Genomic DNA, 56,254 nt, shown 5'->3' on the forward strand with positions numbered 1-56,254 from the left:
GTGTGCACGGCGGGGCTCGGCTGGACGGCAGCCTGGCGGGCGCTCGTCCACAGGGGGGATCGGCGCCGTTCGAGTCCCCTGCGCGGAGCCGGCCTGCTCAGCCCACGCACGAGGGGCCATCCTGTCTGCCATGCGTGAGACACCCTGGCCCTCCACGACCGCAGAACTCGCTCGACAGGAGGGCGTGTACGCCGTGGTCGTCAAGCGTCGCGCGGGGCAGATCTCGTCCGTTCGGCGTGGCTGGCACATCGACACGGAGGGGTGGACACGCCTGTATGGCGAAGAGCGGCATCTGGCCCGCGTGCGCGCAGCGTGGGCGAGCAGTCGCCTCAAGCGTGGCGTGGTGGGGTACGCGTCGGCGGCCGTCCTGCATGGGCTGCCGCTGTACGGGGTCGACCTCGAACGCGTCCACCTCGTGCTGCCACCGTCGCGTCGGGCGAGTTCGAACGCTGTCGTGCGACGCCACATCGAGGAGCTGCCCGACGAGGATCTGATCGAGGTCGACGGGATCGTCGCGACGACGCTCGAGCGCACGGTCTTCGATGTGGCGCGCACGGCGCGTGCTGAATGTGCTCTGGTGGTCGCAGACGCTGCGCTTCGTGCTGTGGCCTGGGAAGAGGGCGCGAGGGCGTATGACCTCGGAGTCGCAGCGGAGTGGCGCTCGAGGATGCTGCGCAAGGTGGAGAGCGCACGAGGGGTACGCGGCGTGCTGGCGGCACGCCGCGCCATTGAGTTCGCAGACGGGCGTGCGCAGCTGCCAGGGGAATCGGTGACCCGTCTGAGACTGCGGGAGTGCGGATGGCGGCACTTCGTGCTGCAGGCTCCCGTCCGCGGAGGCAGCGGCCGGGAGTTCTTCGTCGATGTCGGCGTCGAGGAGATCCGGACCTGGGTGGAGTTCGACGGTGTCGACAAGTACATCGCCCCGTCCATGACCGGGGGGCGCGAGGTGGGAGCTGTGCTCGCGGCAGAACGCGAACGCCAGGCCGAGATCGTCGCCGCGACCGGATGGCCGCTGGTGCGCGTCGGGTGGCCGCACATCGACTCGCGCGGAGCATTCGCCCGTCGGCTGCGCGAGCAGGGGGTGGTGCCGCCCGCGCACTGAGGAGTCGAGTGCACACGCACATTGGTGTGCACTCGGCCGGGGGGAGGGGGCGAGGGGCGCGGCGCGGGGCGGGTGCGACCCGTGGTAGAGTTGACGAAGCCGAAGACCGCCGGTCATCGTGACGCGCTTGCGCGGAGCGATCGAAGCACTGCAATGCAGGGGCCCGCGCAGGTGTCACGAACGATATCCGGATTCCGGATCCACGCTCCGTGCGCTTGCGCCGGAGCGTTTCTGCGTTATAGGGGCGGGCTCGGTCGGTACCCCACCACCGTGGGGGATCACGTTCATATCAAGGAGTGGCCATGGCGCAGAAGGAAGCATCGGTCGCCGAGCTCACGAAGTCTTTCGAGAACTCGAGCGCCGTCCTGCTGACCGAGTACCGCGGTCTGACGGTTGCCCAGCTCAAGGAGCTGCGCAACAGCATCCGTCAGGACGCGGAGTACGCCGTGGTGAAGAACACGCTGACCAAGATCGCCGCGAACAACGCGGGGATCACGGCGCTGGACGAGGACCTCAAGGGTCCGTCGGCCATCGCCTTCGTGCACGGTGACCCGGTCGCCGTCGCCAAGGGTCTGCGCGCCTTCGCCAAGGCACACCCTCTTCTGGTGATCAAGGGCGGCTACTTCGATGGCAAGCCCCTGAGCGCCGAAGAGGTCGGCAAGCTCGCCGACCTCGAGAGCCGTGAGGTCCTGCTCGCCAAGGCGGCCGGGATGTTCAAGGCCTCGATGGCGAAGGCTGCCGCCCTCTTCCAGGCACCGCTGTCGAAGACCGTGCGCACGGTCGAGGCGCTGCGTGAGAAGCAGGAGACCGCGGCCTGACATCCGCTGGATCGGTGACATCGTCGCCGACAGCAGGCCGCTGAGAAGCACCCCTCAAACCCCGATTAACTAGGAGAAACATCATGGCGAAGCTCACCACCGACGAGCTGCTCGACGCGTTCAAGGAGCTCACGCTCATCGAGCTCAGCGAGTTCGTGAAGGCCTTCGAGGAGACCTTCGACGTCACCGCCGCCGCCCCCGTCGCGGTTGCCGCCGCTGCCGGCGCCGCTGGTGGCGCGCCCGCCGAGGAGGCCGAGGAGAAGGACTCGTTCGACGTCGTCCTCGAGGCCGCCGGCGACAAGAAGATCCAGGTCATCAAGGTCGTGCGCGAGCTCACCTCGCTGGGCCTCGGCGAGGCCAAGGCCGTCGTCGACGGTGCCCCGAAGGCTGTGCTCGAGGGTGCGAACAAGGAGACCGCCGAGAAGGCCAAGGCTGCCCTCGAGGAGGCCGGCGCTTCGGTGACCCTGAAGTAATCCATTCGGATTCATTTCGCGCGAAAGCCCCGGGGAATTCCCCGGGGCTTTCGTCGTGTCCGCATTTCATTACACGGCCATCCGGGGGGAGGGCAAGCCGCTTGCCTGCTCCCGCTGGTCGGGCGTACCGTGACGCCCGAGTGAACCCACAGCAGCTCCACAGGGCCGTGCGACAAGCCATGTGAGGACACGTCAATACGGCCCCGTGCAGGACGAAGGGACCGTCATGTTCGCGAATCGCACACGTCGAATGATCACCGTCGCAGGTGTCTTGGGGGTCACGGCCGTCGCCGTGGCCGGATGCTCGGGAGGCGGCGGCGGGGGAGGCGGAGGCGCCACGGGAGGGGGCGGCGACGTCCAGATCGAGGGCGACTTCTCGGGCGAGACGCTCAGCGTCGTGGCGGCATGGTCCGGGGCCGAGCAGGAGAACTTCGAGGCGGTTCTCCAGGCCTTCGAGGACGCGACCGGCGCGACTGTCAACTACACGAGCTTCGGCGACAACGGGCCCACGTACATCCAGGGTCAGCTCGAGGGCGGCACCCCGCCGAACGTGGCCGTGATCGGGCAGCCGGCGCTGCTGCAGTCGCTGGCGACCAACGGCGACATCCAGCCGCTCAGCGAAGAGGCGCGCTCGCTCGTCGAGGAGAACTACTCCGAGAGCTGGATCGGCCTGGGCACCGTGGAGGATGAGCTCTACGGCGTGTGGTTCAAGGCCGCCCACAAGTCGACGGTCTGGTACAACGCCGACATCTACGACGAGGCGGGCGCAACGCCCCCGGAGGACTGGGACGGCTTCCTCGAGCAGCTGCAGCTGCTCACCGACTCGGGTTACGCCGGCATCTCGATCGGCGCGGATGTGGGCTGGCCGCTGACCGACTGGTTCGAGAACGTCTACCTCCGCACGGCGGGACCGGAGAAGTACGACCAGCTGACCAACCACGAGATCCCGTGGACCGACCCGTCGGTCCAGGAGGCCCTCGAGGTGCTCGCCACCCTCTGGGGCACGGATCTCGTGCAGGATGGCGGCGACCAGCGCACGTTCCCCGAGAGCGTGACCGAGGTGTTCGGAGCCGACCCGCAGGCCGGCACGGTCTTCGAGGGAGACTTCGTGGCCGGGAACATCACGGATGACGGCACCTCGACCGTCGGCGAGAACGCGCTGTTCTACGAGTTCCCGTCGATCAACGGCTCGGAGCCGTCGGTCGTCGGCGGCGGCGACGTCGCGGTGGCGTTCACCGACGACGAGGCCACGGACGCGCTGATGCAGTTCCTCGCGAGCCCCGAGTCGGCCGAGATCTGGGTGCCCAACGGTGGCCTCACCTCGCCCAACAACGCCGTGGACACGTCGCTGTACCCGGACGACATCTCGCGTCAGATCGCGGAGTCGCTCACCGGCGCCGAGACGTTCCGCTTCGACATGTCCGACCTCACGCCGAGCGCGTTCGGCGGCACGCAGGGTCAGGGCTTCTGGCAGGAGATGATCACGTTCTACCAGGATCCCTCGGACGTCGAGGGCACGATGCAGCGGCTCGAGGACGCCGCCGCGTCGGCGTACTGATCGGGTCAGGCACATGACATCCGTCACCGTGCCCGCGGCGGCGGAGCGGGCACCCGCTCCCCGCCGCGCCCCGAAGGAACCGGGGTCGTGGCGCAAGGTGCTGATCACGGCGTCGTTCCTGGCGCCTGCGCTGATCATGCTCGGCGCGTTCGTCCTCTACCCGATCGTGTACACGGTCTTCCGGTCGTTCTTCGGGCGCGAGGACGGGCAGTTCGTCGGGTTCGAGAACTACGTGACGATGTTCACGAACGACACGACGTTCACCGCGATCCGCAACAACGTGATCTGGGTGATCGTCGCGCCGGCCGCGTGCACCATCCTGGGCCTGATCTTCGCGGTGCTGCTCGAGAAGCTGAAGTGGAAGACGGCGTTCAAACTGATCATCTTCATGCCGATGGCGATCTCGATGCTCGCGGCGGGCGTGATCTTCCGCGGCATGTTCCAGGAGAGCCCGCAGCTGGGCGTCGTGAACGCCGTGATCTCCGGGGTGCAGAACGCGTTCGGGGACACCGGCGGATATCCCGGGGCCAAGCCGCGCGACGGGTTCGGCGTGATCGCCGACGGCGGCGTGATCGCGAGCGAGCAGGAGATCCAGGCGGGCCAGACGCAGGACTTCCCGCTCACGGGTGTGCGCCAGGACAATGTGCCGGCTGGGGCGGCCGAGGCGGCGCCCGCGCCCTCGGCGTCCGACACGCAGATCACCGGCACGGTGTTCCTCGACGTGGTGCGCGGCGGCGGCGGCACGCAGGGAGAGATCGGCGACGGCAAGAGCGGACTGCCCGACATGCGGGTCGACGCGGTCGGGCCGGATGGATCCGTGCATGGCTTCGCGACGACGGGCGCCGACGGAACGTTCACGATCGACGGTCTCGAGTCGGGTCAGAGCTATACGATCGCGCTGCCCGCCTCGAACTTCGAGGAAGGCGCGCAGGGCGTCTCGTGGCTGAGCTCGTCGTTCATCAACGCGGTCATCATCCTGTCGTACATCTGGATCTGGGCGGGCTTCGCGATGGTCATGATCGCGTCCGGACTGTCGGCCATGGACCGCTCGCTGCAGGAGGCCGCCCGGATGGACGGGGCGACCGAGTGGCAGGTGTTCACCCGCATCACGGCGCCGCTGCTCGCACCCGTGCTGATCGTGGTGTTCGTGACCCTGATCATCAACGTGCTGAAGATCTTCGACCTCGTCTATGTGATCCCGCCCGGCGCCTCCAAACCGGCGGCGAACGTGATCGCGGTCGAGATGTGGACCGTGTCGTTCGGCGGTGGCGCGAACCAGGGCCTCGGCTCGGCGCTCGCCATCCTGCTGCTGATCCTGGTGCTGCCGTCGATGATCATGAACGTGCGCCGGTTCCGTGAGGAGGCCAAGCGATGACCTCGGCGGCATCCCTGGGAATCGTCACCCGGAAGAAGACCGCGGGACAGCGGATCGCGTCGGCCCTGGGCTCGACGATCGTCAACATCGTGCTCGCGATCGTGGCGATCTTCTGGCTCGTGCCGAGCATCGGCCTGTTCATCACGTCGCTGCGCACGGCCGGAGACAACGCCTCGTCGGGATGGTGGACCGTGTTCACCAAGCCCGCGGAGATCACGATCGAGAACTACGCGAACCTGCTGTCGAACCCGGCCATCACGGGGTCGCTGTGGAACACCATCGTGATCGCGGTGCCCACGACGGTGCTCGTGGTGATGTTAGGCGCGCTGGCGGGCTACGCCTTCGCGTGGATGAGCTTCCCCGGCCGCGACTGGCTGCTGATCGTCGTGATCGTGCTGCTCGCCGTGCCGCTGCAGGTGGCGCTAATCCCGCTCGCCCGCCTGTTCGGCGCGCTGGGCATCTTCGGCAGCGTGCTCGGCGTCATCCTGTTCCACACCGCGTTCGGCCTGCCGTTCGCGATCTTCCTGCTGCGCAACTTCTTCACGCAGATCCCGGCCGAGCTCATGGAGGCGGCCCGGATCGACGGCGCGGGGGAGTGGCGCATCTTCTTCACGGTGATCCTGCCGCTGGGCCTGCCGGCGATCGCGTCGCTCGCGATCTTCCAGTTCCTGTGGACCTGGAACGACATGCTCGTGGCGCTGATCTTCACGAACTCGGATTCGATGCCGTTGACCGTGGCGATCCAGTCGCAGCTGCGGCAGTTCGGGTCGAACATCGACGTGCTCTCGGCGGGAGCGTTCCTGTCGATGATCGTGCCGCTGATCGTGTTCTTCGCCTTCCAGCGCTACTTCGTGCAGGCGCTGCTGGCGGGATCGCAGAAGTAGCCGCCGTCGGCTGCGGCTGGGCCGGATGCCGGTTCAGCCGCAGCCGAGGCGGTCGCGCGTGGCCTGCAGCGACTGGATCTCGCGCTGCTGCGACTCGGCCATGCCGCGGGCGGCCTGAGCGACGCGAGCGTCGCTGCCCAGCCGCTGGATCGCGTCGACCATCTCGATCGCTCCCGTGTGGTGCCGGATCATCAGCTCGGCGAACAGACAGTCCTGCTGGGTGCCGTCGGCCTCGCGCAGCGCGGCGAGCTGCTCGTCCGTGGCCATGCCCATGGCCTCGCGCAGCTCGGCGTCGGTCGCCGACCCGTCGGAGCCGCCGCCGTGACCGTGACCGGAGTCTTCGGACATCCAGGACATGAGCGGCTCGTCGGCCGCCTGCGGCACACCCCAGTTCACGAGCCAGCCGTACATCTCGCCTGCCTGGCCGGCCTGAGCCGTGGCGATGTCGTAGGCGACGGCACGCAGGGTCTCGTCGGATGTCGCGCGGTACTCGATCATGGCCATCTCGACCGCCTGCGCGTGGTGCACCTGCATGTCGCGAGCGAAGCCGATGTCGGCCGCGTTCGGCCCCGAGGCGACGACCCCGAAGGTCGAGAACCGGCCCACGGCGAAGGCGAGGCCCGCCACCAGCACGAGCGCGAGCGCGACGAGCGGCCACGGACGGCGGCCGGTGGGGCCGGTGTCGGTCTCGACGGGTTCCGTCTCGCTCACTGCGTCGGCTCGCTCGTTCGCGGGTGGGGTGGGCCGGTCAGATCTTGCCGGGGCCGTCGATCGCGCCCGAGCATGCGGCGTTCGGCTCGGGGACGTTCTGGCTGCGCCAGTACTCCTCGATGAACGCGGGGATGCGCTCGTCGTCCACTGAGTCGACCTTGAGCTGCGCGTTCCAGGCGCTGAGCGCGATCGGGGTGTCGAGGCCCTCGTAGGGCGAAAGGATGACGTAGTTGCGGGGCATCAGATCGCGCAGCTTGTCGAGGTCCGCGCCCTGGATGCGCTCGGCGTCGTAGGTGACCCACACGGCGCCGTGCTCGAGCGAGTGCACGGCGTTCTCGTCGGTCTGCGGCTCGGTGTAGATGCCGCAGTTCAGCCACACCTGGTTGTGCGGGCCGCCCGCAGGCGGGGTCTGCTCGTACTCCACGGTGCCCTCGACGTGGTCGGTCTCGTTCTCGAAGAGCTGCACGCCCTCGATCTCGGCGCCCTCGCTGCCCGCCTCGTAGGTGCGGGGTGCGAAGACGTAGGAGGCGACGATGATCGCGGCGATCGCGACCACGGCCACGCCGCCGACCACCCACCACAGCAGCTTGCCGCGCTGGCGCTTCTTCAGCTGCCGCTGGTACTCGGCCAGCTTCTCCTGGCGCTTCGCCTCGCGCTGCTGCTTGATGGTCTGCTCGATCTGGGCCTGCTTCGCGGGGTTGCCGGAGCGCTTCTGGGTCGACACGCCTCGATTCTATGCGGAGGCATGCAACAACCCGGTGTCGGGGACCTCCGAGAAGGCTATGCGCGGGCGTAGAATCGGGGGCTCCTCGACGCCAGAAAGAGCCCCGTGCCCGACGCTCCTCACCCGCACACCGATTCCCTGACTCTTCCCTTCACCGGGACCATCCGGCTGCCCCCGCCCACCGGTGCGATCCGCACGCTCGGGGCGAACCCCGACACCGCCCCGGTGGTCCTGCATCCCGGAGACGCCATCCCGGCCTCGCGGCGACTGCTGTACGTGCTGCTGCTGGGCGCCCTCACGGCTCTCGGCCCCTTCACGGTCGACCTGTACCTGCCGGCCTTCCCGCTGCTGCAGCGAGCATTCGACACCGACGAGGCGGCGATCCAGCTGACCCTGACGGGCACCATGGTGGGTTTCGCATTCGGGCAGCTGCTCGTGGGACCGCTGAGCGACACGGTGGGCCGGCGCCTGCCGCTGCTGATCGCCACCGCGCTGCACGTGTGCGCGAGCGTGACTGCGGCGCTCGCGCCCAATCTGGCGGTGCTGGGCGGCGCGCGCGTCGCCATGGGGTTCGGGGCGGCGGCCGGAGCGGTCGCCGCCATGGCGATCGTGCGCGACCTGTTCGGCGGCAAGCGCCTCGTCGTGATGCTGTCGCGTCTGGCGCTCGTCACGGGCGTCGCGCCCGTGATCGCGCCGCTGATCGGCTCGGCGCTGCTCGGTGTGCTGCCATGGGAGGGCATCTTCTGGGTGCTCGGCGGCTACGGCGCCGTGATGCTGGTCGCGGCGATCTTCGGCATCCCCGAGACGCTGCCCCGCGAGCGGCGCCACGAGCGCGGCACGAGCACGGTGTGGCAGCGGTACCGGTCGGTGCTTTCCGACCGCGTCTACGTCGGAGTGCTCGTGATCAGTGGCATGACGTTCGCGGGTCTGGTCTCGTACCTGTCGGCCTCCCCGTTCCTGTTCCAGGAGAGCTACGGGTTCGACGCCGCCCAGTACGGCCTGCTGTTCGCCGTGAACTCGGTGGGCGTGATCGTGGGCAACCAGACCGCTTCGCGACTCGCGGCGCGCTTCGGTCCCCAGTGGGTGCTCGCGGCGTCTACCGCGGTGCTGGTGATCGCCGCGACCCTCATCGTGGTGTTCGACCAGCTCGGCCTCGGACTGTGGGGCACCGCCATCCCGCTGTGGTTCTTCATGAGCGCGTGCGGCTTCACGTTCCCGTGCGCGCAGGTGCTGGCGCTCGACCGGCACGGCAAGGCGGCGGGCACCGCCGCGTCGCTGCTGGGCGCGAGCAACGCGGGCGTCGCGGGCGTCATCTCGCCGATCGTGGGGGCGGTCGCCGGCCCGGCGGGCATCACGGGAACCTCGATGGCGGTCGTGATGATCGGCTGCGCACTTGTGGCCGTGTTCATGCTGTGGGTCGTGGTGCGCCCGCGCACCGTGGAGATGCTGCACCCCTGACGGGGCGCGCGAGAGGAGCAGGATGGCCGCAGCACGTGATCGCACCAGCCGGGCCTGGCTGTGGTGGGGCGCGGGGCTGGTCGCCGCGGGAATCGCCCTCGGGGCGGTGCTGCGGCTGCCGGGCGCCGACCCCACGGGCCTGGACCTGTGGTGGGAGGGCGTGCTCTCGGCGACACCGGACGGGCCTGCGCTCTGGGTGTCGCTGTTCATGGACGCGATCGGCGGCGGCCGGTACGCCACGCTGTGGGTGCCGCTCGCCGTGGTCGCGGTGCTGCTCGCGGTGCGGCGGCCGTGGGCGGCCGGCTACTTCGTGGTCGCGTCGCTCGTGAGCGCCGGTCTCGTGCAGGTGCTCAAGCACGTGCTCGGGAGGGCGCGACCCGAGGACATCCTGGTCACCGCCGATGTCGGATCCTTCCCGTCGGGACATGTGGCGAACGCGGCGACGCTCGCGGTCGCGCTGTGGCTGGTGTGGCCCCGTCGCTGGGTCGCGGTGCTCGCCGGATGCTGGATCGCCCTCATGGCGTTCGCGCGCACGTATGTGTCGGCCCATTGGCTGACCGACACCGTCGGCGGTGGACTGGTGGGCGTGGGCGTCGCGCTGCTCGTCGGGGCGGCGTTCGCACGAGGACTGCGCGGTGAGCGACGCGCCCGGAGGGGCCGCGGCGGCGGGCAGTGAGGCCCATTCACCGGGACGACCGCGTCGCTAGGCTGACACGCATGAGCGAGAAGGATCCCGCCGTCGCAGCCGCCGAAGCCGAAGTCGCCCGCCTCCAGGCGGAGGCCGAGGCCGCGGAGGCCGCCCTGAAGGCCGCCGAGGCGAAGGCGCGGCTCGCGGCCGCTCACGCCGCCGCGGCGCAGGCCGGGGCGGGCGATGCTGCCGAGACAGAGACCGCCCCCGCCGACCCTGAGCCGGGAGTCGAGGCAGCCCACGAGGCAGAGCCCGCCGACGAGCCGGAGGCGCCGGGGCAGGGCGAGCCCGACGGGCCTGCGGGCGGGGCCGAGCGCGGCGGACCGCTCGACGACGACGCCGTGCGGGCGATCGCCGCGGGCTACAGCTTCGAGGGCGAGACGCTCGACATCGGCGCGCTGGTGAACGGCGTCCCTGTGCCGGACGCGCAGATCCGCATCCCGCTCGGCATGCTCAACCGGCACGGGCTCGTCGCCGGCGCCACCGGCACCGGCAAGACGCGCACGCTGCAGGGGCTCGCCGAGCAGCTGGCAGCCAAGGGCGTGCCGGTGTTCGCGGCCGACATCAAGGGCGATCTCTCGGGCATGGCCACGCCCGGCGAGGCGAACGACAAGCTGCTCGCGCGCACGCGCGGCATCGGCCAGGACTGGACACCCGAGGCCGCGGCGGTCGAGTACTTCGCGCTCGGCGGCATCGGCCGGGGAGTGCCCGTGCGCGCCACGGTCACGGGCTTCGGCCCGCTGCTGCTGTCGAAGGTGCTCGGGCTCAACCACACCCAGGAGTCGAGCCTGGGGCTGGTGTTCCACTACGCCGACAAGAACGGGCTGCCGCTGGTCGACCTCGAGGACCTGCGGTCGGTGCTGACGTATCTGACGAGCGACGAGGGCAAGCCCGAGCTCAAGGAGCTGGGAGGGCTCTCGAGCGCGACGGCGGGCGTCATCCTGCGCGAGCTGATCGCCTTCGCCGAGGGCGGCGCCGACGTGTTCTTCGGCGAGCCCGAGTTCGACGTCACCGACTTCCTGCGCACGGCGGCCGACGGCCGCGGGATCGTGTCGCTGCTCGAGGTCCCGGGCGTCGCCGACCGTCCGGAGCTGTTCTCGACGTCCCTTATGTACCTGCTCGCCGAGCTGTTCGAGATCCTCCCCGAGGTGGGCGACCCCGACAGGCCCAAGCTCGTCTTCTTCTTCGACGAGGCGCACCTGCTGTTCAAGGACGCGTCGAAGGACTTCCTGTCGGCCATCACGCAGACCGTCCGGCTGATCCGGTCGAAGGGCGTCGGCGTGTTCTTCGTCACCCAGACACCCAAGGACGTGCATCCGGATGTGCTCGCCCAGCTCGGATCGCGCGTGCAGCACCAGCTGCGCGCGTTCACACCCGACGACGCCAAGGCATTGCGCGCGACGGTCGGCACCTACCCGAAGTCGGACTACGACCTCGAGCGCGTGCTGCAGGAGCTCGGCACGGGCGAGGCGATCGTCACGGTGATGAGCGAGAAGGGATCGCCGACGCCGGTCGCCTGGACGCGCGTGCGTGCTCCGCAGGGGCTCATGGAGCCGACCCCGGCCGACCGGATCGACGCCGTGATCGCCGCGTCGCCGCTGCGGACCAAGTACGGTGAGCGCATCGACCGCGAGTCGGCCTACGAGATCCTGACGGCCAAGATGAACGCGGCCGACGAGGCGGAGCGCAAGGCCGAGGCGGAGGCCGAGCTGGCCCGTCAGCGGGCCGAGATCGCCAAGGCCGACGCGGCCGCCGAGAAGAAGGCGCGCCAGGAGTACGACCGCCTCATCCGGAAGACCGCGGGCCGCACACGCACCTCATCGCGTTCGGAGAAGTCGACGCTCGAGAAGGTGCTCGGCTCTCGCACGACGCAGACGATCATCAGCGGCGTGATCCGCGGGCTGTTCGGGAACAGTCGTCGGCGGTGAGACCCGCCCGCTGATGGCGGAGGGCTACCCCGCACCGGGCCCGCCCGGGGCGCGCTGAGCGCGACGCGGGCGCGCGGCTCCCTCCGGCGCGGCGCTCAACGCCGCGTGGCGCCGAGGAACCGGTCGGCGATGCGCACGGCGGGCCCGCCCTCGAGCAGGATGCCGTGCCGTCCGTTCGGAACGACAGCGAGCTCCGAGTCGGCGACGCGGTCGTGCAGCAGGCGCGCATGATCGAGCGGGGTGATCTCGTCGTGCTCGCCGTGCAGGATGAGCGTGGGAGCCGCGATGCGATGCAGCTCGTCGAGGCTGTCGTGGCGGCGGCTGGCTCGGAAGTGACGGCCGCGCGCATTGGGGTCGTCGCCGACGGCGAGCAGATGCGTGAACCACGCCGGGTGCTGGGTGAAGAACACCTCGGCGATGCGCGCCGGCCGGCCCGAGCGCAGCGCGGCGTCTGCAGCGGGCGTGCGCGCCGAGCCGTGCGCGTCTCCTGGGGTGCTGGAGACGAGCACCAGCCGGCGCACGCGCTGGGGCGCATCGATCGCCAGCCACTGCGCGATGCGACCGCCCATCGAATGCCCCACGACGTCGACGCGCTCGACCCCGGCGTCGTCGAGCACCGCGACCACGTCCTCGGCGAAGAGCCGCGTCTCGTAGCGGTCGGCCGCCCCGAGGCCGCTGGCCCCCACGCCGCGATGATCGAACACGATCACGCGACGGTCATCCTGCAGCAGGTCGACCGAGATGCGCCACGACGTGTGATCGACGGCCTGCCCGGCGATGAGGAGGAGCGGATCTCCCTCGCCTGCAGTCCAGTACGCGATCGAGGTGCCATCGGCGGCGCGCGCGGCGCTCTGCGTCCAGCCGCGCATCAGTCGCCGGTCATCTCGCCGTCGGCGGCGATCGGCGTCGCCACGACATCGGGGGCCGAGAGCGTCTCGACGTCGGCGGAGAGCCCGGGGCGCGCGATCGTGGCGGCGGGCTCCTCGCCGAGCGGCGCAGCCGGAGCGCCGAGCAGCGGAGCCGGAGCGTCGAGCGGCGGCAGCGGAGCGTCGAGCGGCGGGACCGGAGCGTCGAGCGGGGGGACCGGACCGGGGGAGACGGGCTGCGGGGGAGCAGCGGGCTCGGTCTGGGTAGACGGGTCGTCGGACGTATCCGACGAGGACGTCGAGTCTGTCGGCGGCGTGAGCGCGGCGTCGGGCGGGGCGGTCGCGGGCGGCTGTGGGATGGTCACCAGGCCCAGCAGCTCGTCGCGCAGGCCCCACAGCTCGCTCAGCCGGCGTGAAGCGGAAGCGCCGCTGTCTCCGACGTAGCGGACCTCGATGCTCACGTCGGCGAGCGCCTGCTCGTGCGTGAGGGCGATGAGCAGGACGCCCGTGCCGTCGGCCCGCAGAGTGACCGTGGCCAGCGGCTCCTGAGCCGCCATCGCGAGCGCGAGCGGCGCACCGGCCGACATGCCGGGGCCCGCGGTGTCGTGACCGTCGGCGAAGGCCCGCACCTCGCGATGCGGTTCCCCGCTGATTCCGAGAGCGACCGCGCCATCGGACACCTGCTCGGCCGACGTGATCGACAGCGGTGCGGCCTCGGCGGGGGCGGTCTCCGGAGCCGGCGCGGGGGATGCGGCGGGTGCCGGCGTGGAGGCGATCGACGAGGCGTGCGCAGGGAGGTCCGGTGCCGGGTTCGACTGCCGCGGCACGGGTGCGGTCAGCGGGGGCTGCGGCAGCGTGGGCTGCGGCTCTACAGGCGCGAGGTCGGGCTCGGTGGGAGCATGCCCGTCCTGGGTCGGCTCCAACAGGGTCGCCTCCACCAGGCCAGGGGCCGCCTCGACCTGCGCGACCGGGGGAGTCGAGCCGCCGCGCGCGTCGGCCGCCGTGAGCGGAGCGCGCCCGCCGGTGCCGAGCGACGCGGTGACCAGGCCCAGAGCGATGGCCGTGGCGGCCGCGCCGGCGGCGACGAGACCGCCGATCGTCCAGGCGCTCGCCGTGGCGGCGGGCTTCACGGCGTCTGCGTGGGACGCCTCGCCGACGTCGGTGCGGTCGTTCGTGCTCATATCTCTGCTCGATGTCGGACCGGGACGATGCCGGTCGGGTGGCGGGGAGACGGTCGAGGAGCCGGATCCGGGCGCGCCGAGCAGCCTCCCCTGCGGCCCATTCTTCCGGACCTCCCGCTCGTGGTGCCAGTCGGCGCCCGGGAGCCGGTGCGTCTCGCGCGCGGCGGGCGCGCGGGCGTGGCCGCCGGTTCCGCTAGCCCGAGGAGGATCCGAGATCGACATCGAGGCCGAGCAGTCCGCCCGGCCCACCGATCGACACGCCCACGCCGATGCCCGCGATGTCGAGCTGCACCCGCAGGCCGCCGTCGGGGGCCGTACCGGTCTGCCCGCCTTCCGGAGGGGCCTCGGCGCCTCCGTCCTGCGAGTTCCCGCCCGGGTTCTCCGCCTGCGGCGGGGGACCGGGGGGCGTCGGCGTCTCAGCGCGCGGCGGCGTGGGCCGCGCGGGTGCGCTCGGTCGCGAGGCGCCGGGCACGGAGGCGTCCGGGGCTGATTCCGTCGGCGCTGATTCCGTCGGCGCTGATTCCGTCGGGGCAGATTCCGTCGGGGCAGAGCCGGTCGGGGCAGACGCGCCGGGCCTCGAGGCGCCGGGCGCAGAGGCGGTGCTGTCGGGCGTGCCCGCCGGGTTCGGCGCCACCGAGGGGGTGGACGCGTGGGGGGCGGAGACGGGCGCGGACGAGGGCCGCGCCGTGCTGCCGGTGAGCGCGTTCGCGGTCGGTGCGGGGGGCGACGCGTGCGCCGCAGAGTCTGCCGTCTCCACGGGCGCGGTGGACGACGACCGAGCGGCGTCGGACGCGGTCGGCCGCGCCGCCGCCGTCGAGGTCGGCGCGCGCGCGGCATCGGCCGGCGTCGCGGCCTCCGCGGCGGTCGACGAGGCGGGCAGCGCGACCGTCGGTCCGGGCATGATCGCCGCCACGAGCAGGGCACCGGCGACGCCAGCCGAGGCGACGCCCAGGCCGAGCAGCCCGACGGCCGACAGGCCGGCGGAGCCGACGCCCGCCGCGAGCGGGGTGGCCGCGCCGACCCCGGTCGCGTGCACGACGGCCGGCATCGACGCGGGTATGGATGCGGCGGGCACCGCGGCGGCGGGCATCGAGGCGGTGGGGAGGGGTGCGGCGGCGGGGAGAGTGCTGGGGCCGCCCTCGCTCGCGGCCACGACGGCGCCCTCCAGCACGCGCGACGGCATCGCTGCGACCGTGGCGATCGGGCTCTGCGCGCCGTGCAGCGTCGCCAGGTGCGCGGACGCCGCGGTCACGCCGATCAACGGCGGCAGCAGTGCGAGGGCGAGACGACTGCCCGCCTCCTCGGCCTCGGCGGCGGCCAGCGCGCAGCGGTCGCAGCCGCGCAGGTGCGCCTCAAGACGCGTGCGGTTGCGGACGGCCAGGTTTCCCCGCGCATGGGCTCCGACGTGCGCGACGGCCCAGTGGCAGTCGGCCGCGTCGCGTTCCGCGGTGAGGGACGAGATGTGCGCCTGGATCCACGCCTCGCGCAGCCCCTCGCGGGCGCGGAAGGCGAGCTGCTTGACGGCGCCGGCCTTGACGCCCAGCAACGGCGCCGTCTCGGCGGGGCTCAGTCCCTCGACCTCGGTGTACCAGAGCACCTCCTGCCAGCGGGTCGGCAGGCTGAGGAAGGCGCGATGAGTCAGGCTGCGGTCGAAGGCCTCCTGCCCGGCCTCGTCGGTCGTGGCCGGATCGGGCACCGCCTCGAGCTCGTCGATGGCGGTCTCGCGGCGCGCGCGGCCCCACGACGCCGCGGTGTTGCGGATCACCGTGAACAGATACGCGCGGAAGGGCCCGCTCGGCCCGCCGCCGCGCTGCACCGCCTGGAACACGCGGGTGTACGCCTCCTGCACCAGGTCGTCAGGGTCGATGGCCGATGTGACGGCGCGCGCCACGCGCGCTCCCGCCGCGTAGTGGCGCGCCCACAGCTCGCCGAATGCCTCGGTGTCGCCCGAGCGCGAGCGCAGCACGAGATCCGCGTCGGAGGGGGGCCGTTCGGTGGGCTGGTGCACGGCGTTCTCGCTTCGGGGGAGCGGCGGGGGTGGCGGATCCGGGACGACCCGACGGCTCGGCCGCATGGGGAACGGCGCGAGATATCGCCATTGTCCTATGACGGTTGCCTTCGCGCCAGCGGTGCCCGGGTAGGAATGCCCGAGCTGCCCATCCTGGAGGATGCGCTCCGCCGTCTCTCGTGCACGGTCGGCGCTGAGCGGGCGGGACGGGCGGTAGGCTCCACCCGCTAGACTTGGCGTCGTCGCGACTGGCGTTGAGGTGGTGAACCACCGGGGAGCGACCGAGACGGCATTCGACCGCACGCCTGGGCCGATGCGAGATTCCCATCCCGAACGTCGTCTGGAGATCGCATGACCGATCCGCTGTTCAACGCTCCTCTCGTCGAGGTCGACCCCGAGATCGCGCAGGTTCTCCAGCGCGAGCTGGATCGCCAGCGCGGGTTCCTCGAGATGATCGCCTCCGAGAACTTCGTGCCCGTCTCGGTGCTCGAGTCGCAGGGCTCCGTGCTCACCAACAAGTACGCCGAGGGCTACCCGGGCCGCCGGTACTACGGCGGGTGCGAGGAGGTCGACGTCGCAGAGGAGCTCGCGATCGAGCGCGCCAAGGCGCTGTTCGGCGCCGCCTTCGCGAACGTCCAGCCCCACTCGGGGGCGTCGGCCAATGCCGCCGTGCTGCACGCGATCGCGCGCCCCGGCGACACCATCCTTGGCCTGTCGCTCGACCACGGCGGTCACCTGACCCACGGCATGAAGATCAACTTCTCCGGCCGGCTGTACGACATCGTGGCGTACGGCGTCGACGCCGAGACCTCGCTCATCGACATGGACGAGGTGCGGCGACTCGCCCTCGAGCACAAGCCCAAGGTCATCATCGCCGGCTGGTCGGCCTACCCGCGCCAGCTCGACTTCGCCGCGTTCCGCGCGATCGCCGACGAGGTCGGCGCGCTGCTCTGGGTCGACATGGCGCACTTCGCGGGCCTCGTGGCGGCGGGCCTGCACCCGAACCCGGTGCCGCACGCCCACGTCGTGTCGTCGACCGTGCACAAGACCATCGGCGGCCCGCGCTCGGGCTTCATCCTGACCAACGACGCCGATATCGCGAAGAAGATCAACACCGCGGTGTTCCCCGGCCAGCAGGGCGGCCCGCTCATGCACGCGATCGCCGCGAAGGCGACCGCGTTCAAGCTCGCGGCGACCGACGCCTTCAAGGACCGCCAGGAGCGCACGCTGCGTGGCGCTCGCATCCTCGCCGACCGCCTGTCGCAGCAGGACGTCAAGGACGCCGGCATCGCGATCCGCTCGGGCGGGACAGACGTGCACCTGGTGCTCGTCGACCTCCGCGACGCGGCGATCGACGGAAAGCAGGCCGAAGACCTGCTGCACGACATCCGGATCACCGTGAACCGCAACTCGGTGCCGAACGACCCGCGCCCGCCGATGACCACGTCGGGCCTGCGCATCGGCACCCCTGCGCTCGCAACCCGTGGTTTCGGCGACGCCGAGTTCACGGAGGTGGCCGACGTGATCGCGCTCGCCCTGCAGCCCGGGGCCGACATCCCGGCCCTGCGCGAGCGGGTGGCCCGCCTGGCGGAGGCCTTCCCCCTCTACCCGGGTCTCGGCGAGTAAGGTCTGGGCATGCCCGCAGAGAAGCTGGATGGTGTCGCCACCGCGAAGGCGATCAAGGAAGAGCTCGCGCAGCGTGTCGCGGCACTCAAGGACAAGGGTGTGACGCCCGGCATTGCGACGGTTCTGGTGGGTGCCGATCCGGCGTCGCAGCTGTACGTCGGGATGAAGCACAAGCAGTCCGAGGCGATCGGGATGAACTCGATCCAGCGGGAGCTGCCCGCCGATGCCACGCAGGAGCAGGTGGAGGCGCTGATCGACGAGCTCAACGCCGACCCGGCGTGCCACGGGTTCATCGTGCAGCTGCCGCTGCCGAAGCACCTCGACACCGACGCGATCCTGGAGCGCATCGATCCGGCCAAGGACGCCGACGGCCTGCACCCGACCAATCTCGGCCGCCTGGTGCTGAACGTGAACGAGCCGATCACGACGCCTCTGCCGTGCACGCCGCGCGGGTGCATCGAGCTGCTCACCCGCAACGGGTACGACCTGAAGGGCAAGCACGTCGTGGTCGTGGGCCGCGGTGTGACGATCGGCCGTCCGATGGGGCTGCTGCTGACCCGCCGGGACGTGAACGCCACCGTGACGCAGGTGCACACCGGCACCCCGGACATGGGTCCGTATCTGCGTGAGGCCGACGTGATCGTGGCCGGCGCGGGGGTGAAGCACCTCGTGAAGGCTGAGCACGTCAAGCCCGGGGCGGCGGTGCTCGATGTGGGCGTGACCCGCGAGGAGGATCCCGAGACGGGCAAGCAGAAGGTGTACGGCGATGTGCATCCCGATGTCGCCGAGGTCGCCGGCTACCTCTCGCCCAACCCCGGCGGGGTGGGCCCGATGACCGTCGCGCTGCTCATGACCAACGTCGTCGAGGCCGCCGAGCGCAGTCTTTCTTAGCTCGCTTCGCTCGCGCGTCGTTCTCCTCGGGCGCCGCTTCGCGGGCCCTCGTCGAACCGACGCCGGCGCGGAGCGCCGGCCGGCTCAGCCCTGGTGGCGGTCGAGGAACTCGTAGACCGCGGTCTCGTCGACGCCGGGGAAGCGGCCGCGGGGGAGCGGCGCGAAGATGTGGGTGTGCACGCGCGCGCTCGGCCACGCGCGGTCGCGCCAGCGCGCCGACTGCTCGGCCGGTGCCCGGCGGCAGCAGCTCTCGTCGGGGCACGTGGAGATCTCGCGGTTGTGCGTCTCGCGGCCGCGCCACCACTTGGCGTCGTCGAAGCGCACGCCCACCGTGATCGAGAAGCCGCCGCGCTCGGCCGTGCCCGTCTGCGTCGAGCACCAGAACGTGCCGGCCGGGGTGTCGGTGTACTGGTAGTGCTCGGTGGTGCGGTTCTGCTGGTCGAACGCGTCGCGCGCGGCGAACTTGCGGCACACGATCTGACCCTCCACCGCGCCGGTCACGTCCTCGGGCAGCGGCAGCGCGTCGTTCTCGTACACGCGCTCGATCTGACCGGCGTCTCCCACGCGCAGGAAGTGCAGCGGCATGCCGAGGTGCCGGGTCATCAGGTTGGTCATCCGCATCGCCGCGGCCTCGTGCGTGACGCCGAACGCGTCGCGGAAGTCCTCGACCGCCAGATTGCGATCCTTCTTGGCCTGCTGCAGGAAGGCGACGGAGTTGGCCTCGGGCATCAGACAGCAGGCCGCGTAGTAGTTGATCTCGAGCCGCTGCTGCAGGAAGTCGGCATACGACGTGGGCGGCTGGTGCCCCAGCAGGCGGTGGGCCATCGCCTGCAACGCCATCGAACGCAGGCCGTGACCGCCGGGGATCGACGCCGGCGGCAGGTAGATCCGGCCGTTCTCGAGGTCGGTGATGGAGCGCGTCGAAGGCGGCAGGTCGTTCGCGTAGATCAGCTCGAAGCCCAGCTGCTCGGCCATGATGCTCACGGTGCGGTGCGTCAGGGCGCCCTGCGAATGGCCGGCGGCGCGGAGCTGCTTCTCGGCCAGCTGCTCGAGCTCGGGCAGGTAGTTGTCCAGGGCACGCATGCGCAGGCGCAGCTCGGTGTTGGCGCGGCGCGCCTCCTCGGGAGTGGCGATCGCCTCGCTCTCGCGGCGCTGCAGCTCGCGGTGCAGGCCGAGGATGGCCTCGATCGTCTCGTCCGGCAGAGTCTTCGTCACCTTGATGGGAGGGATTCCGAGGCTCCGGAAGACCGAGCTCGACTGCGCCTTCTCGAGCTCGATCTCGAGGGCCGCGCGGCGGTTCGGCGGCTCGCCGGAGATCAGATCCGTGACCGCCGTATGCGTTGCGGCGGCGATGGCCTGCAGCAGCGACAGCTTGGGCTCGCGCTTGCCGTTCTCGATCAGGCTCAGCTGGCTGCCCGCCACGCCCACCGCGGCGCCCAGCTCGTCGAGCGTGAAGCCCTGCTGCAGGCGGTAGTGCCGGATGCGGTGGCCGAGTGTCTTCAGTTCGAGTCCGGTCTTCGCATCGTCCCGAGGGGTCATTCCTTGATCGTATCTAAAGAATCGGGATTCTTTTGCCTCTGGATCAGTGAAACTCGTGCTTCTGCGGAGAGATGCTGGTTGAGCCCCCGGCACCTCCCCCCTTTGGGAAAGACGGTTAGGAATAACGCATGGCCATCATCGAGACCCCCACCGCCCGCGCGACCAGCCCGCTCGACGCGTACGGCGCCCAGCCTGCCGTCGAAGGACCGGGAATGGCCGCACTGGTCGCCTGGGTCGAGGAGATCGCCGCGCTGACGCAGCCCGACCGCATCCACTGGGTCGACGGCTCGGCCGCCGAGAACGCGGCGCTGCTCGCGCAGATGGTGGAGGACGGCACGCTCATCAAGCTGAACGACGAGAAGCGCCCGGACTCGTACCTCGCTCGCTCGGACGAGGGTGACGTCGCGCGTCTCGAGTCGCGCACGTTCATCTGCTCGGAGAAGCAGGAGGACGCCGGTCCGACCAACAACTGGGCCGCGCCGGATGAGATGCGCGCCACGCTGCGGCCGCTGTTCGAAGGCTCGATGAGGGGCCGCACGATGTTCGTCGTGCCGTTCTCGATGGGCAAGGTCGGCGGACCGATCTCGCAGCTCGGCGTGCAGCTGACCGACAGCCCCTACGCGGTGGCCTCGATCGAGGTCATGACCCGCGTCGGCGTCGAGGTGACCGAGCTCATCGCGCAGGGCACGCCCTGGGTGCGCACGGTGCACTCGGTCGGCGCACCTCTCGCGACCGGCGATCAGGATGTCGCGTGGCCCAGCAACGCCGAGAAGTACATCGTGCACTTCCCCGAGACTCTCGAGGTCTGGTCGTTCGGGTCGGGATACGGCGGAAACGCCATCCTGGCCAAGAAGTGCTACGCGCTGCGCATCGCCTCGGTTCTCGGCCGCGATCACGGCTGGATGGCCGAGCACATGCTGCTGATCCGCGTGATCGACCCGCAGGGCAAGGCCTACCACGTGGCGGCCGCTTTCCCGTCGGCCTGCGGCAAGACCAACCTCGCGATGCTGCGTCCCACCATCCCGGGCTGGAAGGTGGAGACGCTCGGCGACGACATCACCTGGATCCGTCCGGGTGAGGACGGGCGCCTGTACGCCATCAATCCGGAGGCCGGCTTCTTCGGCGTCGCGCCGGGCACCGGCGAGTCGACGAACGTCACCGCCGTCGAGACGCTGTGGGGCAACGTCCTGTTCACGAACGTCGCGCTCACCGACGACGGCGACGTCTGGTGGGAGGGCCTGACCGACGAGGCGCCCGCCCACCTGATCGACTGGCGCGGCGAGGACTGGACGCCCGACTCGGGTCGTCCGGCCGCGCACCCGAACTCGCGCTTCACGGTCTCGGCCGCCCAGGCGCCCTCGATCGCGGACGACTGGGAGGAGGCCGTGCCGCTCGACGTCATCCTGTTCGGCGGACGTCGCGCCACCAACGTGCCGCTCGTGGTCGAGGCCTTCAACTGGGAGCACGGCGTCTTCATCGGCTCGAACATCTCGTCGGAGCGCACGGCAGCCGCCGAGGGCAAGGTCGGCGAGCTGCGCCGCGACCCGTTCGCCATGATGCCGTTCTGCGGCTACAACATGGCCGACTACTTCGCGCACTGGCTCGAGATGGGCGGTCTGGCCTCGCAGCTGCCCAAGATCTACCAGGTCAACTGGTTCCGCCGCGGGGCGGACGGTCGCTTCCTGTGGCCGGGCTTCGGCGACAACTCGCGCGTGATCGACTGGATCGTCCGCCGCCTGCAGGGCGACGCGGAGGCCGTCGTGACGCCGATCGGCCTGGTGCCCGCGCCCGGCTCGCTGAACCTGACGGGCCTCGACGTGCCGCAGGAGGACCTCGACGAGCTGTTCTCGGTGGACACCGAGGCGTGGCTGCAAGAGGCCGACCTGACCGAGGAGTTCTACGACCTCTTCGGCGACAAGACCCCGGCAGAGCTGCGAGCGCAGCTGGACGCGCTCCGCTCTCGCCTCCAGGCAGCGAAGGACTGACCGCACTCGGTCCTTCGCCGCGATCGATCCGGAACCGGCGCCGCACTCGCCCCGGATCGTCGCGACAAAGAAACGGCCCGCCCCTCTCTTCCGATCCGGGGGCGGGCCGTTCACATCCCGGCGGTGGACCGCGGGGAGGGGACGCTGTGGCCCCGCCGGTCTGAGAGGCTGATGCCGTGGCCAACTCGACCTCGGGCGAATCCGTCGCAGAGCGCATCGTGCGCGTGCTGGAGACCTTCGACGCCGATCGCAGCGCGCAGACGCCGTCGGACATCGCGCGACGCGCGGGGTTGCCCACCTCGACCGCTCACCGCCTGGTCGGCGAGCTGGTCGCCACGGGCCTGCTCGACCGGGACGACTCGGGTCGCGTGCTGCTCGGCATGCATCTGTGGGAGGTCGCGCAACGCGGCTCGCGCGCGCTGCGGCTGCGGCAGGCCGCCCTGCCGTTCATGGAGCGCGTGCAGACGCGGGTGCGCGAGCACACGCAGCTCGCGGTGCTCGAGCAGGGGGAGGCGCTGTTCCTGGAGCGGCTCTCGCATCCGCACGCCGTCTCGAACATCACGCGCATCGCGGGGCGTCTGCCGCTGCACGCGTCGTCGTCAGGGCTCGTGCTGCTCGCGTTCGCCGACGCCGGCCTGCGCGAGCGGGTGCTCGCGTCGCCGCTGGCGGCCGTCACCCCCGACACCGTGACCGACCCACGCGAGCTCGAGGCGCTCCTGGCACGGATCCGCCGTGAGGGGCTCGTGGTGGCTCGTGGCTTCGTGGAACCGGTGTCCACGGGCATCGCCGTGCCGATCCGGCAGAGGCGCGACGTGATCGCGGCGCTTTCGGTGGTGCTGCCGCGCGAGGCGCCGACGGCCGGTGCGGTGGACGAGCTGCGCCGCGCCGCCGCCGCGGTCGGCCGAGTCCTCGCCGGTCCGGAAGACTGAGCTCGCTTCCCGTTCAACAGGAAACAGATCGCTCTCCACGTGCGGCGCTCGGAAGACTCGAGGCAGCCGACGGGCGCTCATGCCCGTCCGCCCGCCTTGAGCCCTGATGCTCCGAGCCGTCGAAGGAGACGACCATGACCGAACGCACCGCCGTGGCGATCGTCGGAGCCGGACCCGCCGGTCTGCTGCTGTCGCACCTGCTGGAGCAGGCCGGCATCGCCTCGATCGTGATCGATTCCCGTACCCGCGACGAGATCGAGACGACCATCCGCGCCGGCATCCTGGAGCAGGGGACGGTCGAGATCCTGCACGAGACCGGCGCCTCGGACCGCGTGCTCGCGGCCGGCAGCCGCCACGACGGCATCGAGCTGCGCTTCGAGGGCGAGGGGCACCGCATCGACTTCGCCGCCACCGTGGGGCGCGGCGTCTGGCTGTACCCGCAGCACGAGGTGCTGAAGGACCTCATCGCCACCCGCCTGGCTGCGGGCCAGGACCTGCGCTTCGGGGTGAGCGCCGTCGCCGTGGACGACGCCGAGACCGAGCGGCCGCGGGTGATCGCGACGGGGCCCGACGGCGAGCGGATCGAGATCGAGGCCGACGTCGTGGTGGGGGCGGACGGCTCGCGCGGGGTGACCCGCGCGGCGGTGACGGGAGCGCACGGAGGATACTTCCGCGAGTACCCGTTCGCCTGGTTCGGTGTGCTCTGCGAGGCCGCGCCCTCGGCGCACGAGCTCATCTACAGCAACGCCCCGGACGGGTTCGCGCTCATCAGCCAGCGCAGCGCCACCGTGCAGCGCATGTACTTCCAGTGCGATCCCGACACCGACCCGGATGCGTTCTCGGAGCGTGAGCTGTGGGACATCCTGCAGGCGCGCGTGCCGGGGACGACCCTGAACGAGGGGCCGATCTTCCAGCGCGATGTGCTGCGCTTCCGCAGCTTCGTCGCGCACGAGCTGCGGCGCGGTCGCGTCGTGCTGGTCGGCGACGCGGCCCACACGGTGCCGCCGACGGGCGCGAAGGGCATGAACCTCGCGGTCGCCGACGTCGTGCTGCTGGCCGATGCGCTCCGCGCGCTGCTGCGCGAGGGCGACGAGCGCCTGCTGGATGCCTACCCGGAGCGCGCCATGGAGCGCATCTGGAAGGCGCAGCACTTCTCGTGGTGGATGACGAGCATGCTGCACGTGTCACCCGACGCGAGCGACTTCGACCGGCGCCGCCAGGTGGGGGAGCTGCGATCGGTCGTCGAGTCGGAGCACGGCCGCGCGTACCTCGCCGAGGCGTACACGGGGTGGCCGCTCGCGCGGTGACGCGGCGCCGACCCCGCGCGGGCGCGATCACGCGGGGGTGACGGCCTCAGGCGCTGCGCGCCGCCGCTCCCAGGCCCGACCGAGCATCGACGCGATGAGCGCCAGCAGGATGGCTCCCGCCATGCCGGCGGCGGTGGGGACAGCGGTGTCGTCGCCCCACAGCCCGCCGAACGGCGACGCGGCCGCGCCGAGCGAGAACTGGAACAGCCCGAGCGCCGCCGAGCCGCCCCCGGCCGCGAACGCGGCTCGACCCAGCGTGAGGGCGGAGGCGTCCGACATGGACGCGGCGCATCCGGCGGTGAAGACGCACACGAGCGGCACCCAGGTCCACAGCGACAGCGTGCCGGTGAGGGCGAGCGCGAGCAGGGCCCCCGCCGCGGCGAGCGCTGCGACGTGCGCGACCCGCAGCGCGCGGGCGGCCCCCATCCGGCGCACGAGCCGTCCGTTGACCCATGCTCCGGCCACGAACGCGATGGAACCGCCCGAGAACGCGAGCGAGTACGTGATGGGCGACGCACCGAACACGCGCTGCACCACGAACGAGGACGAGCCGATGTACAGCATGAGCGCCCCGTAGCTGAAGGCGAAGGCGAGCGCGTAGGCGACGAAGGCGCCGTCGCGGCCCAGCCGCCCGAGGTTGCCGAGCAGTCGGCCGACGCGGGCAGGGTGCCGGCGATCGGGCGGCAGGCTCTCGGGGATCACGATCAGCGCGACGGCGAACATGATCGCCGCGATCACCGCCAGGCCGGTCAGCGCGGCGCGCCAGCCGCCCCAGGAGGTCAGCAGCGCGCCCAGCGGGCTGCCGAAGATCGGCCCGAGCCCCATCATCCCGATCAGGAGGCTGATGCCTCGGGCGGCCCGCTCGCCCTCGGCGAGGTCTGCGACGCACGCCCGCGCGAGGGCGGCGCCGGCCGAGCCCGAGAGGCCCTGCAGGGCGCGGAGCGCGACCAGCCAGCCGAGCGACGGTGCCGCCGCCGCGCAGAAGCCCGCGGCCGTGAACGCCCCGAGAGCGATCAGCAGCGTGCGGCGGCGTCCGAGCGCATCCGAGATCGTGCCGATCAGGAACTGCCCGACCGCCGATCCGATGAGGTACGCGGTCAGCGTCAGCTGCACCGCCGCGGGCGTCGCCTCGAAGTCTGCCTGCAGGCTCGGGAACGCGGGAAGGTACAGGTCGGTCGAGAACGCTCCGGCCATGCCGACGAAGCCCAGCGCCGCGAGCAGACCCGGCGTCAGCTCGGGCCGCGTCGGCGCCACCGCGGCGGAGCGGTCCGCCACGGCCTCAGCCGACCCGGGCCTCGTCGGGGCGGAAGCCTCGCTTGGCGAGCTGGATCTGCTCGTACACGTGGTGGCGCAGCTCGGTGAACCGCGGCAGAGCGCGGGTCTCGAGCTGGTCGCGCTGGTCCGGCAGGTCGATCACGAGATCCTCTTGGATCACCGTGGGCGACGACGACAGGATGATCACGCGCGAGGCGAGATACACGGACTCGTCGATGTCGTGTGTGACGAAAAGGATCGTCACCCCCAGGCGTTCCCGGATCGAGCGCACCAGATCCTCGAGGTCCGCGCGCGTCTGCGCGTCGACCGCGGCGAAGGGCTCGTCCATCAGCAGCACCTCGGGCTGGTACGCGATGGCGCGGGCGATCGCGACGCGCTGCTGCATGCCGCCCGACAGCTGCCACGGGTACGACTTCGGCACGTGCGACAGCCCGACGCTCTCGAGCGCCTCGGCCACGAGCTCGGCGCGCCGCGCCTTGGGGACTCCCGCGTTCTTGAGCGGCAGCTCCACGTTGTCGGCCACGCGCAGCCAGGGGAAAAGCGACCGGCCGTACTCCTGGAACACGACCGCCATCTTCTTGGGCGGGCCCGTGACGCGCTTGCCGTCGAGCACCACCTCGCCGCTGGTCGGCTCGAGCAGACCGGCGATGCACTTGAGCAGGGTCGTCTTGCCCGAGCCGGACGGGCCGACCAGGCAGGTCAGCTCGTTGCGGCCGAGGTCGAACGTGAGGTCGCGCACGGCCTCGATGTCGCCGCCGTCGGTCTCATAGACCTTCTTCAACCCGCGCACCGAGAGCAGGGTCTGCTCGGGCGGAAGCGTACGGCCGCGGCCGGCGGGGCCGGCGGTGTTCTCAGGAGGCATTCTGAAGGTCCTTCAGTCCGTAGTACCAGCGCAGGATGCGGCGCTCGACCAGCTGGAAGAGCATGGAGACCGCGAAGCCGACGAGCCCCAGCAGCAGGATGCCGCCCCACATCTGGGGCACGGCGAAGCTGCGCTGGAACTGGATGATCGAGAAGCCGAGGCCCGACGAGGTGTAGAGCATCTCGCTGATGACCATGAGGATGATGCCGATCGGCAGGCTCTGACGCACGCCCGCCAGGATCTGCGGAGCCGCGGAGGGAAGCACCTGATACCGCACGCGGTTCAGGCCGTGGATGCCGTACGAACGGCTGGTCTCGGTCTGCACCGAGTCGGCCGCGCGGACGCCCTCGATGGTGTTGAGGATGACGGGCCAGATCGCGCCGAAGGCGATCACGGCGACGCGCATGTCGTCGCCGATGCCGATCACGAGCGCGAACACCGGGATGAGCACGGGGGGAGGCACCGCGCGGAAGAACTCGAAGACGGGCTCGGTGAGCGCCCGCAGGCTGCGGTTGAGACCGACGAGCAGACCGATCAGCACTCCCAGGATGATCGCGATGCCCGTTCCCGCCGCGAAGCGCCCCAGGCTCGGCAGCACGTCCGTGAAGAATCGGGCCCCGATCCACGTCTCGAAGAACTCCGTCACGAGTGGCACGGGCTTCGGCATGAAGATGCTGGTGGTGCCGAGCGAGGCGACCCACCACAGCGCGATCAGGATGACCGGCAGCCCGAGCGCATAGGCCAGGGCGATCAGGGGCTTTCGCATCATGCCTCCCCTCGTACCGACTGGTGCCACGACAGCGCGCGGCGTTCGGCGGTGCGCACGCCGAGATTGATCACGACGCCCAGCAGGCCGGTGAGCAGCACGAGCGCATACGTGGACGCGTACAGGCCGGCGTCCTTGGAGAGTCCGATCTGCCTGCCGAGGCCCGGGGTGCCGATCACCAGCTCGGCCGTCACCGCCAGGATGAGCGCCACGGCCGCGGCCAGGCGGATGCCGGTGAGCAGGTACGGCAGCATCGTGGGGAACACCACGTCGCGCACCCGCTGCCACCACGAGAATCCGTAGCTGCGGGCCGTGCTCATGGCGACCGCATCGACATCCGCGACGCCGTAGAGCACCTGGATGAAGATCTGCCAGAAGGCGCCGTAGGTGATGATCAGCAGGCTCTGCTGAAGCGGCACGGCGAGCGCCAGCACCGCGAGCGGGATGAGGCCGACCGAAGGGATGGGGCGCAGGAACTCCACGGTGGAGCGCGTGGCCTTGCGCAGGAAAGGCGACAAGCCGATCACCGTGCCGAGAGGAATGGCCAGAGCGCCGGCGATGAGCATTCCCAATGCCCACGACAGCACGGTCTGCCCGAGGGCGGCCCACGTGCCGGTGAGTCCGGCGTTGAGAGCGAAGGTGGCGAGCACCTCGGATGCCGGCGGCAGGTAGACGGGATCGACGACCCCCAGGCGCGAGGCCACTTCCCACAGCAGGAGGAAGACGGCGATGCCGGCGAGCCCGAGCAGCAGGCGGCGCGGCCGGAACCGGCGCCGCCTGCTGCGGGCGTGCGCGACCGCCACCGTGCGGGTGATCGTGTCGTGCGGAGCGGTGAGCGACATGGTGGAGCGGTGCGTCGCTTACTCGAGGATGATCTTGTCGACGTCGGGCGCGCTCTCCAGGAACTGGAACTTCTGCGCCAGGTCGCTCAGGTCGGTGATGAGCTGCGGGTCGAGCTCGCCGTCGAGCCGCTCGAGCTTGATGCTCGACACGACGTCCGCAGGCATGTTCGTGAACTCGGTGATGGTCTGGTGGTAGCCCTCGACGTCCTCGGTGGCCGTGGCCAGCACATCCGTCACCGCCTCGCGCCACTGGGCCACGAGCTCGGGGTCGGAGTCCGCCAGCGAGCCCGACGTGAAGCTCACCATGGTGGGCATGCCGGGCAGCGCCACCTGGTTCGGGTGGCCCAGCACCGAGTACTTGTCGGGAGCCGCCATGGCCGCAGACAGGAACGGCTCCGGGATCCAGACCGCGTCGACGTTGCCGCCGTCGAGCTGGGCCAGGGCGTCGGGGAAGGCGACCTCGATGAACTTCACGGCAGCGGGGTCGCCGCCGTCCTTCTCCACGGCCTCCATGACCGTCAGGTCGCCCTGCGTCTTGATGGCGTTGGTCGAGACGGTCTTGCCGGCCAGATCGGCCCACGACTCGATGCCGTCGCCCGCGCGCGTGACGATCGCGTTGGCGTCCTGTCCGTCCTCCCAGGAGAACGAGTAGCCGCTCGCGATGCGCATGTCGACGCCCTGCGTGGCGGCGGTGAGCACCGAGAGGGGGTTGCCGACGCCGAAGTCGTACTGGCCGGTCGACACGGCGGGCAGCATCGCGGCACCGCCCTGCGCCATCTGGACGCTGACGTCGAGGCCGTGCTCCTCGAAGATGCCCTCGTCGATGCCGTACTGCACGGCGGCGGACGGTGCGATCGACAGCAGGCCGACGGTGATCGGGGTCAGCTCGCCGTCGCCGCCGGCGGCCGCCGACTCGGAGGCGGCGGGGCCGCTCGGGGAGCCCGAGCTGCACGCGGTGAGAGACAGAACGCCTGCGGCGACCAGCGCTGCGGCAGAGAGGAAGCGGGTGTGGGACATGGTGCTCAGCGACTCCTTTGTGACTGAGATGCGCCTGAGGGCGCCGGGTTGGGGCCAGTGAACACGCACTCGTTGAGATTGTCAATAGTTGCGAACATCACGCGAGCGTGGCTGACGGCCGGAGCGCGGCGTGGCCTCAGAGGGGGAACGCCAAGCGCATCAGCAGCTCACGCAGCCGATCCCGGTCGGTCTCGTCGAGCGGCTCGAGCGTCTCCTGCTCCCGCTCGCGCACGGCACGGGCGGCGGCCCGGTGCAGGCGCCGGCCCTCGTCGGTCGCCACCACGACCTTCGCGCGGCGGTCGTTCTCGTCGGGCTCGCGTGTGACGAGCCCGCGCTGCTGGAGGTCGTCGACGAGCGACACGACCTGGCTCGGGTCGAGCCACAGGTACTCGGCGATGTCGCGCTGCGACAGGCGGGCCTCCGCGGCCGCCAGCGCCAGCACCGAGTACGAGCGCACCCGCAGGCCGTGGGCGCCGAGCGCGTCGTGGGCGGCCGCCAGCGACCGCGCGTTGGCGCGGGCCAGCAGGAACGCCGTGTCGCCCGAGAGAGGCAGGTGCGTGCGCAGCTCGCTCTTCATGCCGCGACTGTAGCAAAGTGGATGAGATCAATCGTTGACATCCTCAAGGATGTGCGATTCGATGATCCCGATCGAAGGAGATTCACATGACGCTCACCGGCAAAGTCGCCATCGTCACCGGATCGGGCCGCGGGCTCGGGCTGGCCTACGCTCAGGAGCTCGCCCGCCAGGGCGCCTCTGTGGTCGTCAACGATGTCGACCAGGCAACGGCCGACGCCGCGGTGGCGTCCATCGTCGACGCCGGCGGCCAGGCGACGGCCGTAGTCGCGCCGGTCGGGCCGACCGAGACCGCCACGAGGCTCGTCGACGCCGCGTTCGACACCTACGGTCGTCTCGACATCCTCGTCACGAACGCCGGCGTGCTGCGTGACACCGTGCTGTGGAAGATGAGCGACGACGACTTCGACACCGTGATCAACGTGCACCTGCGCGGAACCTTCACGTGCGTGCGCGAGGCCGCCACCCGGATGCGCGAGCAGGGCGAAGGCGGTCGCATCATCACGATCGGCTCGCCCACCGGTCAGCGCGGGAACTTCGGCCAGACGAACTACGCCGCCGCCAAGGCGGGCATCGTGGGCATGGTGCGCACGTGGGCCATGGAGCTGAAGAAGGCGGGCATCACCGCGAACGCGGTCATCCCCGTGGCCGCGACCGCGATGACGGCGACCGTGCCGTACTTCGCCGCCGCGGTGGAGGCCGACGAGAAGGGCGAGCCGATGCCGTCGTTCTTCCGCCACGACCTCGGCTTCGGAACCGCGGCCGACGTGGCCGGGCTCGTCGCGTTCCTCGCGTCCGATGCCGCGGCCGGCGTCACGGGCCAGGCGATCGGCGTGGGCGGTGACCGCCTGCAGCTGTGGTCGCACCCCGAGCCGGTCGCGACCGCGTACCGCGAAGGCGGCTGGACCTACGAGGCGCTGGTCGAATCGTTCGCCGCCGAGGTGGGCGAGCTGCAGTCGGTGGGCGAGACCTTCCCGCCGCTGCCGGACGAGCTCCAGCGGCCCCAGGCCTGAGGCGGGGGAGCGGCCGCCGATGACTCGCTACGAGTCCGCGATCGACCTGGACGCGATCGACGCGATCGACACGCACGTCCACATCGAGGTCGATGCGCACGGGCATTCGTCGCTGCCCGATGACCTCCAGGAGGCGGCGAGCCGGTACTTCCGCACGGATGGGCCCCGCCCGGACCTCGACAGCATCGCCGACTACTACCGCGAACGCCGGATGGCCGCGGTCGTCTTCACGGTCGACGCGACCACGAACCTCGGGCAGACGCCGATCTCGAGCGCCGACATCGCCGAGGGCGCCGCGCGCAACAACGACGTCCTCATCCCGTACGGCTCGGTGGATCCGAACCGTCCGGACGCGCTCGACGCGATGCGCCGGCTGCTCGACGAGAACGGCGTGCGGGGCTTCAAGTTCCACCCCACCGTGCAGGGATTCTCGCCCGACGCCGAGCGCTTCTTCCCGCTGTACGAGCTGCTGCAGGAGGCCGGTGTCCCGGCGCTGTTCCACACGGGGCAGACCGGGATCGGCGCGGGCATGCCGGGAGGTCGCGGCCTGCTGCTGGGGCTGTCGAACCCCATGTTGCTCGACCCGGTCGCGGCGCGGTTCCCGGAGCTGCAGATCGTGATGGCGCACCCGTCGGTTCCGTGGCAGGACGAGGCGCTCTCGGTGGCCACGCACAAGCATTCGACGTGGATCGACCTGTCGGGCTGGAGCCCGAAGTACTTCCCCGCCGAACTGGTGCGGTACGCGAACTCGATCCTCAAGGACCGCATCCTGTTCGGCTCGGACTTCCCGCTGCTCACGCCCGATCGCTGGATGCGCGACGCCGAGATGGCGGGCACGTTCAAGCCCGAGGTGCTGCCCGGGATCATGAAGCACAACGCCGCCCGCCTGCTGGGGCTGTCGTGACGGGCGCCGACGCCGTGCTCGACCGCTACGGGTTCGCCGAGCGGCACCTCAGCGATGCCGCGCGGCGCGTGCTGGCGGGCCTGTCCGAAACGCTCCAGCGCGACATCCTGCCGCTCATGGCCGAGGCGTGGGACCGCGCCGTCATGCCCGACGAGGTGCTCGGCGCGCTCGTGCCGCTGCGCCTGATGGACCCCGAGGGCGTGGACGGTCAGGAGGCGGACTCGAGCATGTTCTCGGGCTTCCGATGCTTCACGCTCGCGCGCGCCGACGTGTCGGTCGCGACCAACTACACGGCCCAGGCGGGCCTCTTCCGCACGACCATCCGGTTCGGCGGCTCGCCCGAGCAGGCCGCGCGGTGGGATCCGCTCGTGCGCTCGTTCGAGATGAAGGGCGTCTTCTGCCTGACCGAGCCGGATCACGGATCCGACATCGCGGGCGGGCTCGCCACGACCGCCCGGCGAGAGGGCGATGAGTGGGTCATCGACGGCGCCAAGCGCTGGATCGGCGGCGCCGCCGCGGCGGACGTCCTCGCGGTCTTCGCGCGCGACGAGGTCGACGGTCAGGTCAAGGCGTTCCTCGTGGACCGGCACGACCCGGGCGTGGACATCCGCATCATCACGGGCAAGGTGTCGCTGCGGCCCATGCAGAACGCCCACATCACGCTGCGCGGCGTGCGCGTGAGCGAGGAGCGCCGCCTGCACGGGGTGAACTCGTGGCGCGACGTCGCGGGCCTGCTGCGCCGCATGCGCTCGGACGTCGCCTGGGTGGCGACCGGGCTGCAGGCCGGGGCGCTGGACGCCGCCGTGCGCTACACGACCGCCCGGCAGCAGTTCGGCCGCCCGCTCGGCGGCTTCCAGCTCGTGCAGGAGAAGCTCGCGCGCATGCTCGGCAACGTCACCTCGTCGCTCGCTCTGGTCACGTCGCTCTCGGCGAACCAGGACGCGGGCGTGTGGAGCGACGAGAACTCGGCGCTGGCCAAGATGGTCACCGCCGAGCGCGCACGCGAGACCGCGGCGCTCGCACGCGAGGTGCTCGGCGGCAACGGGCTGCTGCTCGAGCACGACGCGGCCCGGTTCTTCGCCGACGCCGAGGCCGTCTACTCCTACGAGGGCACGCACGAGATCAACGCCCTCATCGTCGGACGCTCGCTCACGGGCGCGTCCGCCTTCGCCTGACGCCGATCCACGGACCACCCGACTCCAACGGAGGAATGACATGACCACCACCGCCACCTTCGACGAGCTCACCTCGCTCGCCGGCCGCGACCTCGGCTGGACCGAATGGGCCGAGATCGCCCAGGACCGCGTGAACACGTTCGCCGACGCGGTCGACGACCACCAGTGGATCCACACCGACCCCGAGCGCGCGAAGGACGGGCCGTTCGGCGGCGCGATCGCCCACGGCTTCCTGACGCTGTCGCTGGCCACGCGATTCTGGAGCGAGCTGCTCGAGACCGAGGGCGTGACCACGAAGGTGAACTACGGCCTCGACAAGGTGCGCTTCATCTCGCCCGTCCCCGTCGGGGCGCGCGTGCGGATGAACGCCGTGATCGCCGAGGTGGAGGAGGTCAAGGGCGACGGCGTGCAGTTCACGGTCGACCAGACGTTCCAGATCGAGGGATCCGAGCGTCCCGCTGTCGTGGCCCGCGGCCTGTACCGCTTCTACCGCTGAGCCGGCTCGGCTCGCCCCCACCCGCATCCCCTCAACGACGAGGAGCGACATGACGTACCCGGGAATCGGCGCCTGGCCCGCCACACGCCGCATCAGGACGCCCGACAAGACCGCGCTGATCTTCGGCGACCGGTCGTACACCTACCGCGAGTTCGCGGACGCGGCCGATCGCGTCGCGGCCGTGCTCGCCATCAAGGGGCTCGGCAAGGGGGATGCCGTCGCCTACCTCGGCGAGAACAGCCCCGCGTTCCTGTTCACCCTCTTCGGCGCCGCGCAGATCGGCGTGGTGTTCGTGCCGGTGAACACCCGGCTCGCCCCGCCGGAGGTCGCCCACGTGCTGACCGACAGCGGCGCGCGGGCGGTCATCTGCGACCCAGAGCTGTACGAGAAGGTCGTGCCCGGCGTCGAGGCCGCGGGAATCGCGCATGTCATCCTCACGGGCGAGGGGACCGACGCCGACCCGGGCCTGAACCGGCTCATGACGGTGCCGAAGGGCGGCCACCTGGATGTGCCGGTGGCGCCCCAGGACCCGGCGATCATCATGTACACGTCCGGCACCACCGGCAAGGCGAAGGGCGCGGTGCTCACGCACGCGAACCTCACCTGGGTGTCGCTCAACTGCGTGCTCGACTACGACCTGGTCTCGAGCGAGGTGGCCCTGCTGATCTCGCCGCTGTTCCACGCCGCGGCGATGGGCATGGGGGCGCTTCCCATCGTGCTCAAGGGCGGCACGATGGTGCTCGAGAAGGGCTTCGATCCGGGACGCGCGCTCGCCCTGATCCAGCAGCACCGCATCACGATGCTGAGCGGGGTGCCGACCACCTACCAGCTCATGGCGGACCATCCCGACTGGGACGGCACCGACCTGTCGAGCCTGCGCCGCCTCACGTGTGGCGGTTCGGCCGTCCCCACCCGCATCCTCGACGAGTACGAGGCGCGGGGCCTGAAGTTCACGCAGGGCTACGGCATGACCGAGACCTCGCCGGGCCACACGGCCCTGTCGGCGGATCGCACGCGCGACAAGCAGGGCAGCGTGGGCCTGCCGCATTTCTTCTCCTCGGTGCGCATCACGGACGAGAAGGGCGACGTCGTGCCGCGCGGCACCGTGGGCGAGATCGAGGTGCGGGGGCCCAACGTGTTCCCGGGCTACCTCAACCTCCCCGAGGAGAACGCCAAGGCGTTCACCGATGACGGCTGGTTCCGCACGGGCGACATGGGCTACCTCGACGCCGACGGTTTCCTGTTCATCGCCGACCGGCTCAAGGACATGATCATCTCGGGCGGCGAGAACATCTACCCCGCCGAGGTCGAGAACCACCTGTTCGACATCGAGGGCGTCACGGGCGCCGCGGTCATCGGCGTGCCCGACGAGAAGTGGGGCGAAGTGCCGTGGGCGGTGCTCACGGTGCAGCACGGCGCGGAGCTCACGACCGAGCGCGTGCAGGATCACCTGAACGGCCGGATCGCGCGCTACAAGATCCCGAAGAACGTCGTGATCGTCGACGAGCTGCCGCGCACGGCGTCGGGCAAGGTGCGCAAGGCCGACCTGCGCGCGCGCTTCGGCGCGGGCGCCGAGAACCCCCGCCCCACCGGCACCGCCATCCCGTGGCAGACGGAGACCATACGCACGGCGGCGTCGGCCGATGGCCGGAGGTGGCCGAAGGGCTGAGACCGACCGCGGGGAGGAACGCTTCCAGACTCGCCCGCAACGGTGCGGGCGTGAACCCTCGATGAGGAGGACCCCATGAAGTCAGCACCTCGGGGTGCGTTCGCCGCGATCGCGGCGGCCGCACTCCTGCTCGGCGCGCCGCTGTCTGCGACAGCGGCGCCGCCGAAGTCCGCCCCCGCCGTCGCGCCGGCGACGCCGGGGGCGCTGCTCGAATGCGAGTCGCTCACCGGCTTCGCCTTCGAAGCGACCCGCATCACCACGGCCACCTTCGTCCCCGAGGGAGCGCAGCCCGCCCACTGCCGCGTCACCGGTCAGACGAACGAGCGGATCGGCGAGGACGGTCAGCGTTACGCGATCGGCTGGGAGATGCGCCTGCCGGCTGAGTGGGCCGGGCGCTACCTCTACCAAGGCAACGGCGGCATCGACGGGTCGGTCGCTCCCGCCCTCGGGAACTTCACGGGCGGCCAGGAGCAGTCGGGCCTGGCGATGGGCTTCGCGATCATCAGCTCCGACGCGGGGCACACGGCCGCGCAGAACGGCTCGTTCGGCAACGACGGCCAGGCGCGCCTCGACTTCGGCTACAACACCGCGGTGACGCTGACGCCGCTGGCGAAGGCCCTGATCGCGGAGGCGTACGGTCGAGGGCCGGACACCTCGTACTTCGCGGGCGGATCGAACGGCGGGCGCCACACGATGGTCGCCGCGACGCGCCTGGCCGACGAGTACGACGGCTTCCTGCCGGTCGCGCCGGGCTTCAACCTGCCGCAGGCCGCGGTGGCGCAGATCGCCGAGGCGCAGCTGTTCAACACCGTCGCGACGGTGCCGGGCAACCTCAACTCCGCGATCACTCCCGCCGAGCGCGCGGTGATCAAGGCCGGCATCCTCGAGCGCTGCGACGGGATCGACCGGCTGCGCGACGGCCTCGTGCAGGACAGCGAGCGCTGTGCGAAGTTCTTCGACATCCACCGGGATGTGCCCACGTGCGAGGGCGAGCGGGACGGCACCTGCCTGACCGTCGCGCAGAAGGACGTGCTCGCCCAGGTCTACGCCGGCGTGACCACCAGCACCGGCGAACAGATCTACGAGTCGTTCCCCGTCGACGCGGGCATCACGAACGGCGACTGGGCGACGTGGAACCTGTTCATCAGCGTCGCGCTCGACCCGCTGGCCGCGGGCACGGTGTTCATGCCGTACCCGGATTCCTCGATCGTCGCGTCGCCGCTGACGGCGGACATCGACGCCATGGAGGCGGGCATCTACGAGGCCGGCCTGTCGGGCCAGAGCGCGATGCAGTTCATGACGCCGCTCGGGGACGACACCGACTACGACACGCTGCGTGACACCGGAGCGAAGATGATCGTGCTCCACGGCGCGTCCGACGCGGTGTTCAGCGCCGACGACACGGCCCGCTGGTTCACGGCGGTCGACAAGGCGTACAAGAACAAGGCGGAGGAGTTCATCCGGTACTTCCAGGTGCCGGGCATGGCCCACGTCTCGGGCGGCGCCTCGACCGACAAGGTCGACGCCCTCGGTGCCCTCATCGACTGGGTCGAGAACGGCGTCGCGCCGGACCGCCTGATCGCCGAGGCCCGGGGCGACAACGCCGAGGCGATGGCGGCGGGTCTCACCGCCGGCGCCGAGCGCCCGCTGTGCGTGTACCCGCTGGTTGCGCGTTACGTCGGCGGCGATGTGAACTCCGCCGATAGCTTCGCCTGCAAGCCGAGCTCGGGCGGCCCGAACACCGCGGGCTGAGCCCGCCGCCGGGCCGGTGCGCGACAGCGCGCCGGCCCGGTGCGCACGGCCTCAGTCGAGATAGGCCTCGGCCCATGCCGAGATGATGCGAGCGGCACGCGCCGCCTGCCCGCGCCCGGTCAGGAAGTGGTCGGCGCCGTCGAGGTCGACGAAGCTGCGCGGATGATGCGCGGCGAAGAAGATCTCCTGAGCGTTCTTGATCGGCACCATCGCGTCATCCGGGGAATGCAGGATGAGCAGCGGCGTGCGCAGGCGCTCGATGACGTCCGACAGGTCGGTGCGGCGCAGGTCCTCGATGAAGTCGCGGCGCAGCGTCAGCTCGCGCCCGCCGACGCGCCACTCCGCCTCGCCCTCGGCCATCACCAGGTCGGCGATGTGCTCGAAGTTGTGCTCGGCGTGCTGCGGCTCGTACGGTGCTCCCACGGTCGCCACCGCGCGCACGTCCGGGCACTGTCCGGCCGCGGCCAGCACCGCGGCGCCGCCGAACGAGTGACCCACCAGCAGCGACGCCGGCGTGCCGCGCTCGGCCAGGAACCGCGTCGCGGCGACCGTGTCGGCGACCTTGAGCGAGAACGAGCTGTCGGCCCAGTCGCCGCCCGAGTCGCCGAGGCCCAGGTTGTCGAACCGGAGCATCCCGATGCCATCCGCCGCGAGCGCCTTCGAGATTCGGGCCGCGGCGGGGCTGTCCTTGCCGAGGGTCAGGCCGTGGCTGAACACGCCCCAGCCGCGCACCTCGCCCTCGGGGATCTCGAGCACGCCCGTCAGCACGGGCCCCGCAGTGGAAGGGAACTGGATGGTCTCACGCGTCACGCGCCCCATCATCCCAGGTGCGCCGCATCGCGCGCGGGCGCGATCCTGGCCCCGACGACACGTGTCGTGCACGAGGGCACGCCGTCTGAGCGCTCAGATCGCGTGTCCTCGTTGAGAGCACGTGTCGTGGCGCGGGGAGGGAGGGGTGAGTCAGACCAGCAGCTGGTGTCGGGCGAGATCGCGGTAGAGCGGCACGGTGGCCACGAGCTCGGAATGCGTGCCCTCGCCGATGACCTCGCCGCGCTCGAGCACGACGATCCGATCGCTGTCGATCACCGTCGACAGGCGATGGGCGATCACCAGCAGCGTGCGCCCCTCGGCGACCGCGTCGATCGCGTCGCGCATGAGCTGCTCGTTGAGGCCGTCGAGCGATGACGTCGACTCGTCGAGCAGCAGGATGGGCGGGGCCGCCAGCAGCGCGCGCGCGATCGCCAGGCGCTGGCGCTCGCCGCCCGACAGCATCACGCCGTCTTCCCCGACCGGGGTGTCGATGCCGAGGGGCGATCGGTCGATCACGCCCCCGAGGTTCACGGCGCGCAGCACGCGGTCGCAGTCGGCGTCGGAGGCGTCGGGGGAGGCCAGGCGCAGGTTGTCGGCGATCGTGCCGGCGAGCGTGGGAGCATCCTGCTCGACGTAGCCGAAGCGCGCCCGCAGGTCGTCGCGCGACAGCTCGCGCACATCCTGCCCGTCGAGCTCGATGCGTCCGGACGTGGGGTCGTAGAACCGCTCGAGCAGCGCGAGGATCGTCGACTTGCCGGCGCCGCTCGGTCCCACCAGCGCGACGCGTGATCCGCGGGGCACGTCGAACGAGATGCCGCGCAGCACGTCGTCGCTCGTCGGTGCGGCGCTCTCGCCCTCGCCGAGCGGCACGTGCGCCTCCAGCGCCTCCCGGGTCGCCCTCTCGCGCGCGGCCACCGCCGCCTCGGGGTACCGGAACCGCACGTCGCGGAACGCGATGGCCGGGGCGCCCGGCACCGGGGCGGCCGGCCGCGGCGGCGCGTCGGCGGCCGTCTCCTCGGGGAGGTCGAGCACCTCCTGGATGCGTCCCAGTGCGCCGAGAGCCTGGCCCACGCTCGCGATCGCGCCGAAGGCCGAGGCCAGCGGCATGACCAAGAGGAACAGGAACATCACGAACGTCACGAGACTCGCCACCTCGACCGCGCCCGACGCGACGCGCATGCCGCCGACGCCCAGCACGACCAGCATCGACGCCTGCAGCGCGACGCCGGCGATCGGCACGACCAGAGCCGAGGCCTTCGCCACTTCGACACCGGCGTCGTACGCCTCCTTGGCCTTGGCGGACACGGCGCGCTCCTCGCGGTCTGTCGCACCGGCCGCGCGGATCGTGCGCACGGCGCCGATCGCGCGCTCGATGCCGCTCGTGAGCTCGCCGACGCGAGCCTGCTGCGCGGCCGTCGCGCGGCGCATCCGGCCGCTGAGGGAGACCACCGCGATCACGCTGATCCCCAGCACACCGACGATGCTCAGCAGCAGGACGGGGTCGATCACGAGCATGGCGATCAGCGCGCCCAGGAACAGCAGCACGTTGCCGACGCTGTCGGCCAGGCCCTGCGTGAGCACCGCGTAGAGCATCGTGGTGTCGGTGCCCACCCGCGAGACCAGGTCGCCCGTGCGCCGGGCGTCGAACTCGGACACCGGCAGGTGCAGGATGCGTGCGATCAGCCGGCGCCGGCTCGACAGCACCACCGCCGTGCCCGTGCGCTGCAGCAGGAAGTGCTGGTAGGCGCTGATGGCGGAGGACACGACGACGAACAGCACGAGTGCCCACACCAGGAAGCCCAGCGTCTCGCCTGCCTGCACGCGCTCGATGACCTGCCCGATCAGGAGCGGCTGCACGAGTGTGGCGATCGCGGCGAGCACGCTGAGCGCCGAGACCCAGACCAGCACGCGCGTGTGCTCGAACAGGAAGGGCAGCAGCTGCCGGAGGGTCGCGCGGGGGCCGTGGTCCTCGCGGGGGCGGGCGAACGGGCTGCGTCGTGCGGGCGCGTCGGACATGGGGCTCACTTCCGGCCGAACTTCTTGTGCGCGGCCTGCTTCGTGATGCCGAGCGCGGTCGCGATGGCCTCCCAGGAGTAGCCCCGCATGCGAGCGCGGCGCACCTGCGCCTCCTCCTCGCGGCTGAGCGCACGGCGCTGCTCGGCGATGCGGAAGAGCTGTGCGATCGGCTCGTCCGGATCGGACCCGAGAGCGGTGACGGGATCGGCCATGCCGTCAACAATAGTTGACGCTTCGTGTGTCGGCAAATCGCCCGAGTACGACCGACATCCCGAGCGGTCGACGCGAAGGGGCCCGGCCGGCGATGAGCCGGGCCGGGCCCCTGGAGCGATGGCGTCAGTGCGCCATCTGGGCGAGTGCCTCCTCGTCGAGCGTCGCGATCGAACGGGTGTCCTGGAAGGCGCGGACGCCCTCGATGCCCTGCTCGCGGCCGAAGCCCGACTGCTTCATGCCTCCGAACGGTGCGCGCAGATCCAGACGCGTGGCGCCGTGGTCGTTGACCCAGACGTAGCCGCACACCAGCTGTGAGCCGATGCGCTGCGCGGTGGCGGGGTCGGCGGTCCACACGGAGCCGCACAGGCCGCCCCAGGTGTCGTTCGCCGCGGCGATCGCGTCGTCCTCGGTGTCGAACGGCAGCACGGGGATCACCGGGCCGAACTGCTCCATCGTCACCACGCGCAGCGTCGGGTCGGGGTCGATCACCAGCGCCGGGCGCAGGAAGTTGCCGCCCTCGAGCTCGCCGCCGGGCAGCTCGCCGTACTCGCGCACCTCGGCACCGGCGTCCTTGGCCTCCTGGATGATCTCCTCCACGAACGCCTTCTGCGCCGGCTGGTGCAGCGGACCCATCGTGGTGCCCTCGTCCAGGCCGTAGCCGAGCACCACCTTCTGCAGGCGCGCCTCGAGGCCCGCGACGAGCTCGTCCATCCGCGACCGGTGCACGTACACCCGCTTGGCGTTCATGCAGATCTGGCCGGTCGTGTCGTAGATCGCCGCGAACAGGCGGTCGAGGTGCGTGTCGTCGAGGATGGCGTCCTCGGCCACGATCGCCGCGTCGTTGCCGCCGAGCTCGAGCGTGACGCGCGTGAGCGACTTCGACGCCATCTCCATCATGCGCTTGCCGCCGTTGACGCTCCCCGTGAAGCACAGCTTCGCGACATCCGGGTTCTGGATGAGCGCCGCCATGTTCTCGTCCTTGCCGGTCACGACGTTCAGCACGCCGGCCGGCAGCTTCTCGGCCACGCGCTGCACCACGCGCGTCGTGGCGAGCGGTGCGGAGGGCGGCGGCTTCACGATCGCCGTGTTGCCCGCCAGCAGCGCGTGAGGCAGCGAGGCGCCGAGGATCGCGATGGGCCAGTTGAACGGGACGATGATGGTCGTCACCCCGAGCGGCTGGTAGGCGATCTGGGTGGTCACGGGGATGCCGGGTGCGGGCTCGAGCACCTTGCCGCGGTCGACCTCCTCCGCCAGCGCGAGGGCGAGGTTCCACCGGATCTCGAACACGAGCGCGTCGACCCAGGCCTCCATCCGGATCTTGCCGTTCTCCTGCGACAGGATGGCGGCGTCCTCGTCGCGGTCGTCCGCGATGCCGGCGATCGCCTCGGCCATGGCGGCCGCGCGCTCCGTGGCCGACAGCGCCGACCAGGCGGGGTAGGCGGCCTTCGCGGCCGCAACGGCGTCCGCGACATCCTGCGGCGACGCGGCGGCGGCCTCGCCCACGATGGTCCCGCGCTTGCCCGGGTCGGCGATCTCGAGCACCTGCTCGGTGTAGCGCTCCTCACCCCCGATGTACAGCGGCGTGCGCACCGCCGCGGCGGACCTCGGCGCGCTCACCTCCGTGTCGGATGCGGAGCCGGACGCCGCGTCCGTGCTGACCACGGCGTTCTCGATGTCGGTCATTCGATCACTCACCTCTCTGTGTGTGCTGCTGTCCGCGCCGGGCGCGCGGGGTCGTTCTGGTCTGGAGACGCCGCCGGGGCCGTCGGCGGCGCAGGTTCATCGGGTGGGGGAGAGCCGTCGAGTTCAGTGTGATCCACGACGAGACCCCGGACAAGGACGAGATCGCGGGTGCGATCCGCGAGCGGCCGTCACCGAGCGTCATGGCGCCTGTCCCGCCGTCTCGAGCCGTGCGAGGCGGGCTTCCCGTCGCCCTCGTGCGCTGGCGACCCAACCCGCGCGGATGACACGCGCCGCGTCGTCCGCCACGTGCAGCCCGTCGCGGTACGGCGCGCGCCAGATGGCGAGCGCATCGCGTGCAGGCGAGAGCAGGATGGCCGCGCTGAAGGCCTCCACACCCCACCGGCCGTCGTATCCGTCGTCGAGTGCCTGAGACACGACGCCCGCGATGTCGACGGCTCCGCGCGAAAGTCGCCCGCGCCCCGACTGGCCGAGCTCGAGGAAGGCGAGCCGCGGAAGCGCCGTGCGCACGGCCGCGGAGATGTCCTCTTCCTCGACCGCCATATGGAAGGTGTCGAGGTGGATCCGAAGGTGCGCGGAGCCGCTCGCCTCCGCGTACGCCATCGCCTGCTCCGCCGTGTTGATCATCGCGGTCTCATAGCGGTTGAGCACCTCGAACACCACCGTGACGCCGCGCGCATGCGCGTCCTCCGCCACCTCGCCGAGCGCGGCGGCAGAGCGCTCCCACGCGTCGCGCGGCACGTCGCCCGGTGAGCGACCGAAGAGGCCGTACGGCACCCCGTTGAGCTGATCGGAGCCGATCTCCTCGGCGAGGTCCACCATCCGGCGCAACACGGCGACGCCCGCAGCCCGCACGTCGGGATCGCCCGACGAGACGTCGGCGTCGGGCGTCTGTCCGGCGATCGGCACGGCCGTGAGCCCGCGCGCCTCGCATTGCCGCCGGAACCCCGCGGCGTCGAACGCATCGGGATCGACCGGCGGCAGCACCACTCTGCGGAAGCCGCGCGCCGCGATGCCGTCGAGGGCGGAGGCGGCCAGATCGGACCCGGGGTCGGCGATCACGACGTTGAGGTGGCACGCGACATCCATGCCGGGTGGCAGGCGCTCAGGTACGGCGGACATGATCGGCGCCCCCTCAGAAGACCGGCAGCTCGAGCCGCTGCTTGAACACCGAGTACCCGTCGTCGACGCTGACCACCGTGCCGTTGATGACCCGCGACTCGTCGGAGGCGAGGAACGCCACGACGTCCGCGATCTCCTCCGGGTCGGTCAGGCGTCCGCGCAGCTGCTCGGACGCGAAGGTCGACTTGAGCTCGTCGCTGAACTGGTTGATGATCGGCGTCGCGACGCGTCCCGGGGTGATCGCGACGGCTCGGATGCCGTGCTCGGCGAGCTCGTAGGCGGCCGACCGGGTGAACGAGATCACAGCGGCCTTGGCGGCGCTGTACGTGAACGCCAGCTCGGCGGCCTGCTCCCCGTACACGGACGACGTGCTGATGATGACGCCACCGGTGCCCTGCTTGGCCATCTGCCGGCCCGCGGCGAGGATCCCGTAGTAGACGCCGTTCTGGTCGACGCGGACGATCCGCTCGTAGTCCACTTCCGGGTCGTGCTCGAGCAGCGGGGCGCCGCCCGCGATGCCTGCGTTGTTGAAGATGACGTGCACCGCGCCGAAGACCTCCACGGCGCGCGCCACCATCGCCTCCACCTGTCCGAGATCGGAGACGTCGACCGCCGTCGCCGCGGCCGCACCGGGGAATCCCGCCTGCTCCACCTCGGCCACGACCTCCTCGGCGCGCGCGGGGTCGATGTCGGCGACCAGCACCTTCGCGCCCTCGCGCACGAACTTGTGAACGCTGGCGCGGCCGATGCCGCTCGCTCCGCCCGTGATGATGGCGACCTTGCCGTCGAGTCTCATGTGGTGATCTCCTTCGTCTCTTCGTGTTCTCTTCTTGTTCGCGTCGCGAGTGCCGTCGTCGCGAATCGTGTCGTCCGAGTCGTGTCGTCGTGACCTGGTGTTGTGCCATCCCGTCGCTCCCACCGAGCGAGAGCGGCTGGTGCCGGCGGGGAGGGGATGGCGCCGCCTCCCCGCCGGGGTCTTCCCGCCTGTTGTGTCAGAACGCGGTGTGCGAGAGCGCGACGGCCCCACCGTCGACCGCGAGGATCGCGCCGGTCACGAACGCCGAGGCGGGCGAGATCAGGAAGAGCATGGGGCCCTGGATCTCGGCCATCGTGCCCATGCGAGCGAGAGGGATGGTGGAGGCCCAGACCCGCTCGTCCTCGGGCGAGATCTCGGTCTTGCCGTCGCCGATCCGGGTGCCCTTGAACGGGCCCGGCGCGATCGCGTTGACGCGGATGCCGCGATCAGCCAGCTCGAGGGCGGCCTGGCGCACGAAGTTCAGGATGGCCGCCTTCGTGCTGACGTACGCGTACGACACCATCGGATCGGTGCGCATCCCGGCCGTCGAGGCGGTGACGAGGATCCGCCCGCCCGGCTCGAGCACGCGGGCGGCGGCGCGGACGGTCTCGAACGTTCCCGTCAGATTGGTCGCGATGACCTCGTCCCACTCCGCATCGGAGTAGTCGGCGAGGCGCCCGTCGCCGCGGTAGCTCGCACCGCCCGCGATGCCGGCGTTCGCGACGACGACCGTGGGGCGTCCCACCTCGCGCATCACCCGGTCCAGCGTCGCGTCCATCGCGCCGCGCGTGGCGACGTCGACGGCGTAGCCGTGAGCCGTGCCACCGGCCTGGCCGATGCCCGCCACCACGTCGGCCACCCGCGTCTCGCTGCGGCCGAGCACGACGACCGTGGCGCCTGCCGCGGCGTACACCTCGGCCGCGGCCTGGCCGATGCCGCTCGATGCCCCCGTCACGACGACGATGTCGCCGCGCAGGCTCAGCAGTTCCCCGATCTCGGGGGCGGTCTGCAGCTGCATGCTCATGTCGCGCTCAGAGGGTCGGCTCGAACGAGTCGACATTGCTGCGGTCGATCAGCTCGGCGGGGAGCTCGATGAAGTTCTCCTCGGGCAGTGTCGCGCTGTCGCGGTACTCGTTCATGATCTCGATCACCTGGTCGACCACGCCGATCCAGTCCTGCGCCATCGAGGCGTACATCGGCCCGTTCTTCTTGATCTCGACAGTGGTCTCCTCGAGAGCGTCGACGCCCGTCACGAAGATGTCGTCGCGGCCCGCCTCGTTGATGGCCTTCACGGCGCCGAGCGCGGCGTCGTCCCAGCCGACCCAGACTGCGTCGAGTCCGTCCGGGTTCGCCTGCAGGTAGTCCTGCACGAAGTTGAGCGCCTCGGTGCGCCCCGTGCCCGGGTTGAGGGCCTGCTTCATCTCTCCGCCGGCGATGTTCGCGCCCTTCTCCTCGAACAGCTCCAGCGCGAGGTTGCTGCGGGTCATGATGCCGATGTGCGGGTCGTGCCCGATCACCATGACGTCCTTGCCCTCGAGGCTGCCGCCCACGGCCTCCTCAAGCGCGCCGACCGTCGCCTCGGCCATCTGCTGCTGGCTGAAGGTGACGTCGACCGCGTACGCGTCGTTCGGCTCCACGCCGCCGTCGATCGAGAAGATCGGGATGCCGGCGTCGGCCGCCGCCTGCTCGATCACAGCGGTCTGGCGCGGGTCGGGGAATCCGGCCATGATCGCGTCCGCGCCGTTCGAGATCTGGGCCTGGATCTCGTTGGTGATCTCGTCGTAGTTGAACTCGCTCGTGTCGAGCGTCACCTCCCAGTTCTCCTGCTGCTGCCCAGCCTCCACGAAGTAGTCGAGCGTCAGCTTGCCTCCGGGGGTGCCGTAGCCGGCGGTGAAGGCCGCCACCTTGAAGACGCCGTCGTCGCCCATGCCGTCGGTCTTCTCCGAGCCGGCGGCGGCGCCGGTGCCGGAACCGCCGCCGGCGCCCGTGTCGATCGAGCAGCCCGCGAGGGCGGCGAGGGCGAACAGGCCGACCCCCGCGGCGGCGAGCGGCTTGAGAGTGGTGTGTGCGTGCATCGTGAACTCCTTTGTCTGTGATGCGGATTGCCGGTGATGCGGATTGCCGGTGATGCGAACTGCCGGTGATGAGGATTGCCGGTGATGCGGCGATGAGGGGGTGGTCGGTAGTGGGCGATGACCGCGATCGCGAGGAGCCGCGGCTCCCGCGATCGCCACCGCCGTCAGGCGTTCTTCTTCTTCAAGCCGCTCAGCAGGACGGCGCCGATGATGATGGCGCCGATCAGCACCTGCTGGATGTAGGTGTTGATGCCGACGAGGTTGAGGCCGTTCTGGACGACGCCGATGATCGCGACGCCGATCAGCGTGCCGCCGATGTTGGCCTGTCCCGAGCGCAGCAGCGTCATGCCGAGGAACACGGCCGCGACCGCGAACATCATCCTGTCGTCGGCGGCGTGCGGGCCCGCGCTGCCCAGACGGCTCACGAGCACGACGCCCGCGAGCGCCGACAGCCCTCCCGCGGCGACGAACGCGAAGAACCGCGTGGGACGCACGCTCACCCCCGACAGGCGGGCGACCTCGGCGTTGCCGCCGATCGCGTACCAGCGGCGGCCGAGCGTCGTGAAGCGCAGCACGAGCCACACGACGATCGAGATGACGACCGCGTAGATCACGGGCGCGGGGATGCTGTTGATGCGCATCTGTCCGACGATGTTGAACGCCTCGGCCCAGCCGTAGATGTTCGTGCCGTCGGTGATCAGCAGGTTGAGTCCGCCCACCGCCGTCATGGTGGCCAGCGTCGCGACGAACGCCGAGATGTTGAGGTAGGCGACGAGCGCGCCGTTGATCGCGCCGACCAGGATGCCGACCCCCACGCCCGCGAGGATCGCCGGTGCCAGGCCGATGCCGTCGACGAGCAGGGCGCCCGTCGTCGCGCCGCCGAGCGTGGCTGTCATGCCGACCGAGAGGTCGAAGTCGCCGACGACCATCACGATGGTCTGCGCGACGGCGACGATCGTCAGGATTGCCACGGCGTTCATGATGTTCGTGATGTTGGCCGGGGAGGCGAACCGGCCGCCGCTGGCCGCGGCGAACACCGCCACCAGCAGCAGCAGCGCGACGATCGTGCTGCTCTGCCAGATCAGCTGCGTGAAGTTGCGACGGTCCGAGCCGACCGCCTGCACCTTGAGGGTGTCTGTCAGCGCCATCATCAGGCGTCCCTTCCATAGGCGTGCGTGAGGATCTGTTCGTCGGTCGTGGTGGCGGCATCCACCTCTCCGGCCACGCGTCCCTCGTGCATCACGAGGATCCGGTCGGACAGGCCGATGAGCTCGGGCAGCTCGCTGCTGACCGCGATCACGGCCATGCCGCCGGCAGCCAGCTGGCGGATGAGCCGGTAGATCTCGGCCTTGGTGCCGACGTCGATGCCGCGCGTCGGCTCGTCCATGAGCAGCACGCGGGGGCTGCGCGCCAGGATCTTGGCGAGCACCACCTTCTGCTGGTTGCCGCCGGAGAGCTGGCCGACGTCCTGTCGATGGCCGGCGGCCTTGATCCGCAGGTTCTCCATGGCCTCCTTCGCGAGCGTGGCGATCCGGCGGCCAGAGACGATGCCGCCGGTGCTGACGCGGGGGAGGTTCGCGAGCGCGACGTTCTCGGAGATGGGGGCCGACAGGATGACCCCTTGGCTGCGGCGCTCCTCGGGGACGAGCGCGATGCCCGCCTCGAGGGCGCGCCCCACTCCGCTGGCGACCTCGGCTCCGGACACCGCGATGCTGCCCGCTGTGCGCTTCTGCGCGCCGGCGAGCAGCCGCAGCAGTTCGCTGCGGCCGGAGCCGGCGAGCCCGCCGATGCCCAGCACCTCGCCGGCTCGCAGCTCGAAGGACACCTCCGAGACGCGGCGTCCGGACAGCCTCGTGACGGTCAGCACCGTGTCGTCGCGCGTCGTGTCCCGGGCCGGATACAGCTCGCTCTGCTCTCGCCCGACCATGGTCGCGATGACCTCGTCGATCGAGGAATCGGTCACGTTCTTCGTCACGATCGTCTCGCCGTTGCGCATCACGGTGAGGCGGTCGCACAGCTCGAAGACCTCTTCCAGGCGGTGCGAGACATACAGGATCGCGACGCCCTCGTCCCGCAGGCCCCGCAGCACGGCGAACAGGTCGCCGATCTCGGTGTCGGTGAGCGAGGCCGTCGGCTCGTCGAGGATCAGCACGCGGGCGTCCATCGCCAGTGCCCGCGCGATGGAGACCATCGTCTGCTGCACGGGGGACAGATCGCCCGCGAGGGCACGCAGCGGGATGCGCTGGTTGAGGCGGTCGAGCAGAGCCTGCGCGCGCTGCCGCAGCAGCCGGCCGCGTACGACGCCGAGGCGGGAGGGCGCGCCCTCGGTGAGCACGATGTTCTCGGCCACGCTGATCGTCGGCACGATCGACAGCTCCTGATACAGCGCCACGACGCCCGAGCGGTTGGCGGCGCGCACGCTCGAGAAGTCCGCGGGCTGACCGTCGACGGTCACGGTGCCCTCGTCGTGCGAGTAGAGACCGGTGATGATCTTGATCAGCGTCGACTTGCCGGCGCCGTTCTCGCCGAGCAGTGCGTGGATCTCGCCCGGGAGCACCGACAGGTCCACACCGCGCAGAGCGGCGACGCCGTCGAACGACTTCCGGATGCCGGTGGCTTCGAGCGCGGGAGCGGCGGTCTGCGTCACGCCGACCTCGACGACCGTGTCGACGCTCATGCGGCGTCCTCGATCGGATTGCAGCGGATGACCACCTTCGGGTGCCGTCCGCTCACGTGCGCCTCGAACGCCGCCGCCGCGTCGTCCAGATCGAAGACCGCCTCCGTCAGCTCGTCGAGCTCGAGGTGGGGCAGCAGCTGCAGCGCGCGGGGGAAGGCGTACGGCGACACGAAGACGCCCGTGAGCGTCAGCTCCTTGAGGTACAGGTAGTCGGACAGATGCAACGGCATCTCGAAGTCGTCGGGGTACATCGCGCCGTATACCACGGTGGCGCCCTTCGCGGCGATGTCCAGCAGCCCGCGCACCGCGCGGGGGGATCCGGAGGCGTCGATCACCACGTCGTATCCCCGGCCCTCGGTGATGGCGAGCGCCCGCTCCTGCTGATCCTCCGCGACGGGGTCGATCGTGAACTCCGCTCCGTGCCGCAGCGCCATGTCGCGGCGCTCGGCGATCGGCTCGATCATCGTGAGTGAGGTTGCCCCGAAGCGCTTCATCACCTGCAGTGCGAGCTGCCCGATCGGTCCGCCGCCGCAGATCGCGACACGGTCGCCCACGCGGATGCGCGTCTTGTCGGCGATGCGCACCGCGACGCTGGTCGGCTCCAGGAGGCAGCCCTTCAGCAGCGACACGGAGTCGGGCAGTCGGTGCACCTGCGACTCGTGCCATGTGATCGTCTCGGCCATGCCGGGCCGGTTGTACTCCTGGATGTGCTCGCAGAACTGCTGACGCCCGTCGACGCAGGCCCGGCAGGTGCCGCAGAACTTCAGGAAGTTGCCTGCGACCCGATCGCCGACCTTCAGGCCCGTGCGCGTGGCGCGCTCGCCGAGCGCCTCCACGACGCCCGAGATCTCGTGGCCCAGGCCGATCGGCACATCGGTGCCGAAGAAGCCCTCCGCCAGGTGCGGGTCCGAGCCGCAGATCGCGGCGTACGCCACGCGGATGCGCACATCCTCGGGGCCCAGCTCCTGCTCCGGGAAGTCGACGACGCCGATGCGGCCGCGCGTGGCCTCGTCAGGCGCGCGCAGGCTGCCGATTCTGGTGACCGCGACGGTCTTCATCCTGTTCTCTCCTTCGCAGGTGTCAGACGGCGGCCGGCTCGTCGGCGAGGGCGCGGGTCTCGGGCGCGACGGCGCGCCGGAGGGCGGCGACCGTCGCGGACAGGCCGTAGCCGTGCTTGTCGCGCAGCTGCTCGTCCTCGCCGAACCCGGCGTAGACCTGGGGGATGCCGAGCCGCTCGAACGACGACAGCCGGATGCCGCGGTCCGCGACCACATCCGCGACGCGCGTGGCGAGCCCGCCGTACGCGAGGTGATCCTCCAGCACGACGAAGCGGCCGTCGGTCTCGGCGGCGCACCGCTCGATCAGGTCGGCGTCGATGGGCTTCAGCGTGAACATGTCGACCACGCGCACCGAGACGCCGTCCTCCGCGAGGCGTTCGGCGGCGTCCAGCGCCTGCGCGACCGTCGTCCCGTGAGTGAAGAGCGTCACGTCCGACCCGTCGCGCGCCACGATGCCCTTGCCGATCCGGATCTCGTGCTCACCCTCCTCGTACAGCACCTTGTCCTTCTTCCCCACAGCGAGCCGGATGTAGATGGGGCCCTTCATGTCCATCGACTGCCGGATGATCTCGCCGACCATGACGGGGTCGCCGATGGACGTCACGGTCATGTTCGTCAGCGAGCACATCAGGCTGAGGTCCTCGACGGCGTAGTGGGTCGAGCCGCCGTTGCCGACCAGTCCGCCGTGGGTGCCGATGATCTTGACGGGCAGGTTCGGGTAGCAGACGTCGGTGCGCACCTGCTCGAGCGCGCGCATCGACAGGAAGGGCAGCATGCCGGAGACGACGGGGATGTTGCCGTCGTAGGCGAGCCCTGCGGCGATGCCGACGCACACCTGCTCGGCGAGACCGACATCGACGAAGCGGTCGGGGTACTTGTCGCGGAACTCGACCAGGGTGGCGCCGATGTCGGGAGTCAGCACCCACAGGTTGGGGTGCGTCTCGCCGAGCTCGGCGAGCGTCGATCCGATCACGGATCGCGCGGAGAGCATCTCTCCGAAGGTGAAGGTGACGGGCATCAGCGGGCCTCCTGCTCGATCGTGTCCTGGGTGCGGGCGCGTCCTGCGTCGAGCGCCGCCAGGGCGCGCTCGAGGTCCTCGGCGCCGAGCGAGCCGGCGTGCCACGCGAGGTTGCGCTCCATGAAGTCGACGCCCTTGCCCTTGACGGTCTCGCAGATGACGACCGTGGGCACGTCGCTGTCGGGCGCGGGGAGCCGGTCGACGGCGTCGACGAGCTGAGCCATGTCGTGCCCGTCGATCTCGATCACGTTCCAGCCGAACGCGCACCACTTGTCCGGATAGGGCTCGAACATGACACGCTCCTCAGCGAAGCTCGTCATGAGCTGCCGATTGCGGTCGACGAACGCGACGAGGTTGCCGAGCTTCTGGCTGCGTCCGGCCATGACGGCCTCCCACACCGAGCCCTCACCGGTCTCGCCGTCGCCCAGCAGCGTCACGACCCGGTGGCGCTCGCCGCGGTGGCGGGCGCTCAGCGCCATCCCGACCGCCAGCGGCAGGCCGTGGCCGAGCGACCCCGTCGACGCTTCGACGCCCGGCAGCTGCACCTTGCAGGGGTGCATGCCGTAGGCGCTGTCGAGCTGACCGTAGGTGGCGACGATCTCGTCGTACGAGAAGAAGCCGCGCATGGCCATCGCGATGTACATGCAGACCGCGGCGTGGCCCTTGCTGAGCACGAAGCGGTCGCGGGCCGGGTTGGCGATGTCGGCGGGATCGACCCGCAGGCCGTGGTGGAAGAGCGCCGTGAGGATGTCGGCCACCGAGAGATCGCCGCCGATGTGCACGGCTCCCTCGTATGTGCCGCACAGCTCCAGCAGCTTGCGCCGCAGCTCGTATGCGAGATCTTCCAGCTCTGCGACGCTGCGCCGCTCGCCGATATCGAGGACTGCCCCAGTCATGTCATGCCCCTCCTACGCCGGAGCCGACAGACAACACACGCGGATGTCGTCGTCGACTCTCGCACTGCGCCGAAGCCCTCTTTGGCTCCGGTGACAGCGAAGGTAGCAGCATCCTGTTTAGATGTAAACAGGAATGGCAATAAACTTGTTGGCGGGCGTGGCGGCAGGGTCTCCCAGGCACGGCGTCTGCGAGACTGTGCGCACGATCACGGCGTCGACCGTGGGGAGGGAAGGTCCATGAGCGAGGTCGCGGCGGGGTCGCCCACGGTGAGTGAATCGGCGGTGCGACGTCACGCGGCGCCCGCCGGCGCGGTCACCGAGCCTCTGGACGACGTTCTCGAACCCGACGGCTTCACGCCCCGCCTGCTGGCGCTCCTGTCCAACGCGCTGGTGTGGCGCGAATCCCACGAGCTGCGCCGCCGCTTCGGGCTCGGCACGAACGACTGGCGCGTGATCTCGGCGGTGGCCACGCGCCCCGGCACGTCGGCCACCGAGGTCTCCGACTTCCTCGGCGTCAACAAGGCCGTGGTCTCCAAGAGCGTGAACGCGCTGGTCGAGCGCGGGATGCTGCTGCTGTCGGACGGTCCGCGCGGATCTCGGCCGATGTATCTCAGCGAGGAAGGGGCCGAGATGCATCACCGAATGCGCCCGATCTCGCTTCGTGGACAGGAGATCATCCTGGAAGGGGTCGCGGACGATGAGGTCGACCGCTTCAACGCCCTGCTGCGCGACATGCTCGAGAGGATCCGCGCCGACGCCGGCTGATACCGCCTCCGTCCGTATTGTGCACAGGATCAGCGACAATCCGCGGTCCGATCTTGCAGAATAGGGTCAGCCCGCCGCACGGGCGAGCACTGCAAGGGGGGAATCGTGTCGACGACGACCGAGGCGACCGCCGGGTCCGGGGATCAGGGACGCGCCGCTCAGCCGGACCTGACCGACCGCATCCGCGACGCGATCCTCAGCGGCGACTTCGCGCCGCACCAGCGCTTGATCGAGGCCGATCTGAGCGACCGGTTCGATGCCAGCCGCGCCTCCGTGCGCACGGCCCTCATGAACCTCGCGGGGGAGGGGCTCGTCGAGCGCCTGCCCAACCGCGGGGCGCGTGTGCGTGCCATCAGCGTCGAGGAGGCCATCGAAATCGTCGAGGTGCGCATGGGGCTCGAGGAGCTCTGCGCGCGCAAGGCGGCCGAGAGCATCTCCGAGGCGGACGCCGCGGACCTGGCGCAGCTGCGCGAGCAGATCCGCACGGCCGTCGAGGTCGCTGATCTCGTCGGGTACGCGTCGCTCAATCAGGAGATGGACCGGCGCATCCGGGAGATCAGCGGGCACGCGACCGCGACGCAGCTGCTCGAGCGCCTGCACGCCCAGTCGGCCCGCCACCAGTTCCGGCTCGCGTATCACCCGGGCCGGATCGCCCAGTCCGCGCCCGAGCACATCGCCATCATCGACGCGGTGCTCGCCCGCGACCCGGACGCCGCGGCCGAGGCCACGCGCCACCATCTGCAGGGCATCATCGCCCTGCTCTCGGCTCTTTCCTAGGTCTCGCACGCTGCGGGGCCGCAAGCGGCACTCTTGCGAGCGAGGCGCTGTCGCTTCGCTCCATCGCGGCAGCGCCTCGCGCTGCATGGTCGCATCCGCGGCACGCTCGCTTCGCTCGCATGGGGCTGCGCTTCTCGAGCGGACGAAGGGGCCCGGCTCCATCCGGAACCGGGCCCCTCGCCTGCGTCGGTCAGGTCACTCGAACGAGTCGGCGTTCTCGTAGCCCTGACCGTTGTACCGCTGCACGACCACGGTCGACACGGCCGGCTGGCCGTCCTGCGTGGTGTCGATCGACGTGCCCTCGAGCATGAGCGGGGCGGTGAAGTCCGAGATGCTCGTCAGCGCCTCCATGAAGCTCGCCCGCGTGGGCTCCTCCATGTTGCCGAACGCCTCCTCGAGGGTGGCGCCGACCATGTAGCTCCACATGCAGTGCGGGAAGTCGGGCTTGGTGGTGTAGTCGCCCGAGAACTCCTCGAGCGCCGCCATGAAGGCCTTCACGTCCTCGTCCTCGGCGAACGCCGGGCTCTGCGGCGCCTTCGAGAACGACACCGAGTAGAAGCCGTCGTCGGCGTTCGCGCCTGCCGGGCCGAGGATGCCGCCCGGGCTGGAGGTGTTCGAGGGCAGGAACCAGCTCGGCGTCCACGACAGCTCGCGCGCCTTCTCGATGGTGGCGATCGTGAGCGGCGTGATGGACATCGCGTTGAAGAACACGTCGGCGCCGCTCGCCGCCAGCTCCGTGAGCTGGGCGTCGACGGCGGTGTCGGTGGCCTCGTACGTGAGCTCCTTGACGATCTCGATGTTGTCGGCGCCCTCGACGGCCTCCTTGAAGCCCTCGACGTAGCCTTCGCCGAAGTCGTCGTTCTGCGACAGGATGGCGACCTTGTGGTCCTCGCCCGACTCGGCCAGCAGCTCCCCGAACGCGGCGCCCTCGTTCTGGTAGATCGGCACGAAGCCGAGCTGCCACGGGCTCTCCTCGCGGTCGCTGAAGAGCGGATCGCCGGTCATGACCAGCGCCTGGGGCACCTCCTCCTCGATCGCCGCCTCGCGGTACGCGCGGTTGGTCGGGGTGCCGAGGCCCGAGGTGAACGCGAACACGTTCGCCTGGTTCTGCTGGAAGTTCGACAGGGCCTTCTGCGGGTCGTACGTGTCGTCGTACGCCTCGACCGTGACCTCGCGGGTCTTTCCGTCGCCGAACTCGATGGGGCCCGCCTGGCCGAAGTACGCCACGAGGCCCGCCACGGTGCAGTTTCCGGGGCCGGCCGTGCCGCCGCTGAGCGGGGTCGTGACGCCGAGCGTGATGCTGTCGTCGGTGATTCCCGGGCTCGCCTCGGCCCCGCCCCCGCCGCCGGTGCCGCCCGCGTTGCCGCCGTCGGCGCCGCGGGAGCAGCCCGCGAGCGCGAGAGCGACGACCGAGCCCATGGCGACGATGCCGAGGGTCTTCACCGCCTTGCTGCGCATGTTCATGGTTGCCTTCTTCCTTGGTGTACCTGGTGTTACGGGTGGGGAGTGGACGGGGTCGCCGCGCTGTCGCTCTCGCGGCCGCGCTTGCGGCGCAGCCGGCGCACGGTGCGCGGGAGGCTCGCGATGCCGCCCGGCAGGACGAACAGGACGACCAGCAGGATGACGCCCTGCAGCAGCGAGGTCAGCGTGGCGTCGATCTCGTTGGTGACGTTCGGCACGAGCACGTAGTACGCGCCGCCGATGACCGATCCGACGATGCTGCCGGCACCGCCGATGACCATGGAGGCGAGCAGGCTGATCGAGTGATGGAAGGCGAGGGTCTCGGGCGACGTGTACTGCACGACCACCATGTAGAGGAAGCCGCTCACGCCGCCGATCATCGCGGCGATCGTGAACGCCATGACCTTGTAGCGATAGGGCGAGATGCCCATGGACGACGCGACGGCCTCGTTCTCCTTCACGATCGCCAGCGCACGACCGAACTTGCCGCGCACGAGGTTGCGCACGAGCAGGAACACGATGACGGTGATCGCCAGCACCACGTAGTACTGCCACTGGTCGTTCGCCAGGCCCGACCAGTCCGGGGCCGACGAGAACCGGGCCGACGTGCCCTGCGAGCCGCCCGTCCAGTCCGACAGGCGCTTGGCGAGCGGGACGCCGATGATCGGCAGCGCGATGGTCACCATGGCGATCGCCAGGCCGCCGAGCCGGGCGGCGGCCAGCGCCACCACGTATCCCGCGAGCCCTGCCAGCAGCACCGCGAGCACGAAGACCACCAGGATGTTCCAGTCCTGGTTCACGCCGTACGCCGTGACGTAGGCGCCGAGCCCGAGGAAGAAGATCTGTCCGAGCGACACCTGGCCCGTGTAGCCCATGATCACGTTGAGCCCCAGCACGGCGACCGCGAAGACGCCGATGCGCGCAAGCGCCTGGTTCGTGGCGACGTCGAAGTTGAGGGGCGCCAGGACGAGCGCGAGCGCGATCACGACCACGACCGCGATGCGCACCCAGCGCTTGTTCCAGATCGTCGCTGCGGTCATCCTCTTCGCGGCCCCCATCACACACGCACCACGGTCTTGCGGCCGAACAGACCCTGCGGCCGCACGAGCAGCACCAGGAACAGCAGGATGAACGGCACGGCGATCTTCAGGTCGTGACCGATGAACGGCACGTACACCGCGGCCAGGTTCTCCAGCACGCCGATCAGCCAGGCCGCCACCACGACGCCGATCGGGCTGGTCGCGCCACCGAGGATCACCGCCGCGAGTGCGTAGACCAGCGCGCCGTCGAGCATGCCGGGCGTCAGTGTGAGCCGCGGGGCGACCAGGGCGCCGGCGACGGCGCCGAGCGCGGCCGCGAGGCCCCAGCCCACCATGAGCAGGCGTCCGACCGGCAGCCCCGAGAACGACGATGACCGCGGGTTGTCGGCGACGGCCCGCAGCGCGAGGCCGATCTTGGTCTTCTGGAACAGCAGCTGCAGCAGCACCATGATGGCGGCGATCGTCAGGAACGTGCCGAGCGACCGCCAGCTCACCGCCGCGCCCAGCAGAGGGAACGAGTCACCCGGGAACAGCGAAGGGAACTGCTGGTTGTTGTACGACCAGATCCAGCCGCAGATGCCCGTGATGAGGGTCAGCAGGCCGACCGTCACGACCACCGCGGTGTCGGGATCGCCGCCCTCGAAGCGCCGCATCAGGAAGCGCTCGATGACCGCGCCGAGCACGAACGACAGCACGACCGCGATCAGGATCGCCAGGATGAGCGGCACCCCGAGCCCCAGGAAGAAGTACGCGAGGTAGCCCGAGAGCACGGCCATGCCGCCCTGCGCGAAGTTGATCATGCCGGTCGACTGGTTCACGATCACGATCGCCAGCGCGAGGGCCGCGTAGATCGAGCCCATGCCGAGGCCGTCCACGACGAGTTGGATGAACGTGCCCACGTCAGCCTCCCAGGTACGCGCGTCGGATCTCGTCCCGGCCCTTCAGCTCGGCCGAGGTGCCCGTGAGCACGCTGCGACCGGTCTCGAGCACCGTGGCGGTGTCGACGATGCTGAAGGCGAGGTTGGCGTTCTGCTCGACCACGAGCATCGCGATGCCCGACTCCGTGCGCAGCCGGCGGATCGCCTCGTAGACGGTCTTGGCGGTGCTCGGAGCGAGGCCGAGCGACGGCTCGTCGAGCACGAGCAGTCGCGGCTTGGCCATGAAGGCCCGACCCACCGCGAGCATCTGCTGCTCGCCGCCCGAGAGCGCCGAGGCGTTCGAGCCGATGCGCTCCTTGAGGTTCGGGAACAGGTCGAGCAGGTAGTCGATGTCGCCGGGGATGCCGCGGCGGTCCTTGCGCAGGTAGGCGCCCACCAGGAGGTTCTCCCGCACGGTGAGGTTGGGCAGGGTTCCCCGGCCCTCCGGCACATGGGCGATTCCGCGTGCCGCGACCTGGTCGGGGCGCAGGCCGCGGATGTCCTTGCCGTCGAAGA

Annotated in this window: 51 protein-coding genes and 1 riboswitch (1 of these 52 running past the window's edge); of the genes, 22 read left to right on the forward strand and 29 right to left on the reverse strand. The window is 70.7% G+C overall.

The window, feature by feature from the left end; all coding sequences use genetic code 11:
• Positions 1-130 precede the first annotated feature (130 nt).
• The 6 genes from ABTW64_RS13160 to ABTW64_RS13185 all read left to right on the forward strand — a co-directional run bounded on the left by ABTW64_RS13160 (position 131) and on the right by ABTW64_RS13185 (position 6,210).
• Positions 131-1,102, forward strand: a complete 972-nt coding sequence (locus tag ABTW64_RS13160; RefSeq protein ID WP_350623128.1) for a hypothetical protein — start codon at positions 131-133, stop codon at positions 1,100-1,102.
• Between the two features lie 302 nt (positions 1,103-1,404).
• A complete protein-coding gene (gene rplJ / locus ABTW64_RS13165) occupies positions 1,405-1,920 on the forward strand; it encodes a 50S ribosomal protein L10 (protein ID WP_350623130.1) in 516 nt (171 codons plus the stop codon).
• 83 nt (positions 1,921-2,003) lie between these two features.
• Complete coding sequence (gene rplL / locus ABTW64_RS13170; protein WP_350623132.1) at positions 2,004-2,393, forward strand: 50S ribosomal protein L7/L12; 390 nt, start codon at positions 2,004-2,006, stop codon at positions 2,391-2,393.
• Between the two features lie 250 nt (positions 2,394-2,643).
• The gene (locus ABTW64_RS13175; protein WP_350623134.1) at positions 2,644-3,951 is read left to right on the forward strand and encodes an ABC transporter substrate-binding protein; all 1,308 of its coding nucleotides are present in this window, start codon (positions 2,644-2,646) and stop codon (positions 3,949-3,951) included.
• Positions 3,952-3,964: 13 nt separating this feature from the next.
• Positions 3,965-5,326 (forward strand): carbohydrate ABC transporter permease, encoded by a 1,362-nt coding sequence (locus tag ABTW64_RS13180; RefSeq protein ID WP_350623136.1) that lies wholly within the window; start codon positions 3,965-3,967, stop codon positions 5,324-5,326.
• On the forward strand, positions 5,323-6,210 hold the full coding sequence (locus ABTW64_RS13185) for a carbohydrate ABC transporter permease (RefSeq protein WP_350623138.1): 888 nt from the start codon (positions 5,323-5,325) through the stop codon (positions 6,208-6,210). Before ABTW64_RS13180 ends, ABTW64_RS13185 begins: the two co-directional genes overlap by 4 nt.
• Positions 6,211-6,243: 33 nt before the next feature.
• Here the strand turns inward: ABTW64_RS13185 and ABTW64_RS13190 are convergent, their stop codons facing one another.
• Positions 6,244-6,921 (reverse strand): DUF305 domain-containing protein, encoded by a 678-nt coding sequence (locus ABTW64_RS13190; RefSeq protein WP_350623140.1) that lies wholly within the window; start codon positions 6,919-6,921, stop codon positions 6,244-6,246.
• Between the two features lie 37 nt (positions 6,922-6,958).
• Positions 6,959-7,645, reverse strand: coding sequence for a thioredoxin-like domain-containing protein (locus tag ABTW64_RS13195; protein ID WP_350623142.1), 687 nt, complete (start codon positions 7,643-7,645; stop codon positions 6,959-6,961).
• A 138-nt stretch (positions 7,646-7,783) separates the two neighbouring features.
• Between ABTW64_RS13195 and ABTW64_RS13200 the strand changes: the two genes are divergently transcribed.
• The 3 genes from ABTW64_RS13200 to ABTW64_RS13210 are packed head-to-tail and all read left to right on the forward strand — an operon-like array spanning position 7,784 to position 11,719.
• Complete coding sequence (locus tag ABTW64_RS13200; protein ID WP_502892341.1) at positions 7,784-9,103, forward strand: multidrug effflux MFS transporter; 1,320 nt, start codon at positions 7,784-7,786, stop codon at positions 9,101-9,103.
• Positions 9,104-9,125: 22 nt separating this feature from the next.
• Positions 9,126-9,779, forward strand: a complete 654-nt coding sequence (locus ABTW64_RS13205) for a phosphatase PAP2 family protein (protein WP_350623145.1) — start codon at positions 9,126-9,128, stop codon at positions 9,777-9,779.
• Between the two features lie 41 nt (positions 9,780-9,820).
• Complete coding sequence (locus ABTW64_RS13210; RefSeq protein WP_350623147.1) at positions 9,821-11,719, forward strand: helicase HerA-like domain-containing protein; 1,899 nt, start codon at positions 9,821-9,823, stop codon at positions 11,717-11,719.
• 95 nt (positions 11,720-11,814) lie between these two features.
• Here the strand turns inward: ABTW64_RS13210 and ABTW64_RS13215 are convergent, their stop codons facing one another.
• The 3 genes from ABTW64_RS13215 to ABTW64_RS13225 form a co-directional block, all read right to left on the reverse strand.
• Positions 11,815-12,588: an alpha/beta fold hydrolase gene (locus ABTW64_RS13215; protein WP_350623149.1), complete on the reverse strand. Its 774-nt coding sequence runs from the start codon at positions 12,586-12,588 to the stop codon at positions 11,815-11,817.
• Positions 12,588-13,766, reverse strand: a complete 1,179-nt coding sequence (locus tag ABTW64_RS13220) for a hypothetical protein (RefSeq protein WP_350623151.1) — start codon at positions 13,764-13,766, stop codon at positions 12,588-12,590. The genes ABTW64_RS13215 and ABTW64_RS13220 overlap by 1 nt, the downstream gene beginning before the upstream one ends.
• Positions 13,767-13,959: 193 nt before the next feature.
• Positions 13,960-15,774, reverse strand: coding sequence for a sigma-70 family RNA polymerase sigma factor (locus ABTW64_RS13225; RefSeq protein WP_350623153.1), 1,815 nt, complete (start codon positions 15,772-15,774; stop codon positions 13,960-13,962).
• A 234-nt stretch (positions 15,775-16,008) separates the two neighbouring features.
• A riboswitch (ZMP/ZTP riboswitch) is annotated at positions 16,009-16,092 on the forward strand.
• Positions 16,093-16,125: 33 nt separating this feature from the next.
• Here ABTW64_RS13225 and glyA point away from each other — a divergent pair.
• A complete protein-coding gene (gene glyA / locus ABTW64_RS13230) occupies positions 16,126-17,400 on the forward strand; it encodes a serine hydroxymethyltransferase (RefSeq protein WP_350623155.1) in 1,275 nt (424 codons plus the stop codon).
• Positions 17,401-17,409: 9 nt separating this feature from the next.
• Positions 17,410-18,291, forward strand: a complete 882-nt coding sequence (locus ABTW64_RS13235; protein WP_350623157.1) for a bifunctional methylenetetrahydrofolate dehydrogenase/methenyltetrahydrofolate cyclohydrolase — start codon at positions 17,410-17,412, stop codon at positions 18,289-18,291.
• 84 nt (positions 18,292-18,375) lie between these two features.
• Here the strand turns inward: ABTW64_RS13235 and ABTW64_RS13240 are convergent, their stop codons facing one another.
• Positions 18,376-19,830 (reverse strand): helix-turn-helix domain-containing protein, encoded by a 1,455-nt coding sequence (locus tag ABTW64_RS13240; protein ID WP_350623159.1) that lies wholly within the window; start codon positions 19,828-19,830, stop codon positions 18,376-18,378.
• 128 nt (positions 19,831-19,958) lie between these two features.
• Here ABTW64_RS13240 and ABTW64_RS13245 point away from each other — a divergent pair, with 128 nt between their 5' ends.
• The 3 genes from ABTW64_RS13245 (at position 19,959) to ABTW64_RS13255 (ending at position 24,051) form a co-directional block, all read left to right on the forward strand.
• The gene (locus ABTW64_RS13245; protein WP_350623161.1) at positions 19,959-21,815 is read left to right on the forward strand and encodes a phosphoenolpyruvate carboxykinase (GTP); all 1,857 of its coding nucleotides are present in this window, start codon (positions 19,959-19,961) and stop codon (positions 21,813-21,815) included.
• Positions 21,816-21,991: 176 nt separating this feature from the next.
• Positions 21,992-22,744 carry an IclR family transcriptional regulator gene (locus ABTW64_RS13250; RefSeq protein ID WP_350623163.1) on the forward strand — a complete coding sequence of 251 codons (753 nt, stop codon included), beginning with the start codon at positions 21,992-21,994 and terminating at the stop codon, positions 22,742-22,744.
• A gap of 134 nt (positions 22,745-22,878) precedes the next feature.
• On the forward strand, positions 22,879-24,051 hold the full coding sequence (locus tag ABTW64_RS13255; protein WP_350623165.1) for a 4-hydroxybenzoate 3-monooxygenase: 1,173 nt from the start codon (positions 22,879-22,881) through the stop codon (positions 24,049-24,051).
• Positions 24,052-24,078: 27 nt separating this feature from the next.
• Here the strand turns inward: ABTW64_RS13255 and ABTW64_RS13260 are convergent, their stop codons facing one another.
• The 6 genes from ABTW64_RS13260 to ABTW64_RS13285 all read right to left on the reverse strand — a co-directional run bounded on the left by ABTW64_RS13260 (position 24,079) and on the right by ABTW64_RS13285 (position 29,390).
• Positions 24,079-25,326 (reverse strand): Bcr/CflA family efflux MFS transporter, encoded by a 1,248-nt coding sequence (locus ABTW64_RS13260; RefSeq protein WP_350623168.1) that lies wholly within the window; start codon positions 25,324-25,326, stop codon positions 24,079-24,081.
• A 4-nt stretch (positions 25,327-25,330) separates the two neighbouring features.
• Complete coding sequence (locus ABTW64_RS13265; protein WP_350623170.1) at positions 25,331-26,188, reverse strand: ABC transporter ATP-binding protein; 858 nt, start codon at positions 26,186-26,188, stop codon at positions 25,331-25,333.
• Positions 26,178-26,957 carry an ABC transporter permease gene (locus ABTW64_RS13270; RefSeq protein ID WP_350623172.1) on the reverse strand — a complete coding sequence of 260 codons (780 nt, stop codon included), beginning with the start codon at positions 26,955-26,957 and terminating at the stop codon, positions 26,178-26,180. The genes ABTW64_RS13265 and ABTW64_RS13270 overlap by 11 nt, the downstream gene beginning before the upstream one ends.
• Positions 26,954-27,796, reverse strand: coding sequence for an ABC transporter permease (locus ABTW64_RS13275; RefSeq protein WP_350623174.1), 843 nt, complete (start codon positions 27,794-27,796; stop codon positions 26,954-26,956). Before ABTW64_RS13275 ends, ABTW64_RS13270 begins: the two co-directional genes overlap by 4 nt.
• 18 nt (positions 27,797-27,814) lie before the next feature.
• Positions 27,815-28,813 carry an ABC transporter substrate-binding protein gene (locus tag ABTW64_RS13280; RefSeq protein ID WP_350623175.1) on the reverse strand — a complete coding sequence of 333 codons (999 nt, stop codon included), beginning with the start codon at positions 28,811-28,813 and terminating at the stop codon, positions 27,815-27,817.
• 136 nt (positions 28,814-28,949) lie between these two features.
• Complete coding sequence (locus tag ABTW64_RS13285; RefSeq protein WP_350623176.1) at positions 28,950-29,390, reverse strand: MarR family winged helix-turn-helix transcriptional regulator; 441 nt, start codon at positions 29,388-29,390, stop codon at positions 28,950-28,952.
• Between the two features lie 86 nt (positions 29,391-29,476).
• On the opposite strand from ABTW64_RS13285, the gene ABTW64_RS13290 reads away from it, so the two are divergent.
• The 6 genes from ABTW64_RS13290 to ABTW64_RS13315 all read left to right on the forward strand — a co-directional run bounded on the left by ABTW64_RS13290 (position 29,477) and on the right by ABTW64_RS13315 (position 36,396).
• Complete coding sequence (locus tag ABTW64_RS13290; RefSeq protein WP_350623178.1) at positions 29,477-30,400, forward strand: SDR family NAD(P)-dependent oxidoreductase; 924 nt, start codon at positions 29,477-29,479, stop codon at positions 30,398-30,400.
• A 19-nt stretch (positions 30,401-30,419) separates the two neighbouring features.
• A complete protein-coding gene (locus tag ABTW64_RS13295) occupies positions 30,420-31,304 on the forward strand; it encodes an amidohydrolase family protein (protein ID WP_350623180.1) in 885 nt (294 codons plus the stop codon).
• Complete coding sequence (locus ABTW64_RS13300; protein ID WP_350623182.1) at positions 31,301-32,479, forward strand: acyl-CoA dehydrogenase family protein; 1,179 nt, start codon at positions 31,301-31,303, stop codon at positions 32,477-32,479. Before ABTW64_RS13295 ends, ABTW64_RS13300 begins: the two co-directional genes overlap by 4 nt.
• 40 nt (positions 32,480-32,519) lie before the next feature.
• Entirely contained in the window at positions 32,520-32,975 is a 456-nt protein-coding gene (locus ABTW64_RS13305) for a MaoC family dehydratase (protein WP_350623184.1), read from the forward strand.
• Between the two features lie 49 nt (positions 32,976-33,024).
• Positions 33,025-34,644, forward strand: a complete 1,620-nt coding sequence (locus tag ABTW64_RS13310; protein WP_350623186.1) for an acyl-CoA synthetase — start codon at positions 33,025-33,027, stop codon at positions 34,642-34,644.
• 75 nt (positions 34,645-34,719) lie between these two features.
• Positions 34,720-36,396, forward strand: coding sequence for a tannase/feruloyl esterase family alpha/beta hydrolase (locus ABTW64_RS13315; protein WP_350623188.1), 1,677 nt, complete (start codon positions 34,720-34,722; stop codon positions 36,394-36,396).
• Between the two features lie 51 nt (positions 36,397-36,447).
• On the opposite strand, the gene ABTW64_RS13320 is transcribed toward ABTW64_RS13315, so the two are convergent.
• The 13 genes from ABTW64_RS13320 to ABTW64_RS13380 all read right to left on the reverse strand — a co-directional run bounded on the left by ABTW64_RS13320 (position 36,448) and on the right by ABTW64_RS13380 (position 50,778).
• Positions 36,448-37,206: an alpha/beta hydrolase family protein gene (locus ABTW64_RS13320; protein WP_350623190.1), complete on the reverse strand. Its 759-nt coding sequence runs from the start codon at positions 37,204-37,206 to the stop codon at positions 36,448-36,450.
• Positions 37,207-37,356: 150 nt separating this feature from the next.
• Entirely contained in the window at positions 37,357-39,222 is a 1,866-nt protein-coding gene (locus ABTW64_RS13325; RefSeq protein WP_350623192.1) for an ABC transporter ATP-binding protein, read from the reverse strand.
• A gap of 5 nt (positions 39,223-39,227) precedes the next feature.
• A complete protein-coding gene (locus tag ABTW64_RS13330) occupies positions 39,228-39,434 on the reverse strand; it encodes an AsnC family protein (protein WP_350623194.1) in 207 nt (68 codons plus the stop codon).
• 124 nt (positions 39,435-39,558) lie between these two features.
• On the reverse strand, positions 39,559-41,118 hold the full coding sequence (locus ABTW64_RS13335; protein WP_350623196.1) for an aldehyde dehydrogenase family protein: 1,560 nt from the start codon (positions 41,116-41,118) through the stop codon (positions 39,559-39,561).
• A 198-nt stretch (positions 41,119-41,316) separates the two neighbouring features.
• Positions 41,317-42,258: a sugar phosphate isomerase/epimerase family protein gene (locus ABTW64_RS13340; RefSeq protein WP_350623199.1), complete on the reverse strand. Its 942-nt coding sequence runs from the start codon at positions 42,256-42,258 to the stop codon at positions 41,317-41,319.
• A 13-nt stretch (positions 42,259-42,271) separates the two neighbouring features.
• The gene (locus tag ABTW64_RS13345; protein WP_350623201.1) at positions 42,272-43,054 is read right to left on the reverse strand and encodes an SDR family NAD(P)-dependent oxidoreductase; all 783 of its coding nucleotides are present in this window, start codon (positions 43,052-43,054) and stop codon (positions 42,272-42,274) included.
• Positions 43,055-43,250: 196 nt separating this feature from the next.
• The gene (locus tag ABTW64_RS13350; RefSeq protein WP_350623203.1) at positions 43,251-44,078 is read right to left on the reverse strand and encodes an SDR family NAD(P)-dependent oxidoreductase; all 828 of its coding nucleotides are present in this window, start codon (positions 44,076-44,078) and stop codon (positions 43,251-43,253) included.
• A gap of 7 nt (positions 44,079-44,085) precedes the next feature.
• Positions 44,086-45,129: a sugar ABC transporter substrate-binding protein gene (locus ABTW64_RS13355; protein WP_350623205.1), complete on the reverse strand. Its 1,044-nt coding sequence runs from the start codon at positions 45,127-45,129 to the stop codon at positions 44,086-44,088.
• A 164-nt stretch (positions 45,130-45,293) separates the two neighbouring features.
• Positions 45,294-46,280, reverse strand: a complete 987-nt coding sequence (locus ABTW64_RS13360) for an ABC transporter permease (protein WP_350623207.1) — start codon at positions 46,278-46,280, stop codon at positions 45,294-45,296.
• Positions 46,280-47,806: a sugar ABC transporter ATP-binding protein gene (locus tag ABTW64_RS13365; RefSeq protein ID WP_350623209.1), complete on the reverse strand. Its 1,527-nt coding sequence runs from the start codon at positions 47,804-47,806 to the stop codon at positions 46,280-46,282. The genes ABTW64_RS13360 and ABTW64_RS13365 overlap by 1 nt, the downstream gene beginning before the upstream one ends.
• Positions 47,803-48,864 carry a zinc-dependent alcohol dehydrogenase gene (locus tag ABTW64_RS13370; RefSeq protein WP_350623211.1) on the reverse strand — a complete coding sequence of 354 codons (1,062 nt, stop codon included), beginning with the start codon at positions 48,862-48,864 and terminating at the stop codon, positions 47,803-47,805. The genes ABTW64_RS13365 and ABTW64_RS13370 overlap by 4 nt, the downstream gene beginning before the upstream one ends.
• Before the next feature lie 22 nt (positions 48,865-48,886).
• Positions 48,887-49,882 (reverse strand): transketolase family protein, encoded by a 996-nt coding sequence (locus ABTW64_RS13375; RefSeq protein WP_350623213.1) that lies wholly within the window; start codon positions 49,880-49,882, stop codon positions 48,887-48,889.
• The gene (locus ABTW64_RS13380; protein ID WP_350623215.1) at positions 49,882-50,778 is read right to left on the reverse strand and encodes a transketolase; all 897 of its coding nucleotides are present in this window, start codon (positions 50,776-50,778) and stop codon (positions 49,882-49,884) included. Before ABTW64_RS13380 ends, ABTW64_RS13375 begins: the two co-directional genes overlap by 1 nt.
• A 237-nt stretch (positions 50,779-51,015) precedes the next feature.
• On the opposite strand from ABTW64_RS13380, the gene ABTW64_RS13385 reads away from it, so the two are divergent.
• Both ABTW64_RS13385 and ABTW64_RS13390 read left to right on the forward strand, forming a co-directional pair.
• Complete coding sequence (locus tag ABTW64_RS13385; RefSeq protein ID WP_350623217.1) at positions 51,016-51,543, forward strand: MarR family winged helix-turn-helix transcriptional regulator; 528 nt, start codon at positions 51,016-51,018, stop codon at positions 51,541-51,543.
• 105 nt (positions 51,544-51,648) lie between these two features.
• The gene (locus ABTW64_RS13390) at positions 51,649-52,320 is read left to right on the forward strand and encodes a GntR family transcriptional regulator (RefSeq protein WP_350623219.1); all 672 of its coding nucleotides are present in this window, start codon (positions 51,649-51,651) and stop codon (positions 52,318-52,320) included.
• Positions 52,321-52,515: 195 nt separating this feature from the next.
• On the opposite strand, the gene ABTW64_RS13395 is transcribed toward ABTW64_RS13390, so the two are convergent.
• The 4 genes in view from ABTW64_RS13395 to ABTW64_RS13410 are tightly spaced (at most 29 nt apart) and all read right to left on the reverse strand, a layout consistent with a single transcriptional unit that may run on beyond the window.
• A complete protein-coding gene (locus ABTW64_RS13395; RefSeq protein ID WP_350623221.1) occupies positions 52,516-53,784 on the reverse strand; it encodes an ABC transporter substrate-binding protein in 1,269 nt (422 codons plus the stop codon).
• Between the two features lie 29 nt (positions 53,785-53,813).
• A complete protein-coding gene (locus tag ABTW64_RS13400; RefSeq protein WP_350623223.1) occupies positions 53,814-54,821 on the reverse strand; it encodes a branched-chain amino acid ABC transporter permease in 1,008 nt (335 codons plus the stop codon).
• A gap of 17 nt (positions 54,822-54,838) precedes the next feature.
• Complete coding sequence (locus ABTW64_RS13405) at positions 54,839-55,720, reverse strand: branched-chain amino acid ABC transporter permease (protein ID WP_350623225.1); 882 nt, start codon at positions 55,718-55,720, stop codon at positions 54,839-54,841.
• 1 nt (position 55,721) lies between these two features.
• Positions 55,722-56,254, reverse strand: the 3' portion of a protein-coding gene (locus ABTW64_RS13410) for an ABC transporter ATP-binding protein (protein WP_350623227.1). Its footprint extends 178 nt past the window's final position; the window shows 533 of its 711 coding nt (coding positions 179-711); its start codon lies beyond the right edge, outside the window; its stop codon occupies positions 55,722-55,724.

Source organism: Microbacterium sp. NPDC096154, from assembly GCF_040302945.1.
Taxonomy (GTDB): Bacteria; Actinomycetota; Actinomycetes; order Actinomycetales; family Microbacteriaceae; genus Microbacterium.

Excerpts from the sequence above, each read along its gene's own strand:
- ABTW64_RS13160 (WP_350623128.1), top strand. The coding sequence starts at position 131 with ATGCGTGAGACACCCTGGCCCTCCACGACCGCAGAACTCGCTCGACAG.
- rplJ (WP_350623130.1), top strand. The coding sequence starts at position 1,405 with ATGGCGCAGAAGGAAGCATCGGTCGCCGAGCTCACGAAGTCTTTCGAG.
- rplL (WP_350623132.1), top strand. The coding sequence starts at position 2,004 with ATGGCGAAGCTCACCACCGACGAGCTGCTCGACGCGTTCAAGGAGCTC.
- ABTW64_RS13175 (WP_350623134.1), top strand. The coding sequence starts at position 2,644 with ATGATCACCGTCGCAGGTGTCTTGGGGGTCACGGCCGTCGCCGTGGCC.
- ABTW64_RS13180 (WP_350623136.1), top strand. The coding sequence starts at position 3,965 with ATGACATCCGTCACCGTGCCCGCGGCGGCGGAGCGGGCACCCGCTCCC.
- ABTW64_RS13185 (WP_350623138.1), top strand. The coding sequence starts at position 5,323 with ATGACCTCGGCGGCATCCCTGGGAATCGTCACCCGGAAGAAGACCGCG.
- ABTW64_RS13205 (WP_350623145.1), top strand. The coding sequence starts at position 9,126 with ATGGCCGCAGCACGTGATCGCACCAGCCGGGCCTGGCTGTGGTGGGGC.
- ABTW64_RS13210 (WP_350623147.1), top strand. The coding sequence starts at position 9,821 with ATGAGCGAGAAGGATCCCGCCGTCGCAGCCGCCGAAGCCGAAGTCGCC.
- ABTW64_RS13215 (WP_350623149.1), bottom strand. The coding sequence starts at position 12,588 with ATGCGCGGCTGGACGCAGAGCGCCGCGCGCGCCGCCGATGGCACCTCG.
- ABTW64_RS13220 (WP_350623151.1), bottom strand. The coding sequence starts at position 13,766 with ATGAGCACGAACGACCGCACCGACGTCGGCGAGGCGTCCCACGCAGAC.
- glyA (WP_350623155.1), top strand. The coding sequence starts at position 16,126 with ATGACCGATCCGCTGTTCAACGCTCCTCTCGTCGAGGTCGACCCCGAG.
- ABTW64_RS13235 (WP_350623157.1), top strand. The coding sequence starts at position 17,410 with ATGCCCGCAGAGAAGCTGGATGGTGTCGCCACCGCGAAGGCGATCAAG.
- ABTW64_RS13240 (WP_350623159.1), bottom strand. The coding sequence starts at position 19,830 with ATGACCCCTCGGGACGATGCGAAGACCGGACTCGAACTGAAGACACTC.
- ABTW64_RS13245 (WP_350623161.1), top strand. The coding sequence starts at position 19,959 with ATGGCCATCATCGAGACCCCCACCGCCCGCGCGACCAGCCCGCTCGAC.
- ABTW64_RS13255 (WP_350623165.1), top strand. The coding sequence starts at position 22,879 with ATGACCGAACGCACCGCCGTGGCGATCGTCGGAGCCGGACCCGCCGGT.
- ABTW64_RS13265 (WP_350623170.1), bottom strand. The coding sequence starts at position 26,188 with ATGCCTCCTGAGAACACCGCCGGCCCCGCCGGCCGCGGCCGTACGCTT.
- ABTW64_RS13270 (WP_350623172.1), bottom strand. The coding sequence starts at position 26,957 with ATGATGCGAAAGCCCCTGATCGCCCTGGCCTATGCGCTCGGGCTGCCG.
- ABTW64_RS13275 (WP_350623174.1), bottom strand. The coding sequence starts at position 27,796 with ATGTCGCTCACCGCTCCGCACGACACGATCACCCGCACGGTGGCGGTC.
- ABTW64_RS13280 (WP_350623175.1), bottom strand. The coding sequence starts at position 28,813 with ATGTCCCACACCCGCTTCCTCTCTGCCGCAGCGCTGGTCGCCGCAGGC.
- ABTW64_RS13285 (WP_350623176.1), bottom strand. The coding sequence starts at position 29,390 with ATGAAGAGCGAGCTGCGCACGCACCTGCCTCTCTCGGGCGACACGGCG.
- ABTW64_RS13290 (WP_350623178.1), top strand. The coding sequence starts at position 29,477 with ATGACGCTCACCGGCAAAGTCGCCATCGTCACCGGATCGGGCCGCGGG.
- ABTW64_RS13295 (WP_350623180.1), top strand. The coding sequence starts at position 30,420 with ATGACTCGCTACGAGTCCGCGATCGACCTGGACGCGATCGACGCGATC.
- ABTW64_RS13305 (WP_350623184.1), top strand. The coding sequence starts at position 32,520 with ATGACCACCACCGCCACCTTCGACGAGCTCACCTCGCTCGCCGGCCGC.
- ABTW64_RS13310 (WP_350623186.1), top strand. The coding sequence starts at position 33,025 with ATGACGTACCCGGGAATCGGCGCCTGGCCCGCCACACGCCGCATCAGG.
- ABTW64_RS13315 (WP_350623188.1), top strand. The coding sequence starts at position 34,720 with ATGAAGTCAGCACCTCGGGGTGCGTTCGCCGCGATCGCGGCGGCCGCA.
- ABTW64_RS13325 (WP_350623192.1), bottom strand. The coding sequence starts at position 39,222 with ATGTCCGACGCGCCCGCACGACGCAGCCCGTTCGCCCGCCCCCGCGAG.
- ABTW64_RS13330 (WP_350623194.1), bottom strand. The coding sequence starts at position 39,434 with ATGGCCGATCCCGTCACCGCTCTCGGGTCCGATCCGGACGAGCCGATC.
- ABTW64_RS13335 (WP_350623196.1), bottom strand. The coding sequence starts at position 41,118 with ATGACCGACATCGAGAACGCCGTGGTCAGCACGGACGCGGCGTCCGGC.
- ABTW64_RS13340 (WP_350623199.1), bottom strand. The coding sequence starts at position 42,258 with ATGTCCGCCGTACCTGAGCGCCTGCCACCCGGCATGGATGTCGCGTGC.
- ABTW64_RS13345 (WP_350623201.1), bottom strand. The coding sequence starts at position 43,054 with ATGAGACTCGACGGCAAGGTCGCCATCATCACGGGCGGAGCGAGCGGC.
- ABTW64_RS13350 (WP_350623203.1), bottom strand. The coding sequence starts at position 44,078 with ATGAGCATGCAGCTGCAGACCGCCCCCGAGATCGGGGAACTGCTGAGC.
- ABTW64_RS13355 (WP_350623205.1), bottom strand. The coding sequence starts at position 45,129 with ATGCACGCACACACCACTCTCAAGCCGCTCGCCGCCGCGGGGGTCGGC.
- ABTW64_RS13360 (WP_350623207.1), bottom strand. The coding sequence starts at position 46,280 with ATGATGGCGCTGACAGACACCCTCAAGGTGCAGGCGGTCGGCTCGGAC.
- ABTW64_RS13365 (WP_350623209.1), bottom strand. The coding sequence starts at position 47,806 with ATGAGCGTCGACACGGTCGTCGAGGTCGGCGTGACGCAGACCGCCGCT.
- ABTW64_RS13370 (WP_350623211.1), bottom strand. The coding sequence starts at position 48,864 with ATGAAGACCGTCGCGGTCACCAGAATCGGCAGCCTGCGCGCGCCTGAC.
- ABTW64_RS13375 (WP_350623213.1), bottom strand. The coding sequence starts at position 49,882 with ATGCCCGTCACCTTCACCTTCGGAGAGATGCTCTCCGCGCGATCCGTG.
- ABTW64_RS13380 (WP_350623215.1), bottom strand. The coding sequence starts at position 50,778 with ATGACTGGGGCAGTCCTCGATATCGGCGAGCGGCGCAGCGTCGCAGAG.
- ABTW64_RS13385 (WP_350623217.1), top strand. The coding sequence starts at position 51,016 with ATGAGCGAGGTCGCGGCGGGGTCGCCCACGGTGAGTGAATCGGCGGTG.
- ABTW64_RS13395 (WP_350623221.1), bottom strand. The coding sequence starts at position 53,784 with ATGAACATGCGCAGCAAGGCGGTGAAGACCCTCGGCATCGTCGCCATG.
- ABTW64_RS13400 (WP_350623223.1), bottom strand. The coding sequence starts at position 54,821 with ATGACCGCAGCGACGATCTGGAACAAGCGCTGGGTGCGCATCGCGGTC.